This window comes from Shewanella sp. 1311, from assembly GCF_059338235.1.
The window spans coordinates 5,013,827-5,071,497 of sequence record NZ_CM181686.1 but is presented as its reverse complement, the minus strand read 5'-3'; the positions used below and the strand labels follow the sequence as shown (position 1 = coordinate 5,071,497).

50 protein-coding genes are annotated in these 57,671 nt (G+C 46.5%); 33 read left to right on the top strand and 17 right to left on the bottom strand.

Going from position 1 to position 57,671, the window contains the following annotated elements; all coding sequences use genetic code 11:
* Nucleotides 1-68 precede the first annotated feature (68 nt).
* From AC5YB3_RS22255 to AC5YB3_RS22245, 3 genes are all read right to left on the bottom strand, one after another.
* Nucleotides 69-632, bottom strand: a complete 564-nt coding sequence (locus AC5YB3_RS22255; protein ID WP_494526196.1) for a tRNA-uridine aminocarboxypropyltransferase — start codon at nucleotides 630-632, stop codon at nucleotides 69-71.
* Nucleotides 633-823: 191 nt separating this feature from the next.
* On the bottom strand, nucleotides 824-1,354 hold the full coding sequence (locus AC5YB3_RS22250; RefSeq protein WP_041408466.1) for an NUDIX hydrolase: 531 nt from the start codon (nucleotides 1,352-1,354) through the stop codon (nucleotides 824-826).
* A 259-nt stretch (nucleotides 1,355-1,613) separates the two neighbouring features.
* The gene (locus AC5YB3_RS22245; protein ID WP_494526195.1) at nucleotides 1,614-2,417 is read right to left on the bottom strand and encodes a tRNA (adenine(22)-N(1))-methyltransferase; all 804 of its coding nucleotides are present in this window, start codon (nucleotides 2,415-2,417) and stop codon (nucleotides 1,614-1,616) included.
* Nucleotides 2,418-2,684: 267 nt separating this feature from the next.
* On the opposite strand from AC5YB3_RS22245, the gene AC5YB3_RS22240 reads away from it, so the two are divergent.
* From AC5YB3_RS22240 to AC5YB3_RS22230, 3 genes are all read left to right on the top strand, one after another.
* Nucleotides 2,685-4,793, top strand: coding sequence for a glycoside hydrolase family 97 protein (locus AC5YB3_RS22240; protein WP_494526194.1), 2,109 nt, complete (start codon nucleotides 2,685-2,687; stop codon nucleotides 4,791-4,793).
* 383 nt (nucleotides 4,794-5,176) lie between these two features.
* The gene (locus AC5YB3_RS22235) at nucleotides 5,177-6,097 is read left to right on the top strand and encodes a helix-turn-helix domain-containing protein (RefSeq protein WP_494526193.1); all 921 of its coding nucleotides are present in this window, start codon (nucleotides 5,177-5,179) and stop codon (nucleotides 6,095-6,097) included.
* Between the two features lie 37 nt (nucleotides 6,098-6,134).
* Nucleotides 6,135-6,584, top strand: a complete 450-nt coding sequence (locus AC5YB3_RS22230; RefSeq protein WP_494526192.1) for a carboxymuconolactone decarboxylase family protein — start codon at nucleotides 6,135-6,137, stop codon at nucleotides 6,582-6,584.
* A 102-nt stretch (nucleotides 6,585-6,686) separates the two neighbouring features.
* On the opposite strand, the gene AC5YB3_RS22225 is transcribed toward AC5YB3_RS22230, so the two are convergent.
* The 3 genes from AC5YB3_RS22225 to AC5YB3_RS22215 all read right to left on the bottom strand — a co-directional run bounded on the left by AC5YB3_RS22225 (nucleotide 6,687) and on the right by AC5YB3_RS22215 (nucleotide 9,205).
* Nucleotides 6,687-7,694, bottom strand: coding sequence for a class I SAM-dependent rRNA methyltransferase (locus tag AC5YB3_RS22225; protein ID WP_012089314.1), 1,008 nt, complete (start codon nucleotides 7,692-7,694; stop codon nucleotides 6,687-6,689).
* Nucleotides 7,695-7,907: 213 nt separating this feature from the next.
* On the bottom strand, nucleotides 7,908-8,777 hold the full coding sequence (locus tag AC5YB3_RS22220; RefSeq protein ID WP_494526191.1) for an alpha/beta fold hydrolase: 870 nt from the start codon (nucleotides 8,775-8,777) through the stop codon (nucleotides 7,908-7,910).
* Between the two features lie 134 nt (nucleotides 8,778-8,911).
* Nucleotides 8,912-9,205, bottom strand: a complete 294-nt coding sequence (locus AC5YB3_RS22215) for a YciI family protein (RefSeq protein WP_494526190.1) — start codon at nucleotides 9,203-9,205, stop codon at nucleotides 8,912-8,914.
* Between the two features lie 534 nt (nucleotides 9,206-9,739).
* Between AC5YB3_RS22215 and AC5YB3_RS22210 the strand changes: the two genes are divergently transcribed.
* The 3 genes from AC5YB3_RS22210 to AC5YB3_RS22200 all read left to right on the top strand — a co-directional run bounded on the left by AC5YB3_RS22210 (nucleotide 9,740) and on the right by AC5YB3_RS22200 (nucleotide 15,860).
* Nucleotides 9,740-11,395, top strand: coding sequence for an MFS transporter (locus AC5YB3_RS22210; RefSeq protein WP_494526189.1), 1,656 nt, complete (start codon nucleotides 9,740-9,742; stop codon nucleotides 11,393-11,395).
* A gap of 258 nt (nucleotides 11,396-11,653) precedes the next feature.
* Nucleotides 11,654-14,230, top strand: a complete 2,577-nt coding sequence (locus AC5YB3_RS22205) for a glycoside hydrolase family 15 protein (protein WP_494526188.1) — start codon at nucleotides 11,654-11,656, stop codon at nucleotides 14,228-14,230.
* A gap of 445 nt (nucleotides 14,231-14,675) precedes the next feature.
* Nucleotides 14,676-15,860 carry a hypothetical protein gene (locus AC5YB3_RS22200; protein ID WP_006086808.1) on the top strand — a complete coding sequence of 395 codons (1,185 nt, stop codon included), beginning with the start codon at nucleotides 14,676-14,678 and terminating at the stop codon, nucleotides 15,858-15,860.
* A gap of 44 nt (nucleotides 15,861-15,904) precedes the next feature.
* Here AC5YB3_RS22200 and AC5YB3_RS22195 read toward each other — a convergent pair whose 3' ends face one another.
* On the bottom strand, nucleotides 15,905-16,747 hold the full coding sequence (locus AC5YB3_RS22195) for an AraC family transcriptional regulator (RefSeq protein WP_494526187.1): 843 nt from the start codon (nucleotides 16,745-16,747) through the stop codon (nucleotides 15,905-15,907).
* Between the two features lie 80 nt (nucleotides 16,748-16,827).
* On the opposite strand from AC5YB3_RS22195, the gene AC5YB3_RS22190 reads away from it, so the two are divergent.
* The 4 genes from AC5YB3_RS22190 (at nucleotide 16,828) to umuC (ending at nucleotide 21,222) form a co-directional block, all read left to right on the top strand.
* The gene (locus tag AC5YB3_RS22190; RefSeq protein WP_494526186.1) at nucleotides 16,828-18,219 is read left to right on the top strand and encodes an SLC13 family permease; all 1,392 of its coding nucleotides are present in this window, start codon (nucleotides 16,828-16,830) and stop codon (nucleotides 18,217-18,219) included.
* Nucleotides 18,220-18,504: 285 nt separating this feature from the next.
* Nucleotides 18,505-19,461: an IS1595-like element ISSod11 family transposase gene (locus AC5YB3_RS22185; RefSeq protein WP_494525734.1), complete on the top strand. Its 957-nt coding sequence runs from the start codon at nucleotides 18,505-18,507 to the stop codon at nucleotides 19,459-19,461.
* 70 nt (nucleotides 19,462-19,531) lie between these two features.
* Nucleotides 19,532-19,951 (top strand): translesion error-prone DNA polymerase V autoproteolytic subunit, encoded by a 420-nt coding sequence (umuD, locus tag AC5YB3_RS22180; RefSeq protein WP_006081811.1) that lies wholly within the window; start codon nucleotides 19,532-19,534, stop codon nucleotides 19,949-19,951.
* Nucleotides 19,948-21,222: a translesion error-prone DNA polymerase V subunit UmuC gene (umuC, locus tag AC5YB3_RS22175; protein WP_259573800.1), complete on the top strand. Its 1,275-nt coding sequence runs from the start codon at nucleotides 19,948-19,950 to the stop codon at nucleotides 21,220-21,222. Before umuD ends, umuC begins: the two co-directional genes overlap by 4 nt.
* A 182-nt stretch (nucleotides 21,223-21,404) precedes the next feature.
* Here umuC and AC5YB3_RS22170 read toward each other — a convergent pair whose 3' ends face one another.
* Entirely contained in the window at nucleotides 21,405-22,562 is a 1,158-nt protein-coding gene (locus AC5YB3_RS22170) for a ribosomal protein uL16 3-hydroxylase (RefSeq protein ID WP_494527204.1), read from the bottom strand.
* Nucleotides 22,563-22,781: 219 nt separating this feature from the next.
* On the opposite strand from AC5YB3_RS22170, the gene AC5YB3_RS22165 reads away from it, so the two are divergent.
* On the top strand, nucleotides 22,782-23,408 hold the full coding sequence (locus AC5YB3_RS22165) for a 3'-5' exonuclease (RefSeq protein WP_494526185.1): 627 nt from the start codon (nucleotides 22,782-22,784) through the stop codon (nucleotides 23,406-23,408).
* A 128-nt stretch (nucleotides 23,409-23,536) separates the two neighbouring features.
* Here the strand turns inward: AC5YB3_RS22165 and AC5YB3_RS22160 are convergent, their stop codons facing one another.
* Both AC5YB3_RS22160 and AC5YB3_RS22155 read right to left on the bottom strand, forming a co-directional pair.
* Complete coding sequence (locus AC5YB3_RS22160) at nucleotides 23,537-24,583, bottom strand: LacI family DNA-binding transcriptional regulator (RefSeq protein WP_012587550.1); 1,047 nt, start codon at nucleotides 24,581-24,583, stop codon at nucleotides 23,537-23,539.
* Nucleotides 24,584-24,688: 105 nt separating this feature from the next.
* The gene (locus AC5YB3_RS22155) at nucleotides 24,689-25,417 is read right to left on the bottom strand and encodes a DUF3334 family protein (protein ID WP_011846921.1); all 729 of its coding nucleotides are present in this window, start codon (nucleotides 25,415-25,417) and stop codon (nucleotides 24,689-24,691) included.
* A 357-nt stretch (nucleotides 25,418-25,774) separates the two neighbouring features.
* Here AC5YB3_RS22155 and AC5YB3_RS22150 point away from each other — a divergent pair, with 357 nt between their 5' ends.
* The 5 genes from AC5YB3_RS22150 (at nucleotide 25,775) to crr (ending at nucleotide 30,792) form a co-directional block, all read left to right on the top strand.
* Entirely contained in the window at nucleotides 25,775-27,412 is a 1,638-nt protein-coding gene (locus AC5YB3_RS22150; RefSeq protein WP_259579386.1) for a methyl-accepting chemotaxis protein, read from the top strand.
* Between the two features lie 208 nt (nucleotides 27,413-27,620).
* Nucleotides 27,621-28,016 carry an ACT domain-containing protein gene (locus tag AC5YB3_RS22145; RefSeq protein WP_259573802.1) on the top strand — a complete coding sequence of 132 codons (396 nt, stop codon included), beginning with the start codon at nucleotides 27,621-27,623 and terminating at the stop codon, nucleotides 28,014-28,016.
* Nucleotides 28,017-28,044: 28 nt separating this feature from the next.
* Nucleotides 28,045-28,302 carry an HPr family phosphocarrier protein gene (locus tag AC5YB3_RS22140; RefSeq protein WP_006081819.1) on the top strand — a complete coding sequence of 86 codons (258 nt, stop codon included), beginning with the start codon at nucleotides 28,045-28,047 and terminating at the stop codon, nucleotides 28,300-28,302.
* A gap of 205 nt (nucleotides 28,303-28,507) precedes the next feature.
* Entirely contained in the window at nucleotides 28,508-30,211 is a 1,704-nt protein-coding gene (gene ptsP, locus AC5YB3_RS22135; RefSeq protein WP_242326181.1) for a phosphoenolpyruvate--protein phosphotransferase, read from the top strand.
* Between the two features lie 71 nt (nucleotides 30,212-30,282).
* A complete protein-coding gene (gene crr, locus AC5YB3_RS22130; protein WP_006081821.1) occupies nucleotides 30,283-30,792 on the top strand; it encodes a PTS glucose transporter subunit IIA in 510 nt (169 codons plus the stop codon).
* Nucleotides 30,793-31,012: 220 nt separating this feature from the next.
* On the opposite strand, the gene AC5YB3_RS22125 is transcribed toward crr, so the two are convergent.
* Nucleotides 31,013-32,407, bottom strand: coding sequence for an MFS transporter (locus tag AC5YB3_RS22125; protein WP_494526184.1), 1,395 nt, complete (start codon nucleotides 32,405-32,407; stop codon nucleotides 31,013-31,015).
* 904 nt (nucleotides 32,408-33,311) lie between these two features.
* Complete coding sequence (locus AC5YB3_RS22120) at nucleotides 33,312-33,482, bottom strand: hypothetical protein (protein WP_006086821.1); 171 nt, start codon at nucleotides 33,480-33,482, stop codon at nucleotides 33,312-33,314.
* Nucleotides 33,483-33,775: 293 nt separating this feature from the next.
* Between AC5YB3_RS22120 and AC5YB3_RS22115 the strand changes: the two genes are divergently transcribed.
* From AC5YB3_RS22115 to AC5YB3_RS22065, 11 genes are all read left to right on the top strand, one after another.
* Nucleotides 33,776-34,120, top strand: coding sequence for an ArsC family reductase (locus AC5YB3_RS22115; RefSeq protein WP_259561222.1), 345 nt, complete (start codon nucleotides 33,776-33,778; stop codon nucleotides 34,118-34,120).
* The gene (gene dapE / locus AC5YB3_RS22110; RefSeq protein ID WP_259561223.1) at nucleotides 34,120-35,259 is read left to right on the top strand and encodes a succinyl-diaminopimelate desuccinylase; all 1,140 of its coding nucleotides are present in this window, start codon (nucleotides 34,120-34,122) and stop codon (nucleotides 35,257-35,259) included. Before AC5YB3_RS22115 ends, dapE begins: the two co-directional genes overlap by 1 nt.
* Nucleotides 35,253-35,966, top strand: a complete 714-nt coding sequence (locus tag AC5YB3_RS22105; RefSeq protein WP_494526183.1) for a M15 family metallopeptidase — start codon at nucleotides 35,253-35,255, stop codon at nucleotides 35,964-35,966. Before dapE ends, AC5YB3_RS22105 begins: the two co-directional genes overlap by 7 nt.
* 111 nt (nucleotides 35,967-36,077) lie before the next feature.
* Nucleotides 36,078-36,908 (top strand): alpha/beta fold hydrolase, encoded by an 831-nt coding sequence (locus tag AC5YB3_RS22100; RefSeq protein WP_494526182.1) that lies wholly within the window; start codon nucleotides 36,078-36,080, stop codon nucleotides 36,906-36,908.
* 326 nt (nucleotides 36,909-37,234) lie between these two features.
* Nucleotides 37,235-38,413: a porin gene (locus tag AC5YB3_RS22095; RefSeq protein ID WP_494526181.1), complete on the top strand. Its 1,179-nt coding sequence runs from the start codon at nucleotides 37,235-37,237 to the stop codon at nucleotides 38,411-38,413.
* Between the two features lie 10 nt (nucleotides 38,414-38,423).
* Nucleotides 38,424-38,861 (top strand): type 2 periplasmic-binding domain-containing protein, encoded by a 438-nt coding sequence (locus AC5YB3_RS22090; protein ID WP_006081830.1) that lies wholly within the window; start codon nucleotides 38,424-38,426, stop codon nucleotides 38,859-38,861.
* A gap of 298 nt (nucleotides 38,862-39,159) precedes the next feature.
* On the top strand, nucleotides 39,160-39,777 hold the full coding sequence (gene can, locus AC5YB3_RS22085) for a carbonate dehydratase (protein WP_006081831.1): 618 nt from the start codon (nucleotides 39,160-39,162) through the stop codon (nucleotides 39,775-39,777).
* A gap of 194 nt (nucleotides 39,778-39,971) precedes the next feature.
* Entirely contained in the window at nucleotides 39,972-41,162 is a 1,191-nt protein-coding gene (kdnA, locus tag AC5YB3_RS22080; protein ID WP_494526180.1) for an 8-amino-3,8-dideoxy-alpha-D-manno-octulosonate transaminase KdnA, read from the top strand.
* A 20-nt stretch (nucleotides 41,163-41,182) separates the two neighbouring features.
* The gene (gene kdnB / locus AC5YB3_RS22075) at nucleotides 41,183-42,253 is read left to right on the top strand and encodes a 3-deoxy-alpha-D-manno-octulosonate 8-oxidase KdnB (protein ID WP_012197228.1); all 1,071 of its coding nucleotides are present in this window, start codon (nucleotides 41,183-41,185) and stop codon (nucleotides 42,251-42,253) included.
* A 97-nt stretch (nucleotides 42,254-42,350) separates the two neighbouring features.
* On the top strand, nucleotides 42,351-43,088 hold the full coding sequence (kdsB, locus tag AC5YB3_RS22070; RefSeq protein ID WP_006081834.1) for an 8-amino-3,8-dideoxy-manno-octulosonate cytidylyltransferase KdsB: 738 nt from the start codon (nucleotides 42,351-42,353) through the stop codon (nucleotides 43,086-43,088).
* Between the two features lie 45 nt (nucleotides 43,089-43,133).
* Nucleotides 43,134-43,376, top strand: a complete 243-nt coding sequence (locus AC5YB3_RS22065; protein ID WP_107947744.1) for a DUF2897 family protein — start codon at nucleotides 43,134-43,136, stop codon at nucleotides 43,374-43,376.
* 168 nt (nucleotides 43,377-43,544) lie between these two features.
* Here AC5YB3_RS22065 and AC5YB3_RS22060 read toward each other — a convergent pair whose 3' ends face one another.
* Nucleotides 43,545-44,018, bottom strand: a complete 474-nt coding sequence (locus AC5YB3_RS22060) for a hypothetical protein (RefSeq protein ID WP_006081836.1) — start codon at nucleotides 44,016-44,018, stop codon at nucleotides 43,545-43,547.
* 312 nt (nucleotides 44,019-44,330) lie between these two features.
* Entirely contained in the window at nucleotides 44,331-45,335 is a 1,005-nt protein-coding gene (gene trhO, locus AC5YB3_RS22055) for an oxygen-dependent tRNA uridine(34) hydroxylase TrhO (protein ID WP_011846937.1), read from the bottom strand.
* A gap of 375 nt (nucleotides 45,336-45,710) precedes the next feature.
* On the opposite strand from trhO, the gene AC5YB3_RS22050 reads away from it, so the two are divergent.
* Nucleotides 45,711-46,367, top strand: a complete 657-nt coding sequence (locus AC5YB3_RS22050) for a glutathione S-transferase (RefSeq protein ID WP_494526179.1) — start codon at nucleotides 45,711-45,713, stop codon at nucleotides 46,365-46,367.
* 196 nt (nucleotides 46,368-46,563) lie between these two features.
* On the top strand, nucleotides 46,564-46,761 hold the full coding sequence (locus AC5YB3_RS22045; protein ID WP_006081839.1) for a hypothetical protein: 198 nt from the start codon (nucleotides 46,564-46,566) through the stop codon (nucleotides 46,759-46,761).
* A gap of 212 nt (nucleotides 46,762-46,973) precedes the next feature.
* Here AC5YB3_RS22045 and AC5YB3_RS22040 read toward each other — a convergent pair whose 3' ends face one another.
* Both AC5YB3_RS22040 and AC5YB3_RS22035 read right to left on the bottom strand, forming a co-directional pair.
* Nucleotides 46,974-48,731 (bottom strand): SulP family inorganic anion transporter, encoded by a 1,758-nt coding sequence (locus tag AC5YB3_RS22040; protein ID WP_011846940.1) that lies wholly within the window; start codon nucleotides 48,729-48,731, stop codon nucleotides 46,974-46,976.
* A 184-nt stretch (nucleotides 48,732-48,915) separates the two neighbouring features.
* Nucleotides 48,916-49,542 (bottom strand): LysE family translocator, encoded by a 627-nt coding sequence (locus AC5YB3_RS22035; RefSeq protein WP_494526178.1) that lies wholly within the window; start codon nucleotides 49,540-49,542, stop codon nucleotides 48,916-48,918.
* Between the two features lie 92 nt (nucleotides 49,543-49,634).
* Here AC5YB3_RS22035 and AC5YB3_RS22030 point away from each other — a divergent pair, with 92 nt between their 5' ends.
* Nucleotides 49,635-50,993: an aminotransferase-like domain-containing protein gene (locus AC5YB3_RS22030; RefSeq protein ID WP_494526177.1), complete on the top strand. Its 1,359-nt coding sequence runs from the start codon at nucleotides 49,635-49,637 to the stop codon at nucleotides 50,991-50,993.
* Between the two features lie 188 nt (nucleotides 50,994-51,181).
* Here AC5YB3_RS22030 and AC5YB3_RS22025 read toward each other — a convergent pair whose 3' ends face one another.
* Nucleotides 51,182-53,056, bottom strand: a complete 1,875-nt coding sequence (locus tag AC5YB3_RS22025; protein ID WP_494526176.1) for a choice-of-anchor I family protein — start codon at nucleotides 53,054-53,056, stop codon at nucleotides 51,182-51,184.
* Nucleotides 53,057-53,652: 596 nt separating this feature from the next.
* On the opposite strand from AC5YB3_RS22025, the gene AC5YB3_RS22020 reads away from it, so the two are divergent.
* The 3 genes from AC5YB3_RS22020 to ilvN all read left to right on the top strand — a co-directional run bounded on the left by AC5YB3_RS22020 (nucleotide 53,653) and on the right by ilvN (nucleotide 57,621).
* Nucleotides 53,653-54,876 carry a multidrug effflux MFS transporter gene (locus AC5YB3_RS22020; RefSeq protein ID WP_071939413.1) on the top strand — a complete coding sequence of 408 codons (1,224 nt, stop codon included), beginning with the start codon at nucleotides 53,653-53,655 and terminating at the stop codon, nucleotides 54,874-54,876.
* Between the two features lie 532 nt (nucleotides 54,877-55,408).
* Nucleotides 55,409-57,127, top strand: coding sequence for an acetolactate synthase 3 large subunit (locus tag AC5YB3_RS22015; RefSeq protein WP_006081845.1), 1,719 nt, complete (start codon nucleotides 55,409-55,411; stop codon nucleotides 57,125-57,127).
* On the top strand, nucleotides 57,127-57,621 hold the full coding sequence (ilvN, locus tag AC5YB3_RS22010; protein WP_006081846.1) for an acetolactate synthase small subunit: 495 nt from the start codon (nucleotides 57,127-57,129) through the stop codon (nucleotides 57,619-57,621). The genes AC5YB3_RS22015 and ilvN overlap by 1 nt, the downstream gene beginning before the upstream one ends.
* The last annotated feature ends 50 nt before the right edge of the window (nucleotides 57,622-57,671 follow it).

The window sequence follows — 57,671 nt, the reverse complement described above, 5'->3', positions numbered from 1 at the left end:
GAGTCAAAGCTAAAAGTCGTTAATTATCTATTCAAGCACTTCCTCAAACGCTCTCTCAAACATCGCAATCAAACACGGCTATTCAATTCAGTAAACAGCGACGCTAATAGCGCCGCTTGTTCTGCTCTGCCACACTGGCGCCAAAGCGCAATAATGCACTCTGCAGTGCATAAGCCTCCTTCTTGCTGATTACGCCGCAATATAAAAGCGGATTCAGGCATAAGTGGCGGCAAACTGACTCGTGCAGCCATTTTAAGATAGGGGCTCTGGCGCAGCATCTTACGCGCCTCCTGCCAGGTCGCATCTAAAATCACCACTTGGCTCGGCATTCGCTGTTCTGCTATGAGTGTGGATTGCGCAGGCGCTAACAACATTTGTGCGTTCGAGAGCACTGGCTCAGCTAAAACCGTATCTAAGGCATTATGATCAATGGGCCCAGTGTGCTCAGTATCACTTGCAGGAAACAACAGTTTAGCCTGCTGCGATGCCAACATAGCCACTAAATCGTTATCAGGTGCCGTTCTCGACCAGACGATGCTTTTCACCTCTTCAGGGAATGCGGCTAACGCGAGTTGGCCAGTATTCGTTTTGCGGGTTAACTCGCGTTCGTGGGTCAATAAAATAATCTGCATTGCCTTCCTTGCTGCGGCAAAAGAATGAGAAATAGCCTTGTTCATCAACTTAATCATACAGAAGACCGAAGTGAATCCGCTTAAAAGATCAGGTTGAAATAACGACGTTTAATCGCTAACCAAACCCTGCTCACTCAGTTATGTGTGAAATAAAATCATACATTAAGATAATGATTTAAAAGTGATAAAACTTACAAGCATTCCAACACTATCTGTTTTAGCAGAAAAGTTTCACGCTCTATTGATTGGCCTTTATGGGGATGATTGCGCTGAATATCTTCATTATGGGCGATAGCTTGATGAATATTGAGCCATTCAGGCCGCATGCCATTTTTTATCTCATGGGCTTCTAATCGAGTCTCACCTAAACCACGCTCGCCCAGTGCGGTGTCGATACGGCACACATAACAAAATGACTCCATGTGCACTACGTTCGCCCCTTCACGGTACCAAGGTCGAAACTCTTCGTAACGGCCAAAGGGGGCTAACACTTGAATGTCTAGGGCGCCGGTTTCTTCCTGTAGCTCGCGGATCAGCCCGTCTTCGAGGCTCTCGCCGTCGTCAATTCCGCCGCCGGGTAAGCTGTAGTCGCGGTATTTTTGAGTATAAAGCAGCAAAATATCTTCACCCGATAACACAATCGCGCGGGCAGCTCTGCGATAAAAAACGCGTGCCGTCTGTAGGTTAACCGCTGGATCTTGGGTGGTTCTCAATAAACGCATAGTCGTAGCCATTTGCCGAAAAGGAGTCGCAGCATAAACGAAAATGTGCCAAATGCAGATCAAAAACTGTAGCAGAGGCAATAATCACACTCAGTCCCGTACGAGTGATTAATAGGTTTTAGCGATTAGAATCTTGATTATTAACGGCTTAAGCTAAAATCGATTTGCCCATGATATTAACAACGCGATCGCGATGCATCATCTCTTTCGCCTGATTCTCATCTTTAGTGCTCACGTAATGCCTAAGCGGCAAAAATGCTCAGGAACATTCAAACTCACTATGCTCATTCAAGAGCTGGGCCAATTGCTGCTGATAGGCATCAATAATCTCTGGTGTTTGCTTATGCGTGGGCATGCGTTGGTAATGACCAATCACCTGCGACAAATAACGCTGCGCTCGCGGCAAACTTGCTTCATCTAGCATCTGCCACATTAACGAACCTGTAGCACTGATAAGTAGACCATTTGGAGCCGCGATTGTACTGACATGGAGGATTTCGTAGAAACGTTGATTCTCTTCCAATAAATGTTCCGACTTAAGCCCTAGCCCTAAGGCTGAGAGTGATTGCCTGACATAGTAATTATGATGCACGGGACACAAAATAAATTCGAGGTGCCGCTGTGGGTGTTGAGCTAGAATTGCCTTCACTAAGTCCACCAGCAGTTCACCACCCACACCAGCGATGATGATCAACTGTTTATCCTTGTCACTGGTTTGCACGAGCGGTAAAGCCGCAACATCAAGGCAATGCACTTGCCACTGAGTATGACAACTTAAATTTGGGTCTATGTCTAGGTTTAAGTGTGGGTCTATTTCTGGGTTTAAGTCTGGATCTAAGTTTGGATTAAGGCCTGATATGTCAGCGGGGAAGAAACGCTGCAAACGCAGTTCAAGCGCCTGCATCAGCGAAGGGACACAATCGACAAAGTGTACATGGCGGGCAGCGCTCCTTTCTAGCAACAACATACCGAGTAAACCATGATCGCAGCAGCAATCCCAAATATGATCGTAATGACCATTGATCATGCTGTTTATCTGTTGTAAACGTTGGCTAATTTTCACGGTTTGACCTTACTGCTGCGGCTCCAAATGCTGTAAATCCCACTGTAAATCCCACGCTAAATTGCATTTTTAAGCAAAAAGAAAGCGCGCATATTACCCGAGTCAAAAGCAAACCACATCTTTTGTTCGTGCCCTCGCAATGCTTCTCGTCACTTCTGTTACGTCACGCCTTAATGTGGTGAATACGTATGCAGTCCGTTGCGGTTAAAAAGCCATCGCCACTAGTATGCTGTGAGTCACATTCATTATAAAAACAAGGATCAAGGAATGTTCATCAAGACCTGCCCTATTCAGTTAATTGACGGCTCGCGTTCAGCGCGCCAAAAGCGATCGCAAGCGCTATTGTGCCCTACACTTATCGCTCTTGCGGTTACGAGTCTCTTTAGTGCCAACGTATTTGCCAAAACCGTTACCGTCAGCTCACCCAACCAACAAATTCAAATCAGCTTGAGTGACGATACAGGCCGCCCCGAATATAAAATCGATTTTCACGGCAAGACAGTCATAGAACCGAGTCGCTTAGGCTTAGTTTTTCAATCCCTTGGTGAACTCGGTCAAGGATTGCAGATCAAAAGTAGCGATAAAAAGAGCGCCGATGACAAGTGGCAACAACCTTGGGGCGAGCAGGAATGGATCCGCGATCAGCACAATCAACTGACCGCAGTATTAAGCAACGGCAAGGTGCAGCTCGAAGTCGAGTTTAAAGCCTTTGACGATGGTATTGGCTTTCGCTATCACTTAGCCCAACAAGCCTCCCTTCCCGCTAATTCGCCGATCTTAATCACAGACGAGTTAACCGAGTTCAATGTCGGTCAAGCCGATAAAGCCACAGCATGGTGGATCCCTGCCCGTGGCTGGAATCGCTACGAATATTTGTATCGCACCACAGCGCTGAAAGAAGTCGATAGAGTCCACACGCCCTTCACCTTTAAACTCGCGGACGGTACGCACTTAAGTATTCACGAGGCCGCCTTGGTGGACTTTGCCGCCATGACCTTAGATCAACAGCGTGATGGCAAGCTTAAGGCCGATCTCACGCCTTGGTCAGATGGCATTCGCGTCAAAACTCAAGTGGGTTTTTATACGCCATGGCGCACCATTCAAATTGCCGACAACGCGACTGGGTTGCTCAACTCACACCTTATCCTAAACCTCAATGAGCCCAATAAACTCGGCGATGTTACTTGGGTAAAACCGGGAAAATACGTTGGTATTTGGTGGGGAATGCACTTAAATGAAAATACTTGGGGTTCGGGCCCAACCCACGGCGCCACCACCAGCGAAACCGAACGCTACATGGATTTCGCTGCTAAATATCAGTTTGATGGTGTATTGGTCGAAGGTTGGAATGAAGGTTGGGACGGCGATTGGTTCCATAATGGCGATCAATTTAGCTTTACTAAGGCCTATGCCGATTTCGATCTGCCCGCCATCACAGCCTACGGGGCGAAAAAAGGGGTGCGTTTAATCGGCCACCACGAGACAGCAGGATCAGTCACCCATTATCGCGATCAAATGGCTGATGCCTTTGCCCTGTATGAGAAGCACGGTGTGACCCAAGTCAAGACGGGCTATGTCGCTGATGGTGGCCAAATCAAGCGTATCGATGACAAAGGCATTACCCGTCACGAGTGGCACGACGGCCAGTTTATGGTCGGCGAGTATCTGCACAGCGTCACAGAGGCTGCGAAACACCATATCAGCATCAATAGCCACGAGCCAATCAAAGACACGGGTCTGCGCCGAACCTATCCAAACTGGATCTCCCGCGAAGGTGCCCGCGGCCAAGAGTACAATGCCTGGGGTAGCCCACCAAATAGCCCTGAACATACGGCCATGTTACCGTTCACCCGTATGCTCGCTGGCCCAATGGACTTTACCCCGGGGATTTTTGACTTAGCACCTAAGGGGTTGGATGCACAAAACCGTGTGCAAACCACCTTGACCAAACAGCTCGCCTTGTACGTTGTGCTCTATAGCCCAATCCAAATGGCAGCAGATCTGCCGCGCAATTATGAAAAGCACTTAGATGCCTTCCAATTTATCCGCGATGTGCCCACCGATTGGTATCAGAGTGTCGCGCTTGCCGGTGAAGTCGGCGACTATGTGGTCTTTGCCCGCCAAGCGAAGGATCAAGGTGATTGGTACTTAGGTGCACTCACGGATGAAACCGCGCGCAAGGTCACGGTCAAACTGGATTTCCTCTCCCCGAATAAACGGTATCAAGCGCAGATTTACCGCGATGGCGCAAAAGCCGATTGGAAAACCAATCCCTATGATTATGTGATTGGAACTAAAGAAGTGAGTGCTAAAGATAGCCTAAACCTCGTACTCGCAAGCAGTGGCGGCACGGCAATCAGATTCAAAGTACTTTAGGTTTAGCACTTTAAATTCAGCATGTTAACGTTAGCGCGTTAACTGAGTGTTTGAGCGAGTGCAAAAAATACAGAGTAAAAAACAGAATGTCACCAAGGATGTACCTTGTCCTTGGTGACTTTTTATTGCCAGATAGGACCTGTTTACCCCAATACAAAACGTAAAAGTTAACCAGAGTCGAGGCACCTTAGTTGATGTTGGCGTAAATTCAGTTCGTGCCTAGGCCGACAAATCAGCATGAACCGAATACACAGGCTTTTAAATACCCTCGCAAACTAGCCAAAAGCACAGACTAACCACTCCAATCCAAGGCGAAGGCGAACAACCAACACAGGTGCAAAAATGCCTCAGTTAGATTAATTTGAGCTTCCTTTCCTTACGTCATGGTGCTTATCTTGCGGTACACGGCCGATTTATTAGAAATGCGCAGCTTTAAGCGTTTCGAGACCGAACTCGCGCACTTAGGCTTTACGCATTTTCAACCCTTAGCGTCACTTCGCCCTTGGGTGCAGCGCTACTTTCATTTGCGCGTAGCGACTGATTTACCGCAGAACATTGAGCAGACATTTTATCCGGACGGCGGCACTAGCCTACATTTCTATTTCCCAACACAAACACAAACACTAACTCAAACGCTCAGCGGCGAAGAACCTCAAGTGTTGTTTCATTGTGGTCAGAGCCGACATTCCCACGCCTTTTTACCAGAAATCGAGCTGCTGACAGTTCGCTTTCACCCCGGCGGCGCGTTTCATTTACTCGGCATTGAACTGCAAGATATTAAGTCTACGACATCAGTGATGGTTATTGATACGACGCAATTGCAGCTAACAGGATTGGATCAACTGTTATCGCAACTGGCGCAAACGAATCAACCAGCCCGACGCATCGCATTACTTGAGCATTGGCTATTGCAACTCAACCAGCGGCAATTTACTGCGGCCTTATCTCGGCATAAATGCGCGAGGATTAACTTAGTGCAGGCGAGTTTGCCAAAGCTTATTCAAACCCAAGCCAGTTTAGAGGATTTCTACGGACAACTGCCCCTAAGTCGTCGTCAGTTTGAACGAAGATTTAAACAAGAAACCGGATTGTCGCCGGCGCAGTTACTGCAATTAAACAGAGTCAAAGTCGCCCGTAACCTACTCAGCCAATCACCTAACCTCAGCCTAGTGCAAGTTGCATTCGATTGCGGATTTTACGATCAAGCCCATCTACATCAACACTTTGTGCGGGTGACACAGCAAACGCCAGGACAATACAAAAAGCGTAAAATGTCGCAAATCTCCAATCCTACGTCGCGCTAACCGCTTAGATTGAAGCCTCAGCTTATAGGAGGCTTTTATGTCAGAACGTATACCACGCCAGCAAATTTATCAGCTACAACCCGCACTCGCCAACGCACTGTTAAGCTTAGACAAAGCAGCCGGCGACTCCCACTTTGCGCCATTACTGGTGCATTTAGTCAAGCTCAGAGCATCGCAACTCAATGGCTGCGCGTTTTGTCAGCGAAGGCACGCCGAGGAAGCCAGAAGTGACGGTGAAGAACAGCTGCGTTTAGATTTACTTGCCGCTTGGCATGAGGTCGATGGACTCTTTAATGAACGGGAACGTGCAGCGCTGCTCTGGACAGAAATCTTAACCCAAGTTGCCACTGCGCCCGTGCATGACAGTCAGTATGCGGCGCTTGCAGAGCATTATTCCGAGAAAGAAATTGTCGATCTCACCAGCTTAATCATTGCCATTAATGGCTGGAACCGCGTCGCGATTGCCTTCCATTTTCAACCCATCTAACGGCACATAAATGGACAAATAAACAGGGCACCGAATCGGGTGCCCTGCTTGTTGATATCACTGTGTCGCTCGTATCACTATGCCATTCGTATTGCTATGCCGTTAGCTTAAGGTCAGCGCGACAATTTTAAGTGGATGATTATCATCGAATGACGGGAAATCCTCATGGGGATCGAGCCAAGTGTGCGCTGTGACTGTGCGGCCTTGTTTTTCAACACAGCGTACTAAACTGTCAAACCAAGCTTGGCGCTCGACTTTCGCCACATTGTTACAGCACACTATAGTGCCACCGACTTTGGTCGCCATTAATGCGGGCTTAAATAACCCTTGATAATCATTGATCAAATCGACAATACCGAAAGCACTCTTGGCATAACGCGGCGGATCGAGGAACACGAGATCAAACTGGGTTTGCGGCAATTTTGGGTAGCTCGGTAATTTTTGATTGCGTCGCCCTCCCACACTTAAACCAGCTAATTGGCGCAATGCCGGAAACGCATCACTCTGCACAAACTCACACACATTGGACACCTGATTTAACGCCGCATTCGCCTTGCCCGTGGCTAAAGCAAAGGAAGAAAAATCGACGTTCATCACCCGAGTCGCGCCGCCGATGGCTGCCGCTGTACCAATGCCGCAGGTGTAAGAAAATAAATTCAGCACGGTTTTATCTTGGCTGTTTGCCCGCACATATTCGCGGCCAATGCGCATATCGAGGAATAACAGCGGATCTTGTCCTTCGTGACGCAGTTTAGTGCTGAACTTGATGCCATTTTCCTGCATGACTCGCTCAGAACTCGCGATCTCTGTCAGTGCCGGTGATAACGCATTCAATACGCGGGAATTGCCTAATGAGCGGTCGTTATACACAATCGGCAAATCGGCCTGTTGCAGCAAAACGGCACTCACATCGGCTAACTCTTCGTCGGTTAAGGTCTGATGAAAACTCTGCACTAGCCAAGTATCGCCGTAACGGTCGACATTCAAGCCACTCACGCCTTCGACTGTGCCATGGAATACCCGAAAACAATCGGTTTGATCCTGTTCTGCTTGTTGTAAAAAATCATGGCGTTTCGCCAGAGCCGTCGATAACAGCGTTTGAATAGACATAAAAAGCGGGACTCGCGCAGCGGAAACCTGCGTAAGGTTTCAAGAAGGAAAACGGCATGATAGCAAACTAGCACTCAGAATATCGGATAAATTCACCCTACCAATGCGAAAAACAGGCTTTAAAAAGTGCATACTAGGACAACGACCAAGCTTGATTGGGTTCATACACTTTTTGGCATTAGTCGTTACGGCTCAATGCATGCTCAAACTCACTTATGCCTCCCGTTTGCGATTCAATTCACTGAGTCCACTATGGATAAGGCTTAAGCAGGCGGAGGGATCTTCTAACGGCAACAGATGCCCATATCGCTGATCTTCTAAAAATACCGTATTCGGTGTGAGCTGTTGCCAACGCTGCCAAGTCGCTTCAGAAAAGAACACTGACGGTTTCCCTCGAATGGCGACGCAGGGAAGCTTTATCTGCCGCAATATCGATAATACATTCGGCGGCTGGGTGTAATTATGCGCTTCCCACCGTTTAGGAAACTTCAACGTGAATTGGCCATCATTGTGTTGATAAACCCCGAATTGGGCTAAGGCGGCAAACGCCTCATCATCAAAGCGTTTGTATAACTTACTCATTTTGCAATATTCAAGGAAATGCTCACGACTTTCCCACGCATCGCGCTTCTTTAAGGTGTTTTTGGCGGGCGCGGTCAAATTCATTAATGATTTAGGCATTAACTTGGCAAACCAAGCGATAGGGCGCGACACCATTGCAGGTTCAATAAGTATCAGTGCTTTAAACAAATCGGGTCTTTTGTTAGCGGCAAGAATGGTACTGGTTGCTCCCATCGAATGACCCATTCCCACAATTGGCGCACTGCAATGCCGCTCAATATGCAAGATCAAATCATCGGCATATAGCTGCCAATCTCGGCGCTTTGGCGGTAAACCTACATCGGGCCATGTCGGCCTTAACTCGAGTGCATTAAGGCTAAAGGCTTGCTGCAACTTGGCCAATAAGGGCGCATAAACACCTAATGGAAAACCATTGGCATGGTAGAAATGTACGCTTTCACCAGTATCAGAAAAGGTTTTAAAAACCTTAGCCTGTTGTAATTCAGTCCAAATTTGATCCATCAAATCCTACTTATCGCGTCCCAATTTTCTAGTTCAACGGATTCAATCGCACCAATATCAGCCGCTAGGCACCTTCCGCTCAAGCTACGAAATCTAGCTGTCGATATAAGTCTCTACGACGGCCTGAAAGGTCATTAAATCACTTCAATCAACTGCTCTAATCCAGGCGCCGTTTTAGTTGGCACAAACTCTATCACCTCAAACTCGGCAACATCGGCAATGCAGAACGGATCTTGCTGCAAAATGGCCTCTAGCGCCGTGCGACTGTCAGCCTTAGCGAGGATAACGCCGCCGGTTCGAGGCACCTTGCGACCCGAGGCGACAAAAGTCCCTGCGGCATAATACTGCTCAAGGTAGGCAATGTGCGCGGCTAAATGTAACTCCACTTCGGCAATCGTTTTTTTATAGGTGAGCGAAACAACAAACATAGGTATCCTCTTATTCACAAGTTTGGGGCATAGGGTTCCCCCAGCTGACTATATAGTGCGGTCCTCAAGTGTCAAATGAACTTAGCCTCCAGCAAAGTTAAAAACAGTCAACAGCAGGTTGCACCTCTGTTTACGTGTGGTTATCAACCCATGATGAATACGTATGTAAGCGGTTGTACCTAAAACCAAGGCAAGGCTACTATAAATCCGCTCGTTTCACCCTCTGCTTGTGGGGTTTGAGATGTGTGAGGTCGTTTCTGATAGGGTTATATACAAGGATTACTATCAGGCTTAAGTTCTTTCTGCTGACTGGCTTTGAGCCATTCTTTTGGACTGACTCGTTTTCATTAAGGTGTTAAGTCCAAATGTGAAATGAATTTATCGGCGAATATGCTTCTGAGGGAGAGGTATATTCGCCATTTTTTCACAGAGCAGACGCATTCATAATATGTGCGAAACCATCCATTGCTCGGCAAACAATTAAAACAATAGCACTCAAGGCAGAAATACTGCCGGCAACAGAAAGGATGTTCAATGTCTTCGAATCATCAACAGGCTAATCAAAAAGATAGCCATCAAGCTGTCGTGCCTCAGGCGCCGCATTCATTCAAGCAACAACCTGAGCTGAATTTCTGGCAAATTTTTAATATGTGCTTCGGTTTTTTAGGCATTCAATTTGGTTTTGCCCTGCAAAATGCTAACGTCAGCCGCATTTTCCAAACCTTAGGTGCATCTATCGATGAAATCCCCATTCTGTGGATTGCCGCGCCGCTGACGGGTTTATTGGTTCAACCTATTATTGGTTATTTGAGTGATAAAACCTGGGGACGCCTTGGCCGTCGCCGCCCTTATTTTTTGATTGGCGCGATTTTTACCACTCTTGCTATTTTTATCATGCCGCACTCGCCTACCCTGTGGATTGCCGCGGGCATGTTATGGATCATGGATGCCTCGATCAACATCGCCATGGAGCCGTTTCGCGCTTTCGTTGGTGACAATTTACCGAAAAGCCAGCGTACCCAAGGCTATGCCATGCAAAGCTTTTTCATCGGTATTGGCGCTGTGGTCGCTTCGGCCTTACCCTATATTTTGACTCACTTTTTTGCTGTCGCGAATACTGCACCAGCGGGTGAAATTGCCGACTCAGTGCGTTATGCCTTCTATTTCGGTGGCGCAGTGTTATTGCTCGCGGTTACTTGGACTGTCGTATCGACAAGAGAATATTCCCCCGAAGAGTTAGCCGCCTTTAACGCAAAACAAGTCGATGCTGAGGATGAAACCTTAGCTCGCACTCGTACCCGTAAGGATTATCAATTTGCGTCCTTCGTGTGGATGGGTCTCGGCGCCCTGCTCACCTTCGCTATTTGGGCGCAGGATTTAGATAAGCAACTGTATATCTTAAGCTTAGGGATTTTTGCCTTTGGCCCATTGCAACTGTATTGCGCGCTGCGTTTGGGCAATTCACAACCCGCTGAACGCAATAAGCTCGGCATGGTATTTAGCGTGGTCGATGACTTATTCCATATGCCCAAAGCCATGCATCAACTGGCGATAGTGCAGTTTTTCTCTTGGTTTGCGTTGTTTGCCATGTGGATTTACACCACAGCAGCCGTGACGTCTTACCATTTTGGCAGTAGCGATGTGTTGTCCCAAGCCTACAACGACGGCGCAGATTGGGTCGGCGTGCTGTTCGCCTCCTACAATGGTTTTGCCGCCATTGCCGCGATCTTTATTCCTATGCTGGCTAAGCGTATCGGTATCAAACTGACGCACACAGTCAATATGTTCTGTGGCGGTATAGGCTTGATTAGCTTCTTCTTTATTAAAAACCCAAGCCTGTTATGGCTGCCTATGATAGGTGTCGGTATCGCGTGGGCGTCAATATTATCTGTGCCCTACGCCATGTTGTCGGGCATGTTACCCCCGCAAAAAATGGGCGTTTATATGGGGATTTTTAACTTCTTCATCGTGATCCCGCAGCTTCTTGCCGCCAGTGTGCTGGGTTTAGTGCTCAATGGTCTGTTCGATGGTCAACCTATTTATGCGTTGATCACAGGTGGCGTCTTGATGATGTGCGCTGGTATTGCAGTACTTTTTGTTGAGCAAGAGATTGTGGATCAAAATGACCAAAGCGCCGCCGTAAATAGCAAAACCAACTTAACCACAAAAGCCGCAGACAAAGTTAACTGACAGTTCACTAAGTGCTGTGGCGCTGAATAAGATGGCACTCAATTAAGTGCCATCTCCTTAAGTGAGGCTCTTTTAGATGCCAGGCCGTTAGATAACAGTCAGTTAGATGCTAGGTCTTTAGATAAGAGGTAGTTAGTCGGCATATAGCCAGATACATTAAGCAAGGTGAACTTGGCCTGTTGGCGATTCACCGCAGCATGAAGCTTTTATATCAATTCAATCACTATAAAAATATAACCATTATTTGGGGAGAACGAGATGGAATCGAGTCCTACGCCGCAGCAGGATCTGCACACTAGCCAAACCCGTCACGCACAAACGTTAACAAGGCGCAGCCGCCTAGCGCTTGCCGTCGCCGCAAGTCTATTAGGGACAATAGGATTCACTGCTTGTTCACCCACATCGAATTCAGCAACACCAAGCATGAGTGGCAATGCCGCATCAAATGTGCAGCTGGTTGCGCCCGGCGCACCGGGTAAAGCACCGACTTGGGCATTTTCGGGTAAAACCGGTATTGGAACGTCGTACGAGCCTTACACCCAAGGTCAATACCAAGATGCCAAGCAGAATCCTATTAGCCGCGTTTGGTTCTCCCTCGCCCAAGGTATTTTAACCGAAACCATGTATGGTCTTATTCACAATGCGCAGCTCAAAGAACTGCAATTTGTGATCACGGGAAATGGCTTTGTCGATACAGAAAAAGATAACACCATCAGCAGCATAGAATATTTAGATACCGATGCTAACGGTCGCCCACAATCCCTTGCCTATAAAATTATCAATAAAGATATTGAAGGTAAGTATCAGATTGAAAAGCATATCTTTACCGATCCTGACCGCGATACCCTAATGATGCGCGTCACCTTTACCGCCTTTGAAGACGGCATTACGCCGCATTTGTATGTCAATCCGCATATCGATAACGCGGGCGCCAATGATATCGGCCGCATCGACACTAATACAGACAATCATACCAACACACATGCTGGCAATCAGGCGCTGGTGGCCTATACCGCCGCCAAAGACAGCAGCGTGATGACGGTCAAATCCGAGCTGAATTTTGTGCAGGCAACGACAGGCTTTGTCGGTGTCTCCGATGGTCTAGCCGATTTGGCCGATAACGGCAAACTCGATACACCCTATCAAACGACCAGTACGCAAGATAAATCGACCGTTGGCAATATAGCTTTTACTGCGAGTTACCCTACGCTCATCAAAGCCAAACCCGTCACTTTTAATCTCGTCATCGGTTTTGGTAAAGATGGAGCACAGAGTTTAGCCAATGCCGATGCCACTTTGGCCGCAGGTTATGATGCTGTGCTGAGCGCCTATAAAGGCGATGCCACCCATGTCGGCTGGCACGATTACTTAAGCTCGCTGCCCGCCATCGCAAACATGGCCAACAACACCACAGATAGCGGTAAGCTGCTGTATACCAGTGCTATGGTCTTGAAAGCGCAGGAAGATAAAACCTATGCGGGCGCACTTATCGCTTCACTTTCTAACCCTTGGGGCGATACGGTTTCAGCAGCCGTGCCGAGTACTGGCTATAAAGCGGTATGGCCGCGTGACTTTTACCAATGTGCCATGGCATTCCTCGCCATGGGTGACACCCAAACGCCCAAAGTGGCCTTCGAATACCTGAAAAAAGTGCAAGTGACCGAAATGACGCCCGGCTTTACGGGTACGCCGGGTTGGTTCCTGCAAAAGACCCATGTGGATGGCCAAATTGAGTGGGTTGGTGTGCAGCTCGATCAAACCGCCATGCCTATCATGCTCGGCTGGAAACTCTGGCAAGCGGGTGTGCTCACCCCTGATGAGATCAGTCACTGGTATCAAGAGATGCTCAAAGGTGCTGCAGACTTCTTGATCAGTGGCGGTGAGGTCAATCTGGATTGGAATCACACTCAAATCGCCCCGCCAAAAACCCAGCAAGAGCGTTGGGAAGAACAAGCGGGTTACTCACCCTCGACCACGGCCGCAGTGATCGCAGGTCTTGTTGCCGCAAGTGAAATAGCCAAAGAAGCCAAGGATCCCGACTCAAGCAGCCGTTATCTTGCAGCCGCCAAAGACTTAAGTAATAGTTTAGAAAAACACTTAGTCACCACCCAAGGACTACTAAAAAACAGCGCAGGCGTCAGCGCGCCTTACTATTTACGTTTAAGCCCAAATGGCGAGCCAAACACCAGCGATAGACTGGCGGCAAATAACGGTAAGCAAGGTTTAGATCAACGTCAGATCCTCGATGGCGGATTTTTAGAACTAGTACGTTATGGCGTGCGCGGTGCAACTGATAAGCTCATCAATCAAAGCCTTCAATTGATTGATAACACTGAACTTGACTCTAATTTGCGCCTTAAATATGAGTTTACTGCCAAAGATGGCAGCAAAATCCCAGGCTTTAGACGTTATGGCAACGATGGCTACGGTGAGGATACGGTTTCTGGCAAGAACTATGCGGAATCGGGCAGCAACAGCGCCGATCAACGTGGCCGCGTCTGGCCCTTCTTCACCGGTGAGCGCGGTCATTTTGAATTAGCACTCGCCCAAGAAAAAGGCGAGCTAACAGGCAATAACGCCCAGCAAACCAAGCAGCAGTTGATCAACACCTATGTGCAAGGCATGGAAACGTTTGCGAATGCGGGCATGATGTTACCCGAGCAAGCGTGGGACGGTGTCGGCGATGCCACCCGCTACCATTACCAACTCGGACAAGGCACTAACTCAGCCACGCCGCTAGCCTGGACCCATGCCGAATACATTAAACTGGTGCGCTCAATGACCGACGGCCAAGTCTGGGATAACTACCCTATCGTCCCAGCGGCATTGAAATAACGAGTTGAAGTGGCTTTTTGAAATAGTGTATTGAAATAGCGCATTGAAAAAATGTGCTGAAATAACACACTAAAACAGCGCATGAGCTTAACGATGCTTTAGCTTTAATAAATTAAGGGCTAGAACAACTCACAAATGTTGTTCTAGCCTTTTTTATATCTGGCTGTGACCTGTCAGACTCATTTTATAGAATTAATGCCCTTTTCATACTGAATTAAAGATGCATATCACCGAGTTCATTCACAACCAGTGTACAGTGCGCAAAAAACAGACGAAGAATAGCCCTGTTATGCTAACAACATCCATCAAACCTGATGAAAGTTGCGGTGATCTTTTACATATATTTTTTTAACATTCAAATCCCTTCACAGGCTGACTTCCCAAGCAACCAAATCGTGTTACATTATGTAATTAATGGCGGTTTAATTTGTTAACAGGATTTTTAATGCGACGTTTTTTGCGGGTAATGAAATGGATTTTAATCTCTCTATTATGTATTCCTGTCAGTTTATATTTCATTCTTCTGCTTATAAATTTTCGAGACAGTCCACCTTCTGAACTGGCACAAAACTACTTAGCCGACATCGCGGAAAATGATAATGCACTATCAAATCACCTTAACGATAATGCTTATGTATTTGTACTCGGTTTTGATGTCAGCAATACTGCTTCGCCAATGGATGTTGGACTAGAACGCCTCAAGAAGTTACAACACCTCGGGGTTATGGATAAACCTCAAGATAACCAACAAATCCGTTTTGAAAAGCCCCAATTACCGCTTGAACAATGCATCAAAGAAGATGATTTTCTCTCCAGCTGTAATGTAATGCTTAAACAAGAGAACAATCTTAACGCCTTACTCGATGAATATAATTGGTTAATCGTCCGCTACCAGCAGCTGCTTAATATCGGTACTTGGCAGGATGGCAGCCAATTTAATGTTTTTACAGATAGTATGCCCTTTACCCATCTGTTAGCAGCACAAAAACTCTATCTGTTTAATGTACTGACCGATGCCAGCACTATGGATCCCCTACAAGTCGCCGAGGCAATCAACCAAGATATGCTATTTTGGCAACGGCTATCAGCAAGCACTCATATGCTTATCGGTAAGATGATGAGTAATGCTGGAATGGAAGCGAATATGAAACTTGGAGAGTTGGTAATGAGTCAATTGCCGCATTCACAACTAATCGAGGCGTTACCACCAAGCTGGAAGCATGCACTGTCACCAGAAGTACTTTCGTTTGACAATGTAAAAAGGGGCGAATGGTATTACTTTACCCAGATAACCAGAGCGACACAGGTCACTAGTGATACTGACATAAATACAAAGCTAATAGAGTGGTTACTGCTACCATTGATGCAACACCAAGATACCGCCAATCGTTATGCCGCGATCCTAAACGACACGGCTCCCCTGAATGAATGTCCTAGCAATTTATCAATCGAAACTTTCAGCCAATACATCTATAACCCCGTAGGGAAATTCATACTCTGCTCTGGCATTATTTCATTAACCCCTTATCAGGAAAGGTTTAACAGACTTGAGCATCAACGAGCGGAGCTTGTTACTCGACTCCCACAAGATAGCACGAATATTAACTCCACTCTGACTGGCCAATTATAAGAATCGATATACAAAACATAGATATTTGTTATGGCTGACTCAGTTTATTCTTGCGCGGGAGTAAACTGATTTTTCCTGTTTTTCATCAGCTTATGCTGCGGATAATCTTGCGGCGTGCAACCAAATTGCATTTTAAAGGCGGCACTGAAACTACTGACGCTCAGATAACCTAGACTATGGGCCACCCTAGTCGTGCTCTCCCCTTGGCTTAAGCTCTCAAGCGAATTTAACAAACGAAACCTTTGCCGCCATTGTCGATAAGTGAGCCCAGTTTCAGCTTTGAATAGTCGCTCAATCGTTCTCACACTCGCGCCGCCCATTTCGGCTAACTCGGTCAGTGAGTAATTCACTTTCGGCTGCCGAACTAGCATTTGGATTAAGCGACTGAGTCTTGGATCTGAACCCGCGGGTAAATGGGCACCCACACTGTCCAGCGTTTGGAGTTCATCAATGGCAACCAAACCCAGCCGATGCAGTTGTCCACTGTCCATAAGATGTGAACTTTCACAAAGTTTAAGCACTAATTCGCGCATCAGCGCTGTCATAGTCACCATCACCACTTGCGTATCCTGTGGCCTAACGCCATAGCTAGGATCAATATAGATATTGCGAGTATGGGCGTGGGTTTCGCTGTTCACTTGATGGGGCAAATTGCAGGGGATCCAGACCGCATGGGTTGAGGGTACCACCCAGACGGCATTTTCACTGCGGACACGCAACAAGCCTTTGGCGGCCCAAAGTAGCTGCCCCCGCGGGTGCGAGTGAGGTTCGATACCCGCTTCCGCCGCCATATTGCGAGTATGGGTCAGCACGGGCCGATTGGCATCTATGATAAACGCCACATCACTGGGGGTTAACAATGTCGCTTTAAGAACATGTTTTGACATATTACCCTCTTAAAACGTCAAACTAAGTCAGCTATCTTAGTAGGCATCTTTTACGTATTCAACCCAATAGGTCGGTAAGCATGAAACGTTTTATTGGCGTTAAACAGCTAGCGTTTTTCAGTGCACTGTTGATCGCTACTTTACTTGCGCTTTTTCCGCTGAGTCAGCATCCCACGGTGTTTTCCTACAGCTCTGGCGTAATATTAGTGACCTTGATGTTTTGGAGCACAGGTTTCTTCCCGCCCTTTATGGCGGGGTTAATATTTTTTGCCCTTGCCACCATTTTTAAACTCATTGAGCCGAGTATACTTTTCTCCGGATTCGGCTCAACTGCGGTGTGGTTAATCATTTCAGGGTTTGTGATCGGCAGTGCCATCACTCAGTCTGGCTTAAGTCGCAGAATGGCCAGTTTGATTGCCCCCATACTGACCTCAAGTTATCCACGCTTGATTGCGGGTTTGGTCTTTAGTGCCGTGCTGCTTGGCTTTGTGATGCCCTCATCCGTTGGCCGTGCAGTGGTACTGGTGCCTATTGGTATGGCGTTAGCTGAGCAAGTCGGTTTTGCTCGTGGTAGCCATGGACGGATAGGCATTGCGACCGCCTTGGCACTGGCGTGCAACATGCCCAGTTTTGCCGTGTTGCCCGCGAATATTCCCAATATGATATTGGCGGGTTCCAGCGAGAATCTATTCAATATCCATTTTGGTTATACCGAGTATCTCTTGCTGCATTTTCCGATCCTTGGTTTGCTCAAATCGATATTGATTGTGGCGCTAGTCGTCTTCCTATTTCCTGCAAAAATTGATGAAAACCAGCCTGAACGCATTATTGAAACAGAAGCTTATAACCTTGGTATGCAAAAGAAAGTCACAGTATTACTTGCGATCACTTTACTGTTTTGGGTGACAGATTCACTGCACGGGGTCAATCCGGCGTGGGTTGGACTGACCACCGCTATCTTGTTATTGCTCCCCAAATGGGGAGTACTTGAGCCTAAGAGTTTTAATAGTTCGGTGGATTTTGCGACCGTCATTTTTGTCGCGGCGGCCTTAGGTCTAGGGGCATTGGTCAATCAATCTGGACTTGGCACTGCGCTAGGTCAATTGTTCAGTGAATGGCTACCATTGCAGCAAGGGGCATCGTTCCTGAATTTCATGTCTTTATCGCTGATGGGGACGCTGACGGGATTAGTAGCAACGGTTCCAGGTGTGCCGACAGTGTTGTCCCCCATGGCGGCAGATTTTGCCAATGCAACTGGCTTCTCCACCCCAGCGGTATTAATGACGCAGGTGATCGGTTTCTCAACCGTGATTTTTCCTTATCAGGTTGCCCCGTTGATTTTGGCGATGCAATTATCCCAAGAGCCCTTAAGCAAACTACTTAACATCACCTTACCGCTGGCGGCAATCACTCTAATTGCACTTATCCCACTGGATTATCTGTGGTGGCTATGGCTCGGTTGGATTAACTAAATTGCGTTAGCTAAAGCGGGTTAACTAAATTAAATTGACGAAACACTCACCCTTGGCGGTATTGACGCCGCCAAGGGTGCTTTAGAGCAGCCATCATCAATTGCCCAGCACTCGGCACTCTACAGCGCATACAATCAGCACACAGCTTAAAACAAGTTCGTCTTTGCGCCAGGGTCGACAACACAACTGTCCCCACATAAATTCTTTCGATAAGTTTCATTGTTAGACTATACTGTTCATACGTAAGGGCTATCCATTTAGCACCACCAGTGTCAATATGTAGTAATGAAAACTTCATCGTATCTATTAAAAGCTGGCGTCGATTACCCTACAAATTGGGACGAATTTGTTGATTGGTTTCATGATGAACAATCTTGCACCAGCTACCTTTATGCACTTCGTTGGCCAAACGGATTCATTTGTCCAAGCTGTTCGAGCCATCAATCACCTTATCAGTTAAGTAATGGCAAGTTAAAATGTCATGCTTGCCGTTCTCAATGTTCAGTAACATCAAGTACACTTTTTGACAAAACAAGAACCCCCATGAAAAGTTGGTTTGCAGCTGTTTGGTTTTTTACAAATCAAAAGAATGGGGTCAGCGCTCTTGGAGTCCAAAGGCTATTAGGTCTTGGGAGTTATCAAACAGCTTGGTCTTTAATGCACAAGTTAAGATATGCCATGGTTGATCCTGAAAGAGATAAACTGTCCGGCATCGTAGAAGTTGACGAAACATTAATAGGTGGTGTCATTCCAAAATCATCTATTAAAAATCAACAGGGTAAACGTAAAGCTGTAGTTTTGGTGGCTGTTGAGCTGCTATCACCCTCTGGATTTGGGCGAATACGTTTAAGGCAAGTAGAAAGTGCAACTAAAGAACATATCCATCAATTCATTCAAGATGTAATAGAACCTGATAGCACAATTTGTAGTGATGGTTCTCAAGCATACAAACAAATAGACAAAAAAGGATATAAGCATAATCGGATAGTGCATTTAGGTTCATCTGTACCTGCACATGAAACAATGGCTGGGGTACATCGAGTCTCATCATTATGTAAAAGATGGCTTTTAGGTACGTATCAAGGCGCGGTAAAGGCTAAGCAACTTGATTATTATTTAGACGAGTTTACATTTCGCTTCAACAGAAGAAATTCAGATTCACGGGGATTATTATTCTACAGGTTGCTTGAACAAGCTGTGCGCTCTAAGCCAATAACGTACCAATCAATTAAAAATCGATAACCACAATATATAGTGGTTGGTTGTGCTAAGTGGATAGCCCTTTCATACGTACAGCATACTGTGATTTATTATGATGATCCTAGGCCGCTTCGCCAAACATACCCAATATCGGCTCTCGCTATTTAGCTCCTTGATTGCCGCAGGATTTCCGTCACCAGCCCAAGACTATGTAGAACAAACATTAGATCTCAATGAGTTATGCATCAAGCATCCCGCCGCCACGTTTTTTGTCAAAGTCCAAGGGGATTCGATGATCGAAGCGGGGATTTTCTCCGGTGATATTTTGGTGGTAGATCGCTCATTACAGCCGGCCCACGGGGATACCGTTGTCGCAGCAGTCAACGGCGAGTTTACTGTAAAGCAATTACAGCTGCGCCCTGTGGTGCAATTACTGCCACGTAATGCCTTATTCTCCCCGATTGCCATCAATGATGAGTCTGAGTTAAACATCTTTGGGGTGGTGACCAACGTGGTGAAAAAGCTCAAATGACGCCCTCACTATTCGCCCTCGTCGATTGCAATAATTTTTATGCATCCTGTGAGCGGATGTTTAGGCCAGATTTAGCTGGCAGGCCGATTGTAGTGTTATCCAATAACGATGGCTGCGTCGTCGCCCGCTCGGCAGAGGCAAAACAACTTGGCATCAAAATGGCGGTGCCTGTGTATCAAATCGCAAACCAACTCCGCCAGCATCACGTTGCGGTATTCTCCTCCAACTATGCACTCTATGCCGACATATCAAATAGAGTCATGACCACCTTAGAGCAAATGGTACCGAAAGTAGAAGTGTATAGTATTGATGAAGCGTTTTTAGACCTTTCTCGTCTCGATAAATGCATTGATATTCATCAGCTTGCCTTAGATATTTATCAACGGATACCGCAGTGGATTGGGATCAGTGTTTGCGTCGGCATTGGACCGACAAAAACCCTCGCTAAACTGGCAAACCATGCCGCGAAACGTTATCCCGCGACGCGGGGCGTGGTTGACTTGCGCGACCGTGAACGCCAACGACGACTGATGGCGCTTATCCCTGTCGACGAAGTCTGGGGAATAGGCCGTAGGCTTACAAAACGCTTGAACATCATGGGTATAAATACCGCGTTGCAATTGGCGGATGCGCATCCCAAGCTTATCCGCGACACCTTTTCTGTCACCGTCGAGCGCACGGTACGCGAACTTAACGGCATTGCCTGTGATGACATACAAGAGGTCGCCGCCACTAAGCAACAAATTATCAGCTCCCGATCCTTTGGCAGCCGTATTGATAATTTAGAAGCGATGCAACAGGCAATCAATGAATACACTTTTAGGGCCTGTGAAAAACTGCGCTCCGAGCGCCAGTACGCTAAAGCGATGTCAGTATTTGTGCGTACTAGCCCTTTTAGCGATGCAACTCCCCAGTACAGCAAATCACTGTCGGGCAGTTTAGTTCGCCCCAGCAATGATACGCGTGATTTTGTCACCCTTGGCCAAAGCCTACTGCAACGCATTTGGCGTGAAGGTCATGCCTATGCAAAGGCCGGTGTCATGTTAGGGGATTTTTTTGGTGCTGGCGTGTTTCAGCTTGGATTATTCGATGACGTCACGCCTAGGCCTAAAAGCAAAGAGTTGATGCAATTACTCGATAAAGTGAACCACAGCGGTCATGGAAAAATATGGTTTGCAGGACAAGGTATTGACCCGACTTGGGGAATGAAGCGTGAGCAGCTTTCCCCTCGTTACACCACCCAATGGGCACAATTGCCCATAGTGAAATAATCAACAAATCCAATGGCTAAATGGCCGCCTGCGAATTACAGACCCCACCTAACTCTAAACTAACTCTAAAATCCATACAGCACTAAAACCCATCTAGATCTAAAAAATATATAGCGCTAAGCCCCGTCGGGCGTTAACGCTAAAGCGGTATTAACATATACCAAGCTTTGTCTCATTTCGCCTTAACACTCCTCATCGCTGAGATCTTCAAAGTACCAGTAACCTAGATTCACCCACTCGGTAAATTGCGTGAGTAAGTCAGCATGGGCTAACCAAGGGGCTAAGGCAGCTTTATCCAACTGATTACTATCACATAGTAATGGGATCACTGCGGCCAATTCGGCTGAAAGCTGATACTTATCACCATTAATATAGACAACGCCCTGTGCCACATTAATATCAAAATACAAACAGCGCAGCCCGCCGAGGCGAATAAGCGGCTGCTCATCGAGCCAAGCGAGCACTTCGTCTTGCGTGATGTCCAATGGCTCATCGGGTAAATCTAAGGCGCATTTTGACTGAGTTAAATAGCGGCCCGAAAACTCGCTCACCAGTTCATCGGTCAACATATTAGTCAGTTGGGTGCGTAACCGCGCTAAATCGCCATTATCGACACAGCCACTGCGGGTGGTCAGCTCGCGGTCTGGATCTGAAATCTGCTGTGCGCCTAAATCCTGCTCAGACAAATGATCGGCCAAAGTACTTATCATATCTTTAGCGGAAGCTGTGCGATAACCCACTGAAAAACTTAACGACTGTTCTAAGGTTATGCCGTCATGGGGGAATCCAGGGGGAATATAAAGGATGTCGCCAGGAAACAACTCAGTATCGATAATCGGGTCAAAAGCTTCGGTGTGCAGCAAAGCGGGATGGGCGGCAAACTCTTTGTGCGGCCCCAGATCGCCCACACGCCAACGGCGACGTCCTGAACCTTGGCAAATAAACACATCATACAGATCGATATGCGGCCCCACGCCACCGCCTGGCGTCGCGAAGCTCACCATCACATCATCTAAACGCCAGCGCGGAATAAAATCGAAGCATTGGATCAAGGCTTCCGCATCGGGCACCCAGTTATTCAAGGCTTGGACTATTAAAGTCCAATCCCGTTCTCCGAGATGATCGTAGGAATCGAAGGGGCCAAATTCCGCCTGCCATTTGCCAGCTTGTTGGTACACCCGCCGAGATTCCACCAGCTCATCCATGGCTAAGCCCGCTAATTCTTCGGGCGAGACTAAATCTTGAAAATGCTTGAATCCTTGGCGGATCACCAAAGGTTTTTTCTGCCAATATTCTGCTAAAAATTGCGCGGGCGTTAAGCCGTTAATATCGAGTTGCATGGGTTGCTCACAAACCAAACTGTTATTCATAGCGGCAAATGCTAACAGGAAGCGAAACGCAGAAAGCTCGACCGGATCAACAAAGCATTAAGTCTTTTATCATCATCAATGTAATAGTGAATTTACTAACGTATTGAATTACAATCGGCTTATCTAAAAGCATTTTGCAACAAACGACGCTAATGCTGACACATCATTTATTGAGTCCATGTAAGATCTATGCCTACATCAGCTGCTAACACTTTGGTCGTGCTCGACTTCGAAACCACGGGGCTGTCGCCCAATCAAGGGGATCGCGCGATTGAAATCGGAGCTGTGCTGATTGAAAACGGCGTGATCACCCAAAGATTTTCTGAGTTAATGAACCCAGGATTTAGAATAAGTCGCTTTATTGAAGACTACACTGGGATCAGCAATCAAATGCTCAGGGACGCGGCGCCCTGCAATGAAGTGATGGCGCGTTTTGCAGCCTTTATTGCCGATCACAACTTAGTCGCCCACAATGCGGCGTTCGATCAGCGCTTTTTAGATGCGGAGTTTGCCCAAATTCGCCATCGTTATCTTGGACAATTTGGCTGTTCCTTGCTGGTGGCGAGACGTTTGTATCAAGCGGCACCCAATCATCAGTTAGGGACTTTAGTGCGCTATAAACAGTTGCCGACCGATGGCACCTTTCACCGCGCCTTAGCCGATGCCGAAATGACCGGCCATTTGTGGCTGGCTATGCTGGCAGACCTTCAACAAGAGTTTGGACTCTGCTCACCGACCTTTGAGTTACTGCAAAAATTAGCGAAGAAAACCAAAGCTGATGTGCCGAAATTTTTACGCCAATACGCCGTCAAGTGATATCCAAAAGCAAAAGCCGATAAATCCAAGGATTATCGGCGTTGTTTCAATCGGTAAATTAAGTGACCAACGAGTCGCCAACAAATAGCAGTATGATAGAGCTACAAACGCCTAGCGATAACGGCCATCTATAACGGCTTAAGTGGCGCGCTATCAATGCCGCAGGAGCTGCGAACCACTAAGGTTGTCGGAATAAGCTGCGCACTCACCTCTTGTCCGCGGATAAGTTTGAGTACACTGTCGACTAAGATCTCACCGGCTAATTGGGTGTTCTGCTTAATGGTCGTTAATGGCGGATTAGCAAAACTCGCCACCGGAATATCGTCATATCCCACAACGGCCACTTGCTCAGGGACTGAAATGCCCTTTTCTTTCAGCGCCCGAATCGCGCCAATGGCGATCAAATCGCTGGCCGCAAATATCGCATCAAACTTAGCGCCTTGGGCAATCAACATCATAGCGGCATCGTAGCCGGAACTTTCGGTGCTGATGGCCGACACTTGCTTAGTGCGATCCACGGGAATATTCGCCGTTTGCAGCGCCTTCACATGGCCTAAATATCTGTCCCTAAACTCTGGGCTGTGGCTCGAAGCATCGCCTAAAAAGGCAAAAGCGTTGCGGCCAAGGGAAATCAAATGCTCTGTCGCAATCAAGCCGCCTTGATGATTATCACAGCCAATCGACAACACAGACTTATTGTTATGCTCGGCGCCCCAAATCACAAAATGGGTATTCTGCGCTAATAGTCGCTCCAGCTTTTGCTCGTAATCCATATAGTCGCCATAACCGAGCAGAATAATGCCATCGGCTTTATTGCTGTCTTCATAATCGGCATGCCAATCGCTGGATAATTGCTGAAAAGAAACGAGTAAATCATAACCCTGCTGCGCAGTTGCTCGGGTAATTGAGCCCAGCATAGACAGGAAAAAGGGATTGATTAACGAGTCATCATTGGTGGGGTCTTCACACAATAACAGCGCTAAGGTATGGCTATTTTGGGTACGAAGATTACTGGCGTTTTTATCAACCTTGTAATTCAGCTCTTTAGCAATGGCTTGAATACGTTGACGGGTCTCTAAATTGACTAACGGACTGTTTCTAAGGGCACGGGAAACCGTAGACTGGGATACGCCAGCACGATAAGCAATATCAATCGAGGTCGCTTTCGATGCCATGGAGAGGAGGTAACCTTAGTGATTATTTTGCGTCGATACTAAAACAGTTCCGCTAACTTGTATAGACGAATGCATTAACATCCGTCTTACACTTGGATTTTCTGCTTAAATGCCAAGCTGATCGAGCAAATCATCGGCGTCATTATCAATGGCACGAGTCGCAATGGCTGGTTTGTCGGCCATCTTCACCCAAGGCGAAACATTCGACGTTGAGTCCTTATTACTGCCTATCGTACTGTGCTGTTCTAACAGGCTGTCGGGGTCGAATTCTTCATCGTAAACAAATTCATCTAAACGAATGAACTCAGTTTTATCCATGGCAAATTCGAGGTAGAAAATATGATTGTTTTCAGTTCTAAACGACACTCTACGGGCGACCGCATCATCTAAGTTAGCATCGATTGAAATAGTTAACTCTTTATTAATCGTCAACATTTTTGGCTGACTTTGGCTGATTGACGTTTGCAATTCTTTTGAAATTTTATTAATAAAATCCCCTAAGATTTGGTTCATCAACTCACCCATCACGTTACTCACTTCATCTGACGTATGCGAAAACGCCAACTCAGATTCAGGCATACCCATGTTCAGCATGTAGCGACGGTAGATTTCAATCGCCGCCGAAGATGAAAAGTTAATGACGACTAGGCCCGAAAAACCACCATCAAAAATCGAGAAACAACCGAGATCGGGTTTTAGACGCGTGCGCGCGATACTTTGTACCATACCCGCGTGGGTAACATTACTAGCACTGGTGCTAGAGAGTACGTGGGCGACTGAGTGACATAACTTCAGTAAAATATCATCCGACGTTACGATAGTATTTGTGGTCATAATCGATTCTCAAACTGAATAATGCATTAATCTTGCGCGTAAAAGCGTAAAAAATCAAAATTAAAACAATTGATTAGCCTAATTTAGCAAGGCCGTAAAGTTAACATAACGCTAACTTATTGATATTTAATAGGTCAGATAAAACCTGCAACGTGCAACGACTTAAAAAACTGCATAACTTAATAAAAACATGCCCCATAATGCAACAGATTAAAATTCCCTATCATCATTTCCTGCTTTAGATCAAAGAAACTCATATTTTATAACGGCTTTTGCTGAATTTATGTCACAGATGATTCAATTGAGATTGATTCGCAGGTATATTGAGCCACAATAATAAGCCCCTAAGGAACCCCAATGATCACGTTTTTGCGCCGATTTACTATCTTGCAACGCTTAATGATGATGCTCCTTATGGCCGCGATAGGGACTGTGTGTTTTGCCAGTTTTTCAATTAAGGAGCAGTACAGCAATTTAATTGAGCAGAAATGGCTACAAATAGATGGTCAACTCGCAAGCATGTTAAGCGTGATAGATGTACATCGTCAGGATGCGCTCAAAGGTAAATACAGCGAAGAAGACGCCAAGAAAGCTGCCGCTGAGTTAATCAATCAGACTCGCTATTCTGGCTCAGGCTATTTCATTGTTATTGACGATAATAATCAAATCCTCGCCCACGGTGACAATGCAAGTCTTGTTGGCACCTCAGCATTAACGTTTAAATTACCCAATGGCACTAATCCATTGGCCACTATGCTGCCATTGGCGCGGGCTAAATCTAAAACCACCCTCGAATACCCTATAGCCGATCCTATGACTCGCGCTATCGAAGATAAGCTCGCCGAAGCCCGTTACTACCCGCAATGGGGCTGGACAGTGATAACAGGCGCCTATCTCAGTGATGTGAAAGCGAGTTTAAAGTCAGTTATTATCGATTACCTGATTATCATGTTTTTGATTTCAGTGCCGATTTTTGCTTTCTTCCTTGTGCTTAATCATTCCATCACCTCGCCATTGAATGATGCCATTGATGCCCTTGAAGATATTGCCCAAGGCGAAGGCGACTTAAGTCAGCGGATTAATGCCCAAGGTAAAGATGAAATTGCCCACCTTGCCCGCGCCTTTAATATGTTTGCGCAAAAAATTGGCGACATGGTCGGCCACTTACAGCCTTTAGGCCAAGCATTAGACACTGACGCCAAACAACTCTTAATTGCAGTTGAAGAGTCCAATCAAAGTGCTGAGCATATCCACAGAGAAACGGGTAGTGTTGCCACCGCAGTCAATCAAATGCTCTCGACCACCCATGAAATGGCGAGCAACACCCAGCAAGCGGCCGATGCGGCGAACAGCGTAAAAGAACAAGCGCAGCAAAGCCAAGTCGTGATCGACAACACGGTCAGCAACACGGAAAAGCTGGTGGCAGAATTAAAAGCCTCTGAAGTTATCACCCAAAAGCTGGGCGTCGCCTCACAGCAAATCGGTAGCATTCTCGATGTGATCCGCAGCATTGCTGAGCAGACAAACTTACTCGCCCTTAACGCCGCCATTGAAGCTGCGCGAGCGGGGACCCATGGCCGCGGTTTTGCTGTAGTTGCCGATGAAGTCCGCGCCCTCGCCACTCGCACCCAAGACTCGACCAATGAGATCCAAAAAATCATTAGCGAGATCCAATCTGGTGTCGGCTCAGTGATGAAAAGCAACAATCAAACTCAGCTGCAATCCGATGAGCTGCAAGCCCAAGCCCACGAAGCGGGTAAAGCCATGGCAGCGATTCTGCAATTAATTGCCCATATCAGTGATATGAATACCCAATTAGCCAGCGCCACCGAAGAGCAATCATTAGTGACCGAAGAGATTAATCGAAATATTTGTAATATTTCGGAATTAACGGAAGTCTCAGTCAAAGCTAACGAGAGCAACAATCATGCGGCTCAGTCACTGCAAGACATTAGCCAAGACATGTCACGCACCTTAGGCCAGTTTAAAATCTAACTAAAGTGTATGAGAACTGCATGACTTGTCGACTGGGGCGCCATAGGGCGCCCTTTTCTTTGGGTAAACCTTCTGGTAACGCTTGTTAACCGCTAGCTCACCAACAATGAATTTCAACGAAAAAATCCCATTAACCACAAATTCTCTGTCACGCTAACGTTTGATATGCGGTATGCTTTAGCCTTAAAAATCCAACCGAGACACTGCCATGCGAATGACCTTAGCCGTTCACCCTGAACAGTACACAATTCATAGCTTTAGCCCGAATGCCGTATTGCCCAGTGAGGTTTTTGCACAGGACATGTATTTCATTGGTAAAACCCAAGAAGGTTTATCTTTAGTCATTTCCAGTGAGATAGAACTCGACAGCCTAGAGCAAGAACCGGGCTGGTGTTGTTTTGAAGTGCTCGGCCCACTCGGATTCTCGATGACAGGCATTTTATCTAAGGTGTCTGGCACCTTAGCGGACGAACAAATCAGTATTTTTGCGATTTCCACCTTTGATACCGATTACATCCTCGTGAAAAATAATCGCCTCAAAAGTGCCATCGCCGCCTTGAAAAAACAGGGCTACCACATCATAGAATCGAAAGACGAAGTGTAATACCCCTTTAAATATGAGCTCATCCACTATGTACGAAAAATCTGTCACCATTACCGCCAAACATGGGATTCACACCCGCCCTGCAGCTTTACTGGTTAAAGAAGCCAAAACCTTTGACTGCGATGTCATGGTCGAATGTAATGGTAAGCAAGCCAGCGCTAAAAGTCTGTTTAAGCTACAAACTTTAGGGCTATATTCTGGCGTTACGGTAAGAGTGTTTGCCGAAGGTGAACAGGCGCAAGCCGCAGTTGAGAAAGTCTCCGAACTGCTGATCACGCTAAGCTAGCTAGGCCTTTGTCCTATTTACGAGTGTATTGATTAGCGCACCAATATCTAAGACTGCATATATAACTTACCGACGAGGGATAAGTTGAAACGGATTCTGTTCGTGCCAATAGTTTACATGCCAACGCTTTACAAACTCAACGCCACTCAACTAGACTCGCTAGCGCTAACGGGCACTCAGTTCAGTGGTTAATTTAGGAAGGGATATGTCAATAACGGGGATTATAGTGTCATCGGGAATTGCCTTTGGTCAGGCACTTCACCTTATTCACACCGAACACCACCTCGATTATCGTCCTATTCCCCTGTCGAAAATTCCCCAACAACAGGGCAAGTTTGCCAAAGCCTTGCAAGAGCTGCAGGCACAATTAACCCACAGCAAAGCTGCGCTCGATAGCGATTCAGAAAATTATCAGCTGATCGAAGCCGACCTGTTGTTATTGGAAGACGATGAATTAATCGAGCAAGTGAACGATGCGATTCGTACCTTACAACTGTCGGCAAGTGTGGCGGTTGAACGCATATTTGCCCATCAAGCCAACGAGCTGCAATCCCTAGATGATCCCTATTTAGCTAATCGAGCCCAAGATGTACGCTGTTTAGGCCAACGCGTTGTCGCCGCGATCAATGGCCATTTAAACCAAGGGCTCGACAAACTCGATAAGCCCACCATCTTGTTGGCGCAAGATTTAACCCCCGCCGAATTTGCCTTACTGCCGAGGGAAAACCTCTGCGGTATTGTGCTCAAAACTGGCGGTTTAACCAGTCATACGGCGATTTTAGCCCGAGCTGCCGGCATTCCAGCCATCTTAAGTTGTCAGTTTGATGCCGATTCGATCCCCAACGGCACGCCCTTAGTACTCGATGCGCTCAATGGTGAGCTTTGCGTTAATCCTAATCCTGATCAACAGGCAAGACTTACCGTCACCTTTCACCACGAACAGGCAAGACGGGCGGCGCTGCAAACCTATAAGGATGGACCCGCACAAACCCAAGATGGCCATGTTGTGGGGCTTATGGCTAACGTCGGCAATCTCAACGACATCACCCATGTCAGCGATGTTGGCGCCGATGGTATAGGTTTATTTCGCACCGAATTTATGCTGATGAACGTCAGCACCCTGCCCGATGAGAAAGCCCAATACAGCTTATATTGCGATGCATTGCACGCTCTGGGCGGTAAGACCTTTACCATCCGCACCTTAGATATCGGTGCCGACAAAGAACTGCCTTGCCTGTGCCAAGAAATTGAAGATAATCCCGCCTTAGGGCTACGCGGTATTCGCTATACCTTGGCACACCCCGACTTATTTAAAACCCAATTGAGGGCTATTTTGCGCGCCGCAAACCACGGCCCAATCCGCTTGATGTTCCCTATGGTTAATCAAGTCGAAGAATTGGATGAAGTGTTTGCACTGATTGCCCAGTGCCAAGATGCCTTGGAAGAAGAAGAGAAAGGCTACGGTGAACTCAGCTACGGTATCGTTGTCGAAACCCCCGCAGCGGTATTTAACCTCAATGCTATGCTGCCACGACTCGACTTTGTCAGCATTGGCACCAATGATTTAACCCAATATGCAATGGCAGCCGATAGGACCAATCCGCAGCTTACCCGCGACTATCCGTCCCTTTCGCCTGCCATTTTAGCGTTAATTAACATGACAATAGTCCAAGCAAAAGCGGCCAATGTGAAAGTGTCGCTGTGCGGCGAACTGGCCAGTTCACCACAAATTGCACCGCTGTTAATCGGCATGGGGCTGGACGAACTCAGTGTTAACTTAAGCTCACTGTTAGAAGTCAAAGCTGCCATTTGCCAAGGCAACATCCAACAATTTTCGGCGCTGGCGCACACTGCATTACAACAAGATAGAATTGCAGGTCTACAGCAGTGTATAACAAGCTATAAATAGAGACATTTATTCGTTATGCTGCATTACAGAACAAAAACAATGACAAAAACAAGCAAAAGAGGCTCTAGATTATGGGATTTTTAAGCCGAATAAGGCGCTTGGTATCGGGTCAGACTCAGTTAGCTGGCGGTATCATGGTATATGCCCCCGTTTCCGGCGATATCGTCGCTATTGAAAAAGTCCCCGATGTGGTTTTTGCTGAGAAGATTGTCGGTGATGGCATTGCCATCGCCCCCAAAGGCGAATTAATTCTTGCGCCTATCGACGGCACCATCGGAAAAATTTTTGAGACAAATCATGCCTTCAGCATTGAGTCTCCCCAAGGTTTAGAATTATTTGTGCACTTTGGCGTCGGCACAGTCGAGCTGAGGGGCAAAGGTTTTAAACGTTTAGCCCAAGAAGGCCAAGAAGTGAAAGTTGGCGATCCGATTTTATCCTTCGATATTGATTATCTTAAAGACCAAGTCGACAGCCTACTCACCCCTGTCGTGCTGGCAAACATGGAAGACGTCAAATACCTAGACAAGGCCCAAGGCAGTGTCACCGCAGGTAAAGACGTGATCTTTACGGTACAGCTCTAATTTAACATGCATCGTTTATCGGTTGTGTTTTGAATAATAAAAGGCTGGCTCACAATCATGAGCCAGCCTTTTACGTTTTTGGAAACCGAGCCTAAAACGGTATTTGCATTCGCCAAGCTGTAGCAGTCTCGATACACAGCACTTAGAATAATCCATTTCGGTCGTTTTCACGCTCAGCCATCACGTTAGCTGCAACGAGCTGATACATAGCTCTAGTGCACTAATCCGCTTTAAACATGGCAAAATCGGGTCGCGGTAGTCTATCTAAAATTCTGTACAGATAAATCACTAATACCGAGAGTGCGGCGCCGGTCAAAAACAGCCACTGACCGCCAAAATGATCCAATATAATACCGCCGCCAAGGGGCGCGAGCGCAAAGCCTAAGTCATAGAATGAGGCGGCCCCAAAGTAAGCACCCCGAAGATGATCAGGGGCTAAGCGGTCGATATGCACATTCATAGTGGGGAACAAAATCGTCTCGGCGACGCTCATCACCACAATTGCGCCTATCCAGCCCCAAAAAAGATCCAGCGGATTAAATGCCAGCCAGATCTGTGAGCAGATAAGTAACAGCAATCCGATTTGAATCCGTTTGACAAGCGGAAAACGGGCCATGAGTTTCAATAGCAAAAATTGGGTTGAGATAATCACCATAGCATTAGTGAAAATCATGCCAGAGATTAACGTCAGTAAATCAGGCGCACCAGCGCGAGTGAGATATTGGATCAACGAACTGTCCATTTGAGCATAAATGAACATACATAAAATATTGGCGAAAATTAAACATTGCAGCAGTTTATCTTGCAATAGAACGGCGATAATTTGCTTACGGCTCACGACAGCCGCTTTTTTCGTGCTCGTCTCAGTATCACTCGATAAGCCATTCACGCCACGATTAACACCATCACTTGTTATGTCATTTACACAGTCATTTACACAGCCACTTGCACCATCACTTTCAGTGCCACTCGTAGTGTCACTTAAATTGTCATTCGATGAGGCGACAGCCGCCAAAGCAACATCCTGACGGGTTTGATGTTTAAATCCCCAATATAACAAGGCTAACAACACGGCAAAGGCCACTGCGGTAAGGTAAAAACTGGACTGCTTGCCCGTAAGACCAAGCCATACCCCAAGCATAGGGCCAACGGCGCAGCCGACGTTGACGATGAAATACAGCGACTGCATCGCCAATTCACGCGTCTTAGGATCGGCAATGATGTCGCCAATAGCCGCCGATGTTAGCGGTCGCCACAGTGAAGTGGCCATAGAGCACAGGGTCATCACAACCACATACCCCTCGACAGAATTGGCTTCAGCCAACAACGAAAACGAGATGATATAGAGGATGCCCGTCAGGTACATCAGCTTATGACGACCTATTCTGTCGGACAATGAGCTACCAACAAAGCTCGTAAATACCGAAATAATCGCGGCGCTGGACAAGACCATGCCGACCTCAGTGGCACTTAGCGCGAATTTCTCATATAAAATAACGGCCAAAAATGGCCATACCATGTAATAACTGCCACGGGTGATAAAAGACCCAAACAAAAATATCCACATCAAGCGCGGAAATTGCTTAAATCGCTGCCAAGAAACATCGCTGTGCATTTTAATCCTTTAAAAGTCGCGCTAGAGTCAACGCCAGATATCAATCTGATTTTAATAAGAAAACAATATATAACAGACAGTTTTGGTTAAACAAGTGTTAACGATTTTATCTGTGGCGTATTAAATATAAATACCGAGTGTCTGATGCTAAACGCATAGAGCTTACCTCGACTTATGGGTTTTGGTTGAAATCCTTAGCTCAGGCTCAGGTCGCTAAAAAGTGAACAACCTTGTGAGCTGAAAGTGCTGAAGGATGAAAGTGCATAAAGGTGAGAGTGTGGTGAGACAATAGGCATGATTAGTCATAGTAATGATGATGAAAAATATTAAAAAAAGATACTTAACAATTGCTTAAAGCAAAAAAGAAAGCGGCACCTAACGATGGTGAATAATGTAAACGCGGAATGGAAAAGCGATGTAGAGATCATTTCTTCGACAGCCAAAACACATAACGTTCTAGGCCGATAATATTCTAGGTAGATGTCTATTGACTGTTTTGGTGCCGATAAATGACATGTCGCACCCTGTTCAGAATGCATTCTTTCAACACTGCATGAAATTTAAGCACAACATAAATGCTGATGCGCATTTCACTTAGGTCGGTAGTCATTATCAAATTGAATCAAATCCTCTAAAACACTCGTCGGCTCTATCGCATTAAAACCCGAGGACATAACAATATCGGCAATAAAGACACTGAATGGAGACGCTAATAGAATAGAGGTAAAATTAAGAGGAAAAGTCGGCAATTGAGATGACAACCGCCGACCTGAATGGCCTCTAACTTTAAGCATTTAACTTAGGCCATGAACTTAACTAACTGACTTGAGAAACTAAATTGAATAACAAGCTCGAGTATCAAGCTCAAGCCACGAACTTAGGCAACCAACTCAAATAAAAAGCTTTAAGCAAAAGTGTCGACTGACTCCCCTTTGCCCGCCTCTTTCGCGCGCTCTTGGGATGACTCATTCACTTCCTCTACTTTCTGAGGCGAGATATTGGCTTGTTTCTGTTGAGCTTGTATCGATGATGACTGCATGCTCGCAGATGATTGACCCACATTGGCGATATTCATGATGATTTCCCTCAACTAATGACAACAATTACACGCTTAGACATTAGAGCGGAAAACTTAAGCGACGCTTAAGCCTTTAGCCTATTTTTAATACAAAATAACAGACTTTCCCCCCATGCTCAGATAACGCTTACAGCCCACAACAGCAGGCATGTAAAGGCGGATGCACTGACATTTTTATGCTCACGCTATCTCAGCAAAACATCCCACTTGTGACATGCGGCGCACAATGCCACAATGCCAGCAAAATCAATGCTTGCCAGCCAAGCGTCCATCCACACTGGAGCATCATTTTGACCCTCTACGGTATTAAGAATTGCGATACAGTGCGTAAAGCACGCAAATGGATTGAAAATCATCAACTTCCAGTTCACTTCCATGATTTTAGAGATGACGGCCTACGTCAAGAAGACCTCGAATTCTGGTGTAAAGCCTCAGGCTGGGAAACCGTATTCAATAAGCGCAGCACGAGCTTTCGTGCACTCAGTGACGCAGATAAAATCGATATTGATCAAGCCAAAGCCATTCAACTTATGCTGGCGCAACCGACACTGATCAAACGCCCCGTCTTGGTCGTCGGTGAACACGTGCTGATTGGCTTTGATGAAGCCGCCTATAAAAGAGTATTTTCACTATGATGCCAGCCGATGATTATCCCGTAACTGAACTGACAAAAGCGCTGATCGCCCGCCCTTCGGTGACGCCGCTTGATGAAGGCTGCCAAACCTTAATGGCTGAAAGACTCAGCGCCATCGGCTTTAATATCGAACCTATGGTATTTGAAGACACCACCAATATGTGGGCTCGCCGTGGCAATGAAGGTCCGGTCTTTTGTTTTGCCGGCCACACAGATGTTGTGCCAACGGGTGATGTGAGCCGCTGGCACACGCCGCCTTTTATGCCCACCATTATCGATGGCTACTTATATGGCCGCGGCGCCGCAGACATGAAAGGCTCATTGGCGGCTATGGTCATTGCCACCGAACGTTTTGTGGCTAAACACCCAGATCATAATGGCTCAATCGCCTTTTTAATCACCAGCGATGAAGAAGGCCCCTTCATCAACGGCACGACGCGAGTCATTGATACCTTAGAAGCGCGCAACGAGAAGATCACCTGGGCGTTAGTCGGCGAACCCTCATCAACCCTAAAGCTGGGCGATGTGGTCAAAAATGGTCGCCGCGGCAGTTTAACCGGCAACTTAACCGTCAAAGGCATTCAAGGCCACGTGGCCTATCCACACCTTGCTGATAATCCAATCCACAAAGCCGCGCCTTTCTTAGCCGAGCTGAGCCAGATGCACTGGGATAATGGCAATGAGTTCTTTCCGCCCACCAGCTTCCAAATCGCCAATATTAATGGCGGCACCGGCGCATCGAATGTGATCCCCGGCGCACTAGACGTGATGTTTAACTTCCGTTACTCCACCGAAGTGAGCGCTGAAATCTTGATTGAACGGGTTGAAGCCTTATTGAAAGCCCACGAGCTAGACTACGATATCAGCTGGATTTTCAATGGTCTGCCATTTTTAACCGGCGATGGCCCACTGCTTGACGCGACCCGTATTGCTATTCGCCAAGTCACAGGCTATGAGACAGATCCACAAACCACAGGCGGCACATCGGACGGACGCTTTATCGCGCCAACGGGTGCCAAAGTGTTAGAGCTTGGCCCAGTGAACGCCACCATTCATAAAGTGAATGAATGCGTTAAAGTGGATGACCTTGAGCAGCTAGCCCTGTGTTATGAAGTGATTTTGGAACAACTATTGTGCTAACACACCTTGAGATCCGCCCCGAAACCGCGAGGCTTTACGGCTTAAACTCCCCTGAATTGGTGGAATATTTAAGTCCGTATCACCTTGGGTATCATAGCTTTTGGCTCGAAGCGAACACCGCCATCGCCTTTAATGCGATGGCGGAAAAAGCCAAAGATGCGGGCATAGCACTCGCTATCTGCTCTGCCCACCGCCCTTTTGAGCGACAACTGGCGATTTGGAATGCCAAAGCCAGCGGTAAACGTGTGGTATTAGATGCCAACGAGCAAGCGGTGAGCATAAAAGGTTTAAGTGACGATGCCATCGTCGACTTGATTTTGCTTTGGTCGGCACTGCCCGGTGCTTCACGTCACCACTGGGGGACAGATCTCGATGTGTTCGATGCGAATCAAATTGATGTCAAAGCCCTGCGCCTTGTTGAAGCTGAATATGTCCAAGCAGGCCCCTGCGCCAAACTGCATGCTTGGCTGTTTGAAAATGCCCATGATTTTGGCTTTTACTTCCCGTTTCAGCGGGGACAAAGCGCGGTCAGTCCTGAGCCTTGGCACATCAGCTATTTCCCTGTATCACAATTATTATTGCCGCAATTCGATCGTGCCGAACTGGCAATCCTTTTAGAAAACAGTGATATGTTGCTAAAAGATGCGGTACTCGCACGATTAGACTATCTAGTGGATGAATACGTGCTGCGTATTGCTCAGCCATAACTGTGGGATATTAGTCGCAGATTTTTGTAAAGGTTAAGCCCAGCGCTCTATCGCCAAAATGGGCACCGAAATGCGGCTTAACATAATGATATATTTGATTAAGTAGGTTTTATGGATTTTTCGTCACACCGTCAGCAGCTCATTATTGCCGATCGTAAATTAAGTTACCTTGATGTCGGTACAGGCCCTGTATTGTTGTTTGGCCACAGTTATTTGTGGGATAGCGCCATGTGGGCGCCTCAAATTGCCGCATTAAGCGCCCATTACCGCTGTATAGTGCCAGAATTGTGGGGGCATGGTCAGTCAGATTTACTGCCCGATAATAGTAAAACCCTGCTCGATATTGCCGATCACATGTTGGCCTTAATGGATGATCTCGACATCACTGACTTTAGTGTTATCGGGCTTTCAGTAGGTGCAATGTGGGGGGCCGAACTGGTACTCAAGGCGCCAGCAAGGGTGAGAACCTTAGTCATGCTCGACAGTTTTATCGGTTTTGAACCCGAAGTGACCCGCGCGAAATATGATGGCATGCTGGATATGATTACCGCCGCTAAGGCGATTCCTGCGCCGCTTATCAGTGCAATTTCACCTTTGTTCTTCGCAAACAATGCCGCACATAACACACCTGAACTGGTCGCTGACTTTGAACACTCCCTTGCCACAATTTCAGCAGAAAAAATCTCCACGATAGTGAAACTGGGACGAATGATTTTTGGTCGCCGCGATACCATGGAATGTGCGGAGCAGTTGACACTCCCCTGCCTCATCATGGCTGGCGTGGAAGATAAAGCCCGCAGCGTATTGGAAAGTTACCTGATGAGTGATGCCATTGACGGCAGCCAACTTGTGCATATTCCTGCAGCAGGACACATATCAACTCTCGAACAAGCGAAATTTATTAACCAACATTTAGCCGATTTTCTGGCTAAACATTATTAATCAATCGCTAAATCTACGCTTCAAGGTGCGAAAACTCGCATCTTGAAGATGAGTATTTCTACTTAGCACATGTTATCAATATGTGCTTATATCAATATTGCTCACCCATACTTAATTCCTATTTTATGGATCAATACATTAGGCTTTACTTTATTAAAGTCTGTTATTGAGCACGCCTCGTTTCATTAAACTCACCTGTGAAACCTCTATTAACAAGTAAAGACCTTGCTTTTGTTCCAAGCGGCTCAAAAAATGTTGCATAAAGGTGAAATCTACCATTTATCAACTACCTTTATTACTGTATTCCCTCAACAAGGTATTCTGCCATGAGAAAAAGTACAGTTGCCCTCTGCGTGCTCAGCACACTTTATATGCAGTCTCTTTATGCCGATGTTCAAATAAATGGATTTGCCTCTATTGTCGCGGGTTCGAGTCTCAGTGACGATAAAAGCTATTATGACTATGACAAAGAGCTCAACTTTAATAACGATTCAAAAGTTGCCTTACAATTTACTGCCGATCTGGGCAGTGGCTTAAGAGCCACGGCGCAAGTGCTATCCCGAGGCAATAACGATTACAGTGCCGAATTTGAATGGGCTTATATCTCCTATGACATCAGCGACAAACTGATGCTCATGGCGGGCCGCCAGCGCTTTAACCTGTATAAATACTCTGATTATATTGACGTAGGCTATGCCTATCATTGGATCACCCCGCCCCGCGGCGTTTATTCGTTGCCGTTTAATTCAGGCGAAGGTGTCGGTTTAGTGTATTCCGATTTATGGGGCGATACCGAAGTCGGGTTGACCTATAAATACATCACCACTTCCGTTTCCGACTATGCACCTATAGGTTCATCAACACCTCCCGCGCCCTTCTCCGCCAAGGGCCACATAATGAACTTTAACTTTGTGACCTCTGGGTTTGAGTACGGCTTGAATATTGGCATAGTGACCGATTTCTCCTACGAGTTACCCGCTCTGCTCGGCCTAGGCGATGCGATTGCCCAAACTGGGTTATTTAGTCAGCAAGTGGTCGATGATCTTTTACCCATTAACGACAGCGCGTTACTTATCGGCGCTAACGTTAAATATGATGCGGGTAAATGGTTCGTGTTGGCGGAATACACTCGCATTGACGTCGACCCCAGCAGTTTTAACATCCAAGATTCGGCCTTTGTTTCCGGCGGGATCCGCTATAAAGATTTCACCTTCCACTTAACCTACGGTATCGATAAAAACGACCCACAAAACGATGCCTATGAGGGCATGTTACCGCTATACAATAGCCTGCCACCAGCAAACCAAGCTGCGCTAGCGCCTCTGGTTTTTGGTACAAAAGCTGCGCTTGAAGCACAGCAAGAAGACAGCTCCTACTACATCATAGGTACACGCTGGGATTTCCATCCCTCAGCCGCGCTAAAACTGGAGTACACCAACTACAGTAATGACAAACCGTCCTCCGATGAACAGTTGCTGAGTATGGCAATAGACTTAGTTTTTTAAGGAGTTAAACATGAAACTATTAATAAGATCTCGGTTGATGATGAAAACCTTAGTCGCCAGTGCGCTTTTGCTTGGCAGTGCCTGTGTGCAAGCCGAAATTGCCGTCGTGGTGCATCCTTCTAATACGTCAGAAATTAGCGCTGCGGATATTTCACGTATCTATTTAGGTAAACTGAAGTCTTTCCCCAGTGGTGGCACTGTGGTTGCGCTCGATCAACCCGAGGGCTCACCCGCCCGTGATGCCTTCGTGAAGCAGATCCTCAATAAAACCGAGAGTCAGCTCAAAGCCTATTGGTCAAAACTTGTCTTTTCAGGCCAAGGCCAACCGCCAAAAGTCGTCGACTCTAGCGCTGAAATGCTCTCATTGATTGCCGCCAACCCCAATATGATCGGGTTTGTTGACGTCAGCGAAGTGAACGATAGCGTAAAAGTGATCAGTAAGTTCTAACCCATACTGCATCATCCTTGTCCGCCTTAATCTCTGGCGGACAAGATTTTCACTCAGTATTAGCGCGATATTAACCCCAAACACACCCGCAAATGGCGCTCGAATCCCCAGAGAGAAGCTATCCATTTACAGTACTGTTAAGAAAAAATAATCTCGATTTCTCAATATCCAGATTCAAACCTTAATTGGATAGACCAGCAGAAACAATTTTGCTGGTATACTCTTGCTAAAAATGTGCTGCTTGCATGAATTAGAGCATGAGAAGACATTTTATATTTCAATAAAACAATAGGTTAAAATGAAACTACTCAAACCTTTATTCGACAACAACCGCCGCTGGGCCGGACGTATACGCCAAGAAAATCCTGATTTCTTCGAGCAATTAGCGAAACAGCAACATCCTGAATACCTGTGGATTGGCTGCTCAGATAGTCGCGTACCGTCTAACCAAATCATCGATCTTATGCCGGGTGAAGTCTTTGTTCACCGCAATATTGCCAACATGGTGATCCATACCGATCTTAACTGCTTATCTGTGCTGCAATACGCCGTTGATGTGCTCAAGGTGAAGCACATTATGGTGGTGGGTCACTACGGCTGTGGTGGTGTGCGTGCGGCCATGAGTCAGCAACGCTTAGGCCTTATCGATAACTGGCTCGGGCATTTACGTGATATCTACCGTATCTATCAAGATGAATTAAAACAGATGGATGAAGCCAAACGTTTTGATCGCCTATGCGAACTGAACGTGATTGAGCAGGTTGCCAACGTCACCAGTTCAACCATAGTGCAAGAAGCCTGGGATCGCGGCCAAGAAGTCGCAGTACACGGCTGGATTTACGGCATTGATAACGGTTTACTGACAGATTTAGATGTCACGGTTGACCGTGAACACGGCTTAGCCAATCCACGCTAACGGCCTGAATGTGTGCTTTTAACCCTTAGCTGAGTGTCATCTATGCTCAGATAAAACCTGCACCTGTGCAGGTTTTTCTTTTTCCATGGCAATTTTCAGCAATAAAACATCGCAAGGGTCTATTACCCCAGTTATAATCCGCCAGTTAATTGCAGCGCGACCTATGCGCGACATATTCTAAGGAGATACCTTCCATGCCCGGTTTTGAATTATTTGGTCCTGAAGAGAAGCAGGAAGTCGCTGACGTTATGGAAAACGGTTTTACCTTCCGTTACAACTTCGACCATATGCGTAATGATCGCTGGAAGACTCGCGATATGGAGCAACTGCTCTGCGAGAAAATGAACGTGAAGCATGCTCACCTTTTATCAAGCGGTACCGCTGCACTGCAAACGGCCATGATGGCTGCGGGCATTGGCGCTGGCGACGAAGTTATCGTGCCACCTTTTACCTTTGTTGCCTCAGTTGAAGCGATTTTTATGGCAGGCGCGATTCCTATCTTTGCCGAAATCGACGAGACACTGTGTTTATCTCCAGAAGGTATTGAAGCCGCGATTACCCCACGTACTAAAGCGATTAACTTAGTGCATATGTGTGGTTCTATGGCGAAGATGGACGAGATCAAAGCCGTCTGTGCAAAACATAACATCAAGATTTTAGAAGATGCTTGCCAAGCCATTGGTGGCAGCTACAAGGGCCAAGCCTTAGGTACTATCGGTGATGTGGGTTGTTACTCATTCGATTCAGTCAAAACCATCACCTGTGGTGAAGGTGGCGCTGTGATCACTAACAACACTGAAATCTACAACAACGCGCATATGTTCTCCGATCACGGCCATGACCACATAGGTAAAGACCGCGGCGCTGAGTCACATCCAATCATTGGCTTGAACTTCCGTATTTCGGAAATGAACGCCGCCTTAGGTTTAGCGCAATTACGTAAACTCGATACCATTATCGATATCCAACGTAAAAACAAAAAAACCATTAAAGATGCGATGGCCGCTGCTATCCCAGAAGTCACCTTCCGCCTGATCCCCGATCCAGAAGGCGACTCAGCGGGCTTCTTAACCTTTATGTTGCCAACCGAAGCGCGTACTATTGAAATCAGCAAAAAACTGGCTGAAAACGGCGTCGATGGCTGCTTCTACTGGTATGTAAACAACTGGCATTATTTGATAAACTGGAAACACATTCAGGAGCTTAAGGCATCTGCTGCGTTGCCAATCACATTAATCGCCGACAGACCTGACTATACTCAAGTTTCTGTGCCTAAATCCGATGCCATTATGAGCCGCACCATTTCTATGCTCATCAAGTTGTCTTGGACCGATGCTCAGATCGCTGAGCGTATCGAAAACATCAAGAAAGCATTTGCCCAATAATTCTACGGGAGTTTGTTGCAATGAGTTTTAAGAATTTTAAAGTAGTTGAAAAAATGATCTTCGGCCGTGGCTCATTCGTCCAATTGGATGAAGTGTTAGCTGCTGAACGTAAAACCGCCGACGACTTCGTGGTATTTTTAGTCGATGACGTGCATCAAGGCAAAGCCCTTGAGGGCCGTATCCCAGCTAAAGCACAAGACATGGTGATTTGGGTTAACGTTGATGAAGAGCCAAGCACCATTCAAATCGACACGTTAACAGAGCAAGTTCAAGCTTTTAATAGCAAACTGCCTGTAAGCGTAGTGGGTTTAGGTGGCGGTTCAACCATGGACGTGGCTAAAGCGGTATCGCTGATGCTGACCAACCCAGGTGGCTCTGCCATGTACCAAGGTTGGGACTTAATCAAGAACCCAGCGGTACACCACATTGGTATCCCAACGATTTCTGGTACTGGTGCAGAAGCGTCACGCACCGCCGTGTTATGTGGTCCAGTGCGTAAGCTAGGTCTGAACTCAGATTACACAGTATTCGATCAAATCATCATGGATTCTGAGTTAATCGAAGGCGTTGAAACGGACCAATGGTTCTACACAGGTATGGATTGCTATATCCACTGTGTTGAATCTTTACAAGGTACCTTCTTAAACGAATTCTCTAAATCCTACGCTGAAAAAGCCATGGATTTATGTCGCCAAGTGTACTTAGACGACCATGTAGATAAAGACGACAAGCTGATGATGGCGTCTTTCATGGGCGGCATGAGCATAGCCTATAGCCAAGTGGGTGCCTGTCACGCGGTTTCTTACGGTCTGTCTTATATCCTGGGTTACCACCACGGTATCGGCAACTGTATCGCCTTTGACGTGTTAGAAGAATTCTATCCAGAAGGTGTTGAAGAGTTCCGTTTGATGATGAAGAAACACAACATCACACTGCCGAAGAACATCTGTAAAGATCTGCCAGACGAAACCATCGCTAAAATGGTTGCCGTGACTAAGAGCATGGGTCCACTATGGGCTAACGTTTACGGCGCGGGTTGGGAAGAGAAAGTCACAGACGAAATGTTGACTGCCCTGTTCCGTCGCATCTAAGCTCTAACACATATTAAAAGGGCTCAATTGTGAGCCCTTTTGTCTATATGCATTGTATTTCTACACTGTATATCTTTGATAAAAGTAGGATAATTTGATGAATGTGACTCTGTTAATCCCGGCTCGTTACGGTTCAAGCCGCTTCCCGGGCAAACCCTTAGCCCCGATTAACGGCAAGCCAATGATCCAACACGTGTATGAACGCGCGTCGTTAGCCAAAGGCCTCACCAATATTTATGTCGCTACCGATGATGACCGCATTAAAGCGGCCGTTGAAGGTTTTGGCGGCAAAGTGGTCATGACCAGCCCAGAAGCGGCATCGGGTACAGATCGTATCAATGATGCGATAAACCAACTGGGACTGAAAGATGACGACTTAGTGATCAACCTACAGGGCGATCAACCCCTTATTGACCCAACATCCATCGAGCAAGTCATCAGCCTCTTCGAGCGTCACCCAGGTGAGTTTGAAATGGCCACCTTAGGCTTTGAAATCGTGAATAAAGCCGAGCTTGACGATCCTATGCATGTGAAGATGGTGTTCGATAACAACAACTATGCCTTGTATTTCTCTCGTTCGCGTATTCCTTTTGGCCGCGACACACAAGATTACCCCGTTTATAAGCACTTAGGTGTGTATGCTTATACCCGCAAATTCGTCCAAGCCTTCGCCGCCCTGCCATTAGGACGTCTAGAAGATCTGGAAAAACTCGAGCAATTACGAGCATTAGAATACGGCCATAAAATCAAAATCGCCATTAGCGCCTTTGATTCTATTGAAGTTGATACGCCAGAAGATATTCGTAAATGTGAGCAACGTTTAGCGGTTGATTAATCAGAGCTAAATCGTGCGCGAGTCTATTCGAAACAGGAGCTGAGTATGTCGACCTTAGAAGTCTGGATCATTATTATTTTGATCGTCGGTGTCATCGCCAGCAATCTTGCCGCGTTGAAGTACAGTGCTAAGTTCAAACTGCCGCAGTTCGGCCAACATGGTAAAGATAAGCAAATAAAGCCTACTGCTGAGCCTTCGGCAGCAGAGAATGACGCAGATGCGGCTTCAAATAAGCCGAGTTCTGCGGACTCAGAAGCCAATAAAACAGATGAGCCACCTAAGGGCTAAACTCAATAATGGCTTTTAAAGAGTGAGTCTGAAGATGGCTCTTGAACACGCCTCTAACTAGACTGCGCTAAAAAGCTGAGCAATGATGTTCGCAAACATAAAAAAGGCGCCATAAGCGCCTTTTTTGTCTCTTATACCAATCGTATTAATCACAAGCTCGTCCACGCATCAACCTTCAGCTTTTTTCGCTGATGTGCGACTTAATGGCTGCTCCTCAAGGTGCGCCACTAAAAAGACTAAGAAGCGAAACAGGGATTTAATCCTCAGATCGTGGCTTTTATTGGGCTCGGCCGCGACTAATTTCTGCAGTGATTTGATTTTAGAGTAAGCATTCTCGACTAAAGCGTCGTTCTCTTTACCGACATACTTAGCAAACTCGGCAAATTCGCCAATAAACTTCAGGGTCACTTTACGGCGATTTAACGCAGTGAGTGCAGCGCCCTCTTTCAGTTTTGCCTCAAAAATACTGCATTCTAAACCGCTGGCGATCGCACTTTGCGATAAACCGCTGCTTAACGCATCGGCCAGAAAGCCCAAATTGGCTTTTAACTCAAAGGCAATCGCCTGCTTACTGGCGCTCGATTGCTGCCAGCGACTGCGTTCCTTATCGAAAATATCGTATAGCTCTTTCCAAATGCTCATGCGCTTTGCCTACCTTGCACTGAATCACTCCCTTTCGTTTAATGGCACTCGACTTTATTTTTTTAATACTAGCGACTGAAAGTTATCATAAATTTAAGATTTTCGGCATAGCGCTATGATAAATAATGAGTTAAATAATGGGTTAATGCACATTCACACTAAAACTAAAATCGGCATAAAAAAATGGCCCGAACGAGTCGGGCCATAGTGCAACCATATTCAAATCGAGAGCAATGTATGAGCTGCCTGAGCGAGAAACGAACTCAGTGCTAACTCATGGTTAACTCACAGCTAATCCAATGAAATATAAAGTTAAAGCACTTGCGATTTTTTCGCGTTATTTTTCTCGGCGGCGAGTCGACGCTGCGCTTCTTTTTTCTCGCGGCGCGCTTCAATCACTTGATTCACATCACTACCGATATGCGCTTCGTTACGGGCTTTTGCCAGATTCACTTGTCGCTCACGCTCAACAAAACGTTTACGCTGCTCGTCAGAAATTTTATCGATACAATGTGGACAACTGACACCTTGCACATAGGCAGGACTCTGTTTTTCAACTTCAGTGATTGGCATGCGGCAAGCATTACATTGATCGTATTGACCTTTCTTCAAGTCATGGTTAACCGCGACGCGGTTATCGAACACGAAGCACTCGCCTTCCCACAGACTTTCTTCTGCTTTGACTTCTTCAAGGTATTTAAGGATGCCGCCTTCGAGATGATACACCTCGTCAAAGCCTTGCTCTTTCAAATACGCGGTTGATTTCTCACAGCGAATACCACCAGTACAGAACATGGCAACCTTTTTATGTTTAGCAGGATCAAGATTCTGCTTCACATATTCAGGGAATTCTCTGAAGGTTTCAGTCACAGGGTTAACGGCATTTTTAAAAGTGCCGATTTGCACTTCATAGTCATTACGGGTGTCGACTAAAATCACGTCAGGATCAGAAATCAGCGCATTCCAATCTTGAGGCTTAACATAGGTACCAACCACTTTAAGTGGATCAATGCCTTCAACGCCCATAGTGACGATTTCGTTTTTCAGTTTGACTTTAGTGCGGTAGAACGGCATTTCATCGTCGAATGACAATTTGTGAACAATATTGTCTAGGCCGTTTTGGCTATTAAGCCAAACCAATAATGCTTCAATCGCTTCTTGGGTGCCGGCAACTGTGCCATTAATCCCTTCGCTTGCGAGGAGCAGAGTGCCTTTGATCTCGGCCTGTTCCATCATGGCGAGCAGTGGCGCTCGGATAGATTCAAAATGCGGTAAAGACACGAATTTATATAACGCACACACGACGACTTTAGTCATAACACCCTCTTTGCTAGCTGGAACTTAATTTCCAGTGCATAAACAAATCAATCATCTGTAGACTGGCTACAGATCCCAAAATAGCGCGGAATTCTACCTGAGTCACAGCAAGATAAACACAGATAAAATGCAGGGTCTTTAATTCTTTACGCACAGAGGTAAGAAAAATCATTTTCTGCTGGCAAATTAAGCAGAAATTTCAATATGAAAGCGTTACCATCTGCGCCCTTTGCACACTGCCTGATTGGCACGCGGCATTCGTACTGGCACACTCGCGTCGTCAATAAGCATGTACATGTAGAAGACACAAGCCGACACCTGCATTCGTCGTATCAACTTACGTCGCATTAGCGCCACACAGTAGAGGAAATCCTAATGGCTTTAGCCGTTTTATACACTTTTCGCCGTTGCCCCTATGCCATGCGAGCGCGTTTGGGACTCTTACTCGCCCAATGCAATGTTGAAGTCCGCGAAATCACCCTTAAAGCTAAACCAGCGCAAATGCTGGCCGCTTCGCCCAAAGGGACAGTGCCGGTATTAGTGCTAGCCAATGGCGAAGTGATTGCCGAAAGTATTGAGATCATGCGCTGGGCACTCACGCAAGCGGATCCCTTAGATCTGCTATGTCAACAAAGCCCTGTAATTGAAGATAAAATGGCGCAACTTATCGCGCAAAATGATCAGCAATTTAAGCCATGGCTCGACCGCTATAAATATGCTGACCGTTACCCTGAACAAACGCAAGCCGACTATTACCAGCAAGCGAGCCATTTCCTCACGCAACTTGAAGCATGCTTAGGGCAACACTCCTTTTTAGTTGCCGATACACCTCGTCTTGCGGACTACGCCATCGTGCCTTTTATACGCCAATTTGCCGCAGTGGATCTTAAACGTGCACTGAGCGATGATTTTCCGCGACTCGCCGCTTGGCTAGAAAACCTCATTTCGAGTGAAATATTTATTCGTGCGATGGAAAAATATGTGATCTGGGACGCTAGCCATTCTCCAACTTGCTTGTTAGGAGACATGTAACCCAATAAGATTTAAAGATTATTTTTATTTTATGTTATAGCCATCGGTAAAATATTCGAGTAAGGTATTTGGCAGTTAGTGAGGTGGCTAATTTAGCTACAGATCACTAGGCAAGCTTCTCAAGATAAATGTAACCGCGCTTAATGTCTTTCAAAGGCGTGAATGATAGAACACAAGGATAAGGCAGTTGGAACATATGGATATCAATATCATTATTATGCTTGGGGGCCTGATGCTACTGCATTTTCTTTTCGCCCTTCGAGCCTTCAAGAGTAAAGTGGATCTCAGCACCAACAAAAAATGGTTATGGTGCCTACTCAGTTTGATCCTCGGCCCTATGGGATATTACGGTTATCACGGTTTTATTCCCCTCGATAGAATTCTCAAAGACTAAGCCGTCAAACACCATCACATTGGGCGATAAAACTTGCTACGGCATCATTGACCCGCCTAATTCAAAGACTAATTTCAAACAAATCAAAGCACATAAATAAGCATTTAAATAAATACTTACAAGCACTTAAACAAGAAAAAAAATAGCGCAACCTTAGGCTGCGCTATTTTAATGACCCCACTTTTACACAATCTTAAAATTTAAATCATTCGCTATAAATGGCTATGCAACAGTACAGCATCATCGGGGACTTTTTGGATCACAGGCGCTTGCCCTTCAGCCAAGGCTTGTTTATAACTTTGATTCATTTTAAGGGCGAGATACAAATCTGGCCGGATCAGAATGCCGCCTTCCCCTGTCTGCATACCCGCTTGCTCGAACCAACTCAGCATCTGTCGTTTACGCCCCGCAAGCACTAAGCGTACTCCACGCTTTTTAAGCAATTGATGTAAATCAGCCAACATGGCCATCACACTTAAATCTAAATGGGTAAAACAAGGCACGGCATCAATAATGATGCAATCGACCGGCTCAGATTCCCGAATAAACTTTTCCAGTAAACGGCGCTTAAAATACGTTGCATTAAAGTAAGTTAACGGCGAATTAAAGCGATACATAAACACGCCAGGCACAGATTTGGCTTTACCCGAATCATCGACGCTGCGGATAACGCCCTTATGATCTAAGCCAAGCACTTGATCCGTGGGGCGCATTACCGTCGCAAGGAACTGGAATAACCCCAGTAACACGGCCAAAGTGATCCCAGGAATCACCCCAATAAACAGCACAGAGAACAAGGTAATACACGCAAGCAAGAAAGCTGACTTATCCCGCACACGCAGATTCCACAGCGACTTAAGATCGATAAGCGAAATAGAAGCAATCACCAATACCACCCCTAATGCTGCGCTAGGGATGTACTTCAACGGCGCAGTAAAAAACAGCGCCACAACGCCAATCAATACCGCCGCTATGATGGACACTAACTGGCTCTTGCCGCCATTGGCATCGTTCACCGCAGTGCGGGAATCGGCGCCGCTCACCGCAAACCCTTGGGAGATGGCAGATGCGATATTGGCTAACCCTAACGCCCTGAATTCTTTATCTGCATCTATATCGTAACCATTTTTTGCCGCAAAACTTCGGGCCGTCAGCATCATGCTCACAAAGCTCACCATGGCTAAGTTGAGCGCTGGCACCACCAACTCACGGGCGATCCCCAAATCAAAAGCCGGTGCTTGGAATGAAGGTAAACCAGAGGTCACCTCTCCGACAACGCTAATGTCAAAGCTCGTCAGGTTAAATACCCAAACAAGGAACGCCGCCATCGCCATCGCGCACATAGATGCGGGCCATTGTGGACGAAACCGTTTCACTAAGGCATAAGTCGCGAGCGTCACAATCCCCATAGTCAACGTCGGCCAATGGGTTTTTGATAAATAAGAAGGGGCGCCGCTGAGGCGTTCGATTAAATAGCGCTCGTCGAAGGTAAAACCAAAAATCTTCGAAAATTGTCCGACGATAATGGTGATCGCGACCCCGTTAAGCAATCCCATCAAAATCGGCTTTGACAGAAAGTCAGCAAGCACACCCAGCTTAAAACGGCTCGCAATCAAGCACCAAAAGCCTGTCATGGCTGTCATGGTCATGACTAACTGCCAGTGCTTCATGCTATCGCCAGCGGCAAGGGGCGTAACAACGGCGGCGATAACGGCGCAAGTTGCCGCATCTGGACCCACGATTAATTGCTTTGAAGTACCAAATAGCGCGTATACCAGCATAGGCAATACGCAGGAGTACAAACCCACAGCAGCATTGACGCCTGTGAGCTGGGCATAGGCAATAGCAACAGGGAGTGCCACAGCGGCAACTGACAAGCCTGCGCGCACATCATCCCTAAGCCATTGCTTTTCATATTGTAATAATTGCGCCAATCCCGGCATAAACGAAATCAAACTAGGGAACTTCACTCGGCAACCTCCATACACACCATCAAGATAAGCACTAATCAGTATAACCGAGACTGAAAATATTCAGCGAAAAGGTCATTACCTAAAAGCCAGCAATAGTATGTTGGTTATGGCATAAAGCCAATCATTACGCGAGTATTTTCCTCAGAATATTTATGGAGTTAGGCGCTGAATAAACACTAAGTTAGCGCAATATCATCGGCAGTGACACTAAAAGTAAACTGCCCATAAACCAATTAAAATGTCGCTTACGTCTATCCGTATTGAGTTTCTTACTGATCGCCGCACCAACAAACACCCAAGTAAATGACGCCGGAAATCCCACTACGTTAAAGGTTAATACCCCAAGAAAGGCACTGAGCCAAAAGCCATCGCCGCCTAATGTGAATGCGCTGCACAGGGTAATTGTCGACATCCAAGACTTAGGGTTAATCCATTGGAATAAGGCGGCCTCAATCAGAGTCATAGGTTTTCGGCCGTCATCAAGATGCGTGCTCGGCACTGGCGACGTCACTAATTTGTACGCGAGATACAGCAAATACGCCAAAGCGAAATATTTCAATACTTGGTGCAATACCGGTAATGCTTCGAACAAGGTGCCAAGCCCGAATAATACCGCAAGGTGTAAAGAGGTCGAACCCAAGCGGATCCCTGCAATGTGCGGCACGGTACGCAGCACACCAAAATGTGCACCAGAGCTCGCTAAGAGGATATTGTTCGGTCCGGGCGTCATGGTCATGGTTGCACAAAACAACGCGGCAGAAGCCATCAAGGTCCATAATTGTGGATCATAGAGTAATGCAGTATTCATATTCACCTTAAATTGTATGCATACATTTATTGACATAAACAGATGCAATAAATAATATACGGAGAATATTAGAGATCAATGGATTTATTGTCATGGGTACAATCTGGACGCCAGACCTAACAGCTTTTTCAGGCCCGAAATATCAGCGCTTAGTCAGTGCTATAGAACAAGGCATTTTGCAGAAGGTGTTAACCCAAGGCAGTAAACTGCCCCCGCAGCGCCGTTTAGCCGATGCTTTAGGCATCACTATTGGCACTGTGACCCGCGCCTATGCATTGGCGGAACAAAGGGGGTACGTCGAAGCGCGCGTCGGTGATGGCACCTATGTCAACGCCTCCCCAGTACCAGAGATCGGTAAAGTACAATTGAATATGGCGACCTGCCAGCAGCCACTCACAGATCAAATTAGCACCCTCAGTGATTGCCTCAGCCAATTAGCAAAAGACCCGACAAAGCTCAGCCAGTTACTGGGTTATCGCGCCAGTCCATTAGATCAACACCAACAAGTGTTTCACCAATGGCTTAACCAACGCGGCATACAACAAACGCCTGAGCAACTGATCTTTACCCACGGCGGCCAGCAAGCGATTTTTGCTTGCTTAAGTGCATTTTTATCGACGGGCGATGTGCTGCTGCACGAGCAATACAGTTATCCAGGCGTGAGAATTTGCGCTAAGCAGCTCGGCGTGACCAGCATTGGAGTGCCCCTCACCCATGAAGGTGTGGATCTCGCACGCTTTGAGGCGTTAGTGCAAATCCATCATCCCAAGTTAGTCTATCTAACCCTGAATAATCAAAACCCTACCTGTATTCAATACAGTGAGTCGCAGCGGAAAAAACTCCTCGAATTGGCCGAGCAGTATCAGTTTTATATCATTGAAGATGATGTGAATTATTGTTTACCCGAAGAGTGGCATTCGCCCCTGTGGCAATTAGCAAAACAGCTGGCTATCCCACGGGTAATTTATATTTCAAGCCTGTCAAAATTGTTTTCTGGCGGCCTAAGGCAAGGTTTTATTCTGGTGCCTGAACCACTTATCGCCCAAGTGCGACTCGCGATTCATAGCCAATGCTGGATGGTATCGCCGCTGAACATTGAAATAGCCTGTCAGTTGATTAAGAAAGGCCAAATCACTGCCGATCGCGATACCATAGTTCGCCAACGGCAACGTCTCTGTATCGCCATGGGCGAACGACTGGGATTAACCCAAACTTGGCGAGGACTGAACGGTTGGCTACAACTGCCAGAAGATATCAAGGCCCATCACCTCGTCACTGCGCTAGCTGCCAAAGGCATTTTGATCCGTAATGGAGATGACTTTAATTGCCATGACAATTTTATTCGCTTGAGCCTTGGCGGCGCCGAAAACGACACTCAATTTCAACATGCGATTGACTGTATCGAGGCGACTATTCACTCCTTGGTACAAAATGCCTATTCAGTGGTGTAATAGCGCTTAAAAACCTCCGAACTCAGCCAATTTTTATGCGCCATGTCAGATGAAGTTAATTCACACTAAATGGCTAATTTATAAAATTAGAGAGCATAAAAAAGCGCCAGTAGCATGTATGCTACTGGCGCTGATGTGACTGACAAGCTTGATGAACAAGTAATTAGTTATAAACCACTAGCGCACCATTATTTAATCTTTAGTTGGTAAACACTCGTCGTGCCGCTGACTTCATTGCCTATGATTAACAAAGGATTACCGTTAGGGCTTTTATCAGCACTGACAAATTTCATCCCTTCTGGCCCTAAATCACCCGCCAATGTTGCATCCCCTTTAACTTCAACCGTATCTGTATCGATAACAAAGTCGGCATCAAAATCACGATTCACAACATAGTCGATAAAATGCACATCGAAGGGATTGGTCACGTCATAGATCATAAAGCCTGAAGTACGCTCCAAACCAACAAAGGCATATAGTCGTTGACCAATTTGCCCCAGGGCTAAGGCTTCTGGCTCTGGTCCTTTGTCATCGCTGCGGCTATCACCTTTATTTTCTTCATTATTATTGTTGAAGTTACTGCCTAAGAGTGCCGCGGTAATACGTTCAAAATCACTCGCACTGTCAAAGACTTGCTGACCGTCTGCGCTCCAAATCGAGAATGAGCGAGCACCGAAGCTGACTATCTTGTCGTAGTCGCCGTCATTATCGTCGTCACCCATGCTAGTGGTTACTTTAAGGCGGGCTAACTGCGTTTTATCTTTTGCGGCGGCAAATTGTGGGTGATTTGGGTCGAGCACTAAATCCCCTGCGCGGGCTTCTTCAGAAAAGCCCGCATAATCACGGGAATCACCTTCGTTGGCCGTAACGATAAAGTCGGTATTGTTCCAACGGTAGCTCGCGACAGTATCGGGTTGATACATGCCGTAGACGCCTGTGTAGCTTTGCAGGTTGACAAGATTGTCTTTGTCACTCGCATCAATTTTATTCACCTCAAGTCCGTAATCCTTAAGGCCTAGTGGTAAAATCTTGGCGACTTTGGCATTGGCGATATCAATTACGGCAATGGCATTGTTCTCTTGCAAACTGACAAACGCACGGCGGTTATCTTGGCTAATGGCGATATATTCAGGTTCTAAATCCTGCGCCAAACTCGCCATTGGACCATTGATTTTAATGTCTGGCGTGATCTCACTGGCACGTGCACCGCCCTGATTAAATTCACTAAAACCGATAATAGTCGCAGTGGCTGCGGGCTTACCGTCAGTAATTGCAATCAGCGCCACACTGCCTTCAGGATCTAAGGTATAGGCTGGATTTGGCTCGCCTTCATTAGCCACTAATAAGGTTTTACCATCGTGGGTAAATGCCACGTTATCGGGTAAAGCGCCGACTTCTACCGCGCTGATATACTGCGGTGCATCTGTGCCGTTAAGCTGATAAAAAGCGACAAAACCATTGGCTTGGGTTTTACTGCCGGCAGCATCGCCACGTTCAATCGCAGCCGCTAACAAGTTGCCTGAAATGCTCACACTGTTAACGCTACCCATAAAGGTTTGGCCAACGTCTTTAGCAACATCAAGTTCGCCAAATTTTTCGAGATTATTCAATGCTAACGGATCAGCGGCATTGGATGCGGTTGCTAATAAACTGCCATCAATAATGTCCACTTTGCCGCTAATGGCATTGACCACAAAAATACGGTTAGATGCACTGTGATATTCAACGATTTCAGCGGCACTTAAGCCATAAACGCCAGTCTGATGACGACCAATTAACTCAGCTTTTAAGCCTGCAGTTTGTGGCTGGCAAACATATTGGGTTTGCGCTGCTGCAATTTCGCTGTCATCTAATTGTCCATTATTGTTAGCATCTAATCCGGTATCGATACGCTGACCACCGGCGGGACAATGTGCATCACCGATATTCAATGCCGTAACTTTAACCAGTGAATTTAAGCCGTTGTCGCCTTTATCACCTGCTGCGCCATCATCACCGCTGCAGGCTCCGAGTAATAAGCTCGCCATAATGGCAGCGGCTAGCGGAAGTCGTTGTGTTTTCATCGTGTCATTCCTGAATATTTTATTTTTAGTAGGGTGAGGCTAAAGCCCACTAAATTAGTCAGCATAAAAGACGTTGGGATGACAAAGCCGTGACACTCAAATGACAACTCACACTTTCGAATGAGTCAGTTTGAACCATAAGGATGTGAAGGACTAAGGTGTAAAGAACTGAGTTACAAAGGGCTACAATTTGATAAGAAAGACTTGATAAGAAAGATTTAAATGAAGAATCTTGTGAAGATAACGGCTCAATCCACTAAAGTGATGCTTCGCTTATCGAGACTTACCACTTAGTTACAATTTAATCGGTAAAATACGGTAAAGAAATCAGCGCAAAGATTGGTTTATTTGTCCGAGCACTTTACTATGCTATTGCTTGCTGTCTGAACTGTGTAAATAGACAATACCGCAATTCACTTTTGCCTAAACCCCGCCAATGATCTTGATCATGTGCTCTCGCTCTTAGTGTAGAAACTGGTAGCGCCGGAACTGGCTTAAAAATGGCGGATTAATCGTGAATTGTCCTAGTACAATTTAAACCACACCGCATAAACCTGTGAAATACGCTTTCAATTCTTTCGCCACCCGAGGTAACAGTGGACCCACAATCACAACCTTCTGCCCATAACGGCAGACGTATACCGAATTTAGCGCTGCTTATTCCCATGCTTGCGGCGATTGTCGCGATCACGCCATTGGCCATCGACATGTACTTACCTGCGATGTCGACATTGGCACTCAGTTTTCATACCGATGTCACAACAGTGCAGCAGTCCCTGAGTATCTACTTAGCGGGTTACGCGCTGGGCATGTTATGTTTCGGCCCCCTAGCCGACCGCATTGGTCGTCGCCCTATGGTGATATTGGGACTGAGTGGATTTATGCTCACCAGCTTACTGATTGGGTTTGCGGGTCAAGTCGAAGTCTTTCTTGGACTACGTTTTTTACAGGCCTTTATCGGCGCGGCTGCGACTGTGGTGGTGCCGGGATACATCAAAGAAGTCTATGGTGACAATACCGCCAAGGGTATGTCATACGTGAGTTTAATCATGATGTTAGCACCATTACTCGCACCTAGCATTGGCAGCGTGATCCTCGAACTCGGTGATTGGCATTTAATCTTCTTCATTCAATCCGCCTATGCCGCAACCCTGTTATTACTGGTGCTGTTTGCGCTAAAAATGCCCAGCGATAAAGATATGGATACCCGCAGCCAAAAATCGTTTCTTGGCGCCTATGCGACCGTATTTTCCCGCCCTGGCGTTAAGCTAAACATTGCCAGCGGCGTGTTAACGTCTTTTTCATTTTTCTGTTATCTCACCGCATCGCCCTTCGTTTATATGGAAGTCTTTGCCTTAGATAAATCCTATTTTGCCATCTTGTTTAGCACTAACGTCGGCGCCTTGATGTTGGCTAATATCATTAATACGCGCATCGTGGGCCGTTATGGCTCGCTACGTATGTTGCATGTGTCGACCTTTTTCGGGGCGATTGCCGGGGCCGGTTTATTAGCCGTAAACCTGCTGGATATGAGCTATCACTTTACCGTGATCATGCTTATTCCTTTGATGGGTAGCCTAGGGGTGATGTCAGTCAATGCCGATGCGATAGTACTGATGAAGTTTAAACAAGAAACAGGAACCGCAACCGCAGTTATTGGCACCTTAAGATTTGGCTGTGGCGCACTGGCGGGGCCATTATTGGCGGTGTTTTACGATGGCACTGCCGTGCCCTTCTCTGCCCTCATGTTAGGTTCTATTGTGTTAGTCGGTATTTGCCAATTCAATCGTCCAAAGCATCAAATACCGCCGACGGTTTGAGGATCTATTTTTAAGGATCCATTTTTAAAGAGCCATGGATACCAATGCCACATAGGCAACACATGTTTGATCGCATAAAACAGCGCATTGGCTTTCACAGATGTAGCAAATAGGTAATATTTAATCGCTACAGTTAAGTATCTGCTTATCTAACCTCCAACAGCAAAACGGCACTTTTAGTGCCGTTTTTACTTTTTAAGCATCTAACAATCTGAAAAATATAAGATAAGCCCATAAACCAGCCTAGGTTACTTGGCGATTCAAGCAAGTTATCGAGTCATTCAAACGTGAAATTGTTTCAAGTTGGTTATTTTTTACATAAAAGGCTTGAAATGTTGTTTTTTTTGAATATGATGAAATTCTGTTCATTGCAACAGTTGCTGCATCCTAAGGGATGAGTCACTTGTCTTCGACGAAGTCAGTTCAGCATTTCGGAGTCTGAATTACCCTTCAGGCTTAATTTTTAGAGCGATTACCGTCGCTGTAACAAGATACTGTTTACCGTAACGGTACTATGCAATAGGAGTTCCACATGGAGATGTTATCCGGCGCCAGCATGATAGTGCGTTCTTTGATCGATGAAGGCGTAAAGCACATTTTTGGCTATCCTGGCGGTTCAGTTTTAGATATCTACGACGCCCTGCACGTTATCCCCGGTATTGAACACATACTCGTTCGCCACGAACAAGCCGCCGTACACATGGCCGATGGCTACGCCCGTGCCACGGGTAAAGTGGGCGTGGTATTAGTCACCTCAGGTCCAGGCGCGACCAACGCGATTACCGGTATTGCCACCGCTTACATGGATTCTATTCCCCTTGTGGTGTTATCGGGTCAAGTCCCGAGCAATCTTATCGGCAACGATGCCTTCCAAGAATGCGACATGATAGGTATCTCTCGCCCTGTGGTGAAACACAGCTTTTTAGTCAAAGATCCGACTGAAATTCCTGAAATTATTAAAAAGGCTTTTTACATTGCCTCTACTGGCCGTCCCGGTCCTGTGGTTGTCGATCTGCCAAAAGATTGTTTAAACCCAGCTCTGCTGCACGAATATTGCTACCCAGAAAGCGTCAAAATGCGCTCGTACAATCCAACGACATCAGGCCATAAAGGTCAGATCCGCCGTGGTCTTCAAGCCCTGTTAGCCGCGAAAAAACCGGTACTTTATGTCGGTGGCGGCGCGATTATCTCAGGTTGTGATAAGCAAATCCTGCAATTGGCTGAGAGATTAAATATTCCCGTCGTCAGCACGCTGATGGGGCTTGGCGCCTTTCCAAGCACCCACAAAAACAGTTTAGGCATGCTTGGGATGCACGGTCGCTACGAAGCCAACATGACAATGCATAACTGCGATTTGATCTTCGGTATTGGGGTACGCTTCGACGATAGAACCACCAATAATGTGGAAAAATACTGTCCGAACGCGACCATTTTGCACATCGATATCGATCCCTCTTCTATTTCGAAAACTATCCACGTGGATATTCCTATCGTGGGTTCGGCCGACAGTATTTTAGACAGCATGTTGGCACTGTTAGATGAATCGAACGAACACAACGACAACGATGCCATTGCCACTTGGTGGAATGACATTGAACAATGGCGCAGCCGCGATTGTCTGGCCTATGACAAAAACAGTGGCCGCATCAAACCACAGCAAGTGATTGAAACCTTGTATAAGCTGACCAATGGCGATGCCTATGTCGCATCAGATGTTGGCCAGCACCAAATGTTTGCCGCCTTGTACTATCCGTTCGATAAGCCGCGTCGCTGGATCAACTCAGGTGGCCTAGGGACAATGGGATTCGGCCTGCCCGCCGCGATGGGCGTAAAAATGGCTATGCCTGATGCTACGGTTGTGTGTGTCACGGGTGATGGTTCCATCCAAATGAACATTCAAGAGCTTTCGACCGCGTTGCAATATGATACGCCGGTTAAAATCATCAACTTAAACAATCGTTTCCTTGGCATGGTAAAACAATGGCAGGACATGATTTACTCTGGCCGTCACTCACATTCCTATATGGATTCAGTGCCTAACTTCGCCAAAATTGCCGAGGCCTATGGCCATGTTGGCATGACGATCAGCGATCCCGCCGAACTTGAGTCAAAAATGGCTGAAGCGCTGGCGATGAAAGACAGACTGGTCTTTATCGATATCATGGTGGATGAAACTGAGCACGTGTACCCCATGTTGATCCGCGGTGGTGCGATGAATGAAATGTGGCTGACCAAGACGGAGAAATGCTAATGCGTCGAATTATATCTGTATTATTAGAAAACCAATCCGGCGCCCTGTCTCGTGTGGTCGGTTTGTTTTCACAGCGCGGTTATAACATTGAAAGTTTAACAGTGGCGCCAACGGACGATATCACCCTGTCGCGGCTTAATATCACAGTCGTTGCCGACGAAATGGTATTAGAGCAGATAGAGAAGCAGCTACATAAGTTAATCGATGTGTTAAAAGTATCGAATATTACTGAGTCTGCTTATATTGAACGCGAACTCGCCCTTGTTAAGGTACGAGCCCAAGGCGAATTTAGGGAAGAAGTGAAACGTATGGCGGATATTTTCCGCGGTCAGATTGTCGATGTCACGGCGAATTTATACACCATCCAAATGGTGGGCACGTCAGACAAACTCGATGCCTTTATTCATGCGCTGGGGGAAGTCACCAAACTGGTCGAAGTCTCTCGCTCCGGCGTGGTGGGTTTGGCCCGCGGCGAAAAGGCCATGAAAGCCTAGTTTTCTGACGGAAATCTCGCGGACATTTTCGCATAAGCACAAAAACATCA

Excerpts from the sequence above, each read along its gene's own strand:
- AC5YB3_RS22120 (WP_006086821.1), bottom strand. The coding sequence starts at position 33,482 with ATGAATATCGCCAATGTGGGTCAATCATCTGCGAGCATGCAGTCATCA.
- AC5YB3_RS22255 (WP_494526196.1), bottom strand. The coding sequence starts at position 632 with ATGCAGATTATTTTATTGACCCACGAACGCGAGTTAACCCGCAAAACG.
- AC5YB3_RS22015 (WP_006081845.1), top strand. The coding sequence starts at position 55,409 with ATGGAGATGTTATCCGGCGCCAGCATGATAGTGCGTTCTTTGATCGAT.
- can (WP_006081831.1), top strand. The coding sequence starts at position 39,160 with ATGAAACTACTCAAACCTTTATTCGACAACAACCGCCGCTGGGCCGGA.
- trhO (WP_011846937.1), bottom strand. The coding sequence starts at position 45,335 with ATGACTAAAGTCGTCGTGTGTGCGTTATATAAATTCGTGTCTTTACCG.
- AC5YB3_RS22210 (WP_494526189.1), top strand. The coding sequence starts at position 9,740 with ATGTCTTCGAATCATCAACAGGCTAATCAAAAAGATAGCCATCAAGCT.
- AC5YB3_RS22240 (WP_494526194.1), top strand. The coding sequence starts at position 2,685 with ATGTTCATCAAGACCTGCCCTATTCAGTTAATTGACGGCTCGCGTTCA.
- AC5YB3_RS22195 (WP_494526187.1), bottom strand. The coding sequence starts at position 16,747 with ATGTCAAAACATGTTCTTAAAGCGACATTGTTAACCCCCAGTGATGTG.
- AC5YB3_RS22035 (WP_494526178.1), bottom strand. The coding sequence starts at position 49,542 with ATGAATACTGCATTACTCTATGATCCACAATTATGGACCTTGATGGCT.
- umuC (WP_259573800.1), top strand. The coding sequence starts at position 19,948 with ATGACGCCCTCACTATTCGCCCTCGTCGATTGCAATAATTTTTATGCA.
- AC5YB3_RS22050 (WP_494526179.1), top strand. The coding sequence starts at position 45,711 with ATGGCTTTAGCCGTTTTATACACTTTTCGCCGTTGCCCCTATGCCATG.
- AC5YB3_RS22205 (WP_494526188.1), top strand. The coding sequence starts at position 11,654 with ATGGAATCGAGTCCTACGCCGCAGCAGGATCTGCACACTAGCCAAACC.
- kdsB (WP_006081834.1), top strand. The coding sequence starts at position 42,351 with ATGAATGTGACTCTGTTAATCCCGGCTCGTTACGGTTCAAGCCGCTTC.
- AC5YB3_RS22230 (WP_494526192.1), top strand. The coding sequence starts at position 6,135 with ATGTCAGAACGTATACCACGCCAGCAAATTTATCAGCTACAACCCGCA.
- umuD (WP_006081811.1), top strand. The coding sequence starts at position 19,532 with ATGATGATCCTAGGCCGCTTCGCCAAACATACCCAATATCGGCTCTCG.
- AC5YB3_RS22225 (WP_012089314.1), bottom strand. The coding sequence starts at position 7,694 with ATGTCTATTCAAACGCTGTTATCGACGGCTCTGGCGAAACGCCATGAT.
- AC5YB3_RS22025 (WP_494526176.1), bottom strand. The coding sequence starts at position 53,056 with ATGAAAACACAACGACTTCCGCTAGCCGCTGCCATTATGGCGAGCTTA.
- AC5YB3_RS22140 (WP_006081819.1), top strand. The coding sequence starts at position 28,045 with ATGTACGAAAAATCTGTCACCATTACCGCCAAACATGGGATTCACACC.
- crr (WP_006081821.1), top strand. The coding sequence starts at position 30,283 with ATGGGATTTTTAAGCCGAATAAGGCGCTTGGTATCGGGTCAGACTCAG.
- AC5YB3_RS22190 (WP_494526186.1), top strand. The coding sequence starts at position 16,828 with ATGAAACGTTTTATTGGCGTTAAACAGCTAGCGTTTTTCAGTGCACTG.
- AC5YB3_RS22185 (WP_494525734.1), top strand. The coding sequence starts at position 18,505 with ATGAAAACTTCATCGTATCTATTAAAAGCTGGCGTCGATTACCCTACA.
- AC5YB3_RS22060 (WP_006081836.1), bottom strand. The coding sequence starts at position 44,018 with ATGAGCATTTGGAAAGAGCTATACGATATTTTCGATAAGGAACGCAGT.
- AC5YB3_RS22125 (WP_494526184.1), bottom strand. The coding sequence starts at position 32,407 with ATGCACAGCGATGTTTCTTGGCAGCGATTTAAGCAATTTCCGCGCTTG.
- dapE (WP_259561223.1), top strand. The coding sequence starts at position 34,120 with ATGCCAGCCGATGATTATCCCGTAACTGAACTGACAAAAGCGCTGATC.
- ilvN (WP_006081846.1), top strand. The coding sequence starts at position 57,127 with ATGCGTCGAATTATATCTGTATTATTAGAAAACCAATCCGGCGCCCTG.
- AC5YB3_RS22165 (WP_494526185.1), top strand. The coding sequence starts at position 22,782 with ATGCCTACATCAGCTGCTAACACTTTGGTCGTGCTCGACTTCGAAACC.
- AC5YB3_RS22030 (WP_494526177.1), top strand. The coding sequence starts at position 49,635 with ATGGGTACAATCTGGACGCCAGACCTAACAGCTTTTTCAGGCCCGAAA.
- AC5YB3_RS22045 (WP_006081839.1), top strand. The coding sequence starts at position 46,564 with ATGGATATCAATATCATTATTATGCTTGGGGGCCTGATGCTACTGCAT.
- AC5YB3_RS22095 (WP_494526181.1), top strand. The coding sequence starts at position 37,235 with ATGAGAAAAAGTACAGTTGCCCTCTGCGTGCTCAGCACACTTTATATG.
- AC5YB3_RS22200 (WP_006086808.1), top strand. The coding sequence starts at position 14,676 with ATGCGACGTTTTTTGCGGGTAATGAAATGGATTTTAATCTCTCTATTA.
- AC5YB3_RS22220 (WP_494526191.1), bottom strand. The coding sequence starts at position 8,777 with ATGGATCAAATTTGGACTGAATTACAACAGGCTAAGGTTTTTAAAACC.
- AC5YB3_RS22170 (WP_494527204.1), bottom strand. The coding sequence starts at position 22,562 with ATGCAACTCGATATTAACGGCTTAACGCCCGCGCAATTTTTAGCAGAA.
- ptsP (WP_242326181.1), top strand. The coding sequence starts at position 28,508 with ATGTCAATAACGGGGATTATAGTGTCATCGGGAATTGCCTTTGGTCAG.
- AC5YB3_RS22065 (WP_107947744.1), top strand. The coding sequence starts at position 43,134 with ATGTCGACCTTAGAAGTCTGGATCATTATTATTTTGATCGTCGGTGTC.
- AC5YB3_RS22145 (WP_259573802.1), top strand. The coding sequence starts at position 27,621 with ATGCGAATGACCTTAGCCGTTCACCCTGAACAGTACACAATTCATAGC.
- AC5YB3_RS22250 (WP_041408466.1), bottom strand. The coding sequence starts at position 1,354 with ATGCGTTTATTGAGAACCACCCAAGATCCAGCGGTTAACCTACAGACG.
- kdnB (WP_012197228.1), top strand. The coding sequence starts at position 41,183 with ATGAGTTTTAAGAATTTTAAAGTAGTTGAAAAAATGATCTTCGGCCGT.
- AC5YB3_RS22155 (WP_011846921.1), bottom strand. The coding sequence starts at position 25,417 with ATGACCACAAATACTATCGTAACGTCGGATGATATTTTACTGAAGTTA.
- kdnA (WP_494526180.1), top strand. The coding sequence starts at position 39,972 with ATGCCCGGTTTTGAATTATTTGGTCCTGAAGAGAAGCAGGAAGTCGCT.
- AC5YB3_RS22100 (WP_494526182.1), top strand. The coding sequence starts at position 36,078 with ATGGATTTTTCGTCACACCGTCAGCAGCTCATTATTGCCGATCGTAAA.
- AC5YB3_RS22150 (WP_259579386.1), top strand. The coding sequence starts at position 25,775 with ATGATCACGTTTTTGCGCCGATTTACTATCTTGCAACGCTTAATGATG.
- AC5YB3_RS22215 (WP_494526190.1), bottom strand. The coding sequence starts at position 9,205 with ATGTTTGTTGTTTCGCTCACCTATAAAAAAACGATTGCCGAAGTGGAG.
- AC5YB3_RS22160 (WP_012587550.1), bottom strand. The coding sequence starts at position 24,583 with ATGGCATCGAAAGCGACCTCGATTGATATTGCTTATCGTGCTGGCGTA.
- AC5YB3_RS22235 (WP_494526193.1), top strand. The coding sequence starts at position 5,177 with ATGGTGCTTATCTTGCGGTACACGGCCGATTTATTAGAAATGCGCAGC.
- AC5YB3_RS22090 (WP_006081830.1), top strand. The coding sequence starts at position 38,424 with ATGAAACTATTAATAAGATCTCGGTTGATGATGAAAACCTTAGTCGCC.